Annotated in this window: 51 protein-coding genes, 1 tRNA gene and 1 pseudogene (1 of these 53 running past the window's edge); 16 read left to right on the forward strand and 37 right to left on the reverse strand. The window is 67.6% G+C overall.

Annotation, left to right across the window (positions count from 1 at the left end; translation table 11 throughout):
- Positions 1-264: 264 nt before the first annotated feature.
- The 3 genes from gdhA to BSZ40_RS10110 all read right to left on the reverse strand — a co-directional run bounded on the left by gdhA (position 265) and on the right by BSZ40_RS10110 (position 3,331).
- Complete coding sequence (gdhA, locus tag BSZ40_RS10100) at positions 265-1,605, reverse strand: NADP-specific glutamate dehydrogenase (RefSeq protein ID WP_073826001.1); 1,341 nt, start codon at positions 1,603-1,605, stop codon at positions 265-267.
- Between the two features lie 245 nt (positions 1,606-1,850).
- Positions 1,851-2,585 carry an ABC transporter permease gene (locus BSZ40_RS10105; RefSeq protein WP_073826004.1) on the reverse strand — a complete coding sequence of 245 codons (735 nt, stop codon included), beginning with the start codon at positions 2,583-2,585 and terminating at the stop codon, positions 1,851-1,853.
- Positions 2,582-3,331, reverse strand: a complete 750-nt coding sequence (locus BSZ40_RS10110; RefSeq protein WP_073826005.1) for an ABC transporter ATP-binding protein — start codon at positions 3,329-3,331, stop codon at positions 2,582-2,584. The genes BSZ40_RS10105 and BSZ40_RS10110 overlap by 4 nt, the downstream gene beginning before the upstream one ends.
- A 132-nt stretch (positions 3,332-3,463) precedes the next feature.
- Here BSZ40_RS10110 and BSZ40_RS10115 point away from each other — a divergent pair, with 132 nt between their 5' ends.
- On the forward strand, positions 3,464-4,240 hold the full coding sequence (locus tag BSZ40_RS10115; protein WP_073826008.1) for a TetR/AcrR family transcriptional regulator: 777 nt from the start codon (positions 3,464-3,466) through the stop codon (positions 4,238-4,240).
- 68 nt (positions 4,241-4,308) lie between these two features.
- Here the strand turns inward: BSZ40_RS10115 and purL are convergent, their stop codons facing one another.
- From purL to BSZ40_RS10135, 4 genes are all read right to left on the reverse strand, one after another.
- Positions 4,309-6,606: a phosphoribosylformylglycinamidine synthase subunit PurL gene (gene purL, locus BSZ40_RS10120; protein WP_073826009.1), complete on the reverse strand. Its 2,298-nt coding sequence runs from the start codon at positions 6,604-6,606 to the stop codon at positions 4,309-4,311.
- Between the two features lie 13 nt (positions 6,607-6,619).
- Positions 6,620-7,339 (reverse strand): phosphoribosylformylglycinamidine synthase subunit PurQ, encoded by a 720-nt coding sequence (gene purQ / locus BSZ40_RS10125; protein WP_084542797.1) that lies wholly within the window; start codon positions 7,337-7,339, stop codon positions 6,620-6,622.
- The gene (gene purS, locus BSZ40_RS10130; RefSeq protein WP_073826012.1) at positions 7,336-7,593 is read right to left on the reverse strand and encodes a phosphoribosylformylglycinamidine synthase subunit PurS; all 258 of its coding nucleotides are present in this window, start codon (positions 7,591-7,593) and stop codon (positions 7,336-7,338) included. Before purS ends, purQ begins: the two co-directional genes overlap by 4 nt.
- A 93-nt stretch (positions 7,594-7,686) precedes the next feature.
- Positions 7,687-8,352, reverse strand: a complete 666-nt coding sequence (locus BSZ40_RS10135; protein ID WP_073826014.1) for a DUF6348 family protein — start codon at positions 8,350-8,352, stop codon at positions 7,687-7,689.
- A 172-nt stretch (positions 8,353-8,524) separates the two neighbouring features.
- On the opposite strand from BSZ40_RS10135, the gene BSZ40_RS10140 reads away from it, so the two are divergent.
- Positions 8,525-9,406, forward strand: a complete 882-nt coding sequence (locus BSZ40_RS10140; RefSeq protein ID WP_073826016.1) for a phosphoribosylaminoimidazolesuccinocarboxamide synthase — start codon at positions 8,525-8,527, stop codon at positions 9,404-9,406.
- Positions 9,403-11,589: a WD40 repeat domain-containing protein gene (locus BSZ40_RS10145; RefSeq protein WP_084542798.1), complete on the forward strand. Its 2,187-nt coding sequence runs from the start codon at positions 9,403-9,405 to the stop codon at positions 11,587-11,589. Before BSZ40_RS10140 ends, BSZ40_RS10145 begins: the two co-directional genes overlap by 4 nt.
- Positions 11,590-11,673: 84 nt before the next feature.
- On the opposite strand, the gene BSZ40_RS12415 is transcribed toward BSZ40_RS10145, so the two are convergent.
- The 4 genes from BSZ40_RS12415 to BSZ40_RS11700 all read right to left on the reverse strand — a co-directional run bounded on the left by BSZ40_RS12415 (position 11,674) and on the right by BSZ40_RS11700 (position 13,289).
- Positions 11,674-11,808, reverse strand: a complete 135-nt coding sequence (locus tag BSZ40_RS12415) for a hypothetical protein (protein WP_281246647.1) — start codon at positions 11,806-11,808, stop codon at positions 11,674-11,676.
- Positions 11,809-11,846: 38 nt separating this feature from the next.
- Complete coding sequence (locus BSZ40_RS11695) at positions 11,847-12,332, reverse strand: DUF6301 family protein (RefSeq protein ID WP_143180945.1); 486 nt, start codon at positions 12,330-12,332, stop codon at positions 11,847-11,849.
- A 27-nt stretch (positions 12,333-12,359) separates the two neighbouring features.
- Positions 12,360-12,488, reverse strand: coding sequence for a hypothetical protein (locus tag BSZ40_RS12420; protein WP_281246648.1), 129 nt, complete (start codon positions 12,486-12,488; stop codon positions 12,360-12,362).
- Positions 12,489-12,770: 282 nt separating this feature from the next.
- On the reverse strand, positions 12,771-13,289 hold the full coding sequence (locus BSZ40_RS11700) for a DUF6301 family protein (RefSeq protein ID WP_143180946.1): 519 nt from the start codon (positions 13,287-13,289) through the stop codon (positions 12,771-12,773).
- A gap of 307 nt (positions 13,290-13,596) precedes the next feature.
- Here BSZ40_RS11700 and BSZ40_RS12300 point away from each other — a divergent pair, with 307 nt between their 5' ends.
- Positions 13,597-13,743 (forward strand): hypothetical protein, encoded by a 147-nt coding sequence (locus tag BSZ40_RS12300; protein ID WP_245794016.1) that lies wholly within the window; start codon positions 13,597-13,599, stop codon positions 13,741-13,743.
- Positions 13,744-13,764: 21 nt separating this feature from the next.
- Positions 13,765-14,166 (forward strand): annotated as a pseudogene (locus tag BSZ40_RS12305) (transposase family protein); the annotation flags it as partial.
- A 71-nt stretch (positions 14,167-14,237) separates the two neighbouring features.
- Here BSZ40_RS12305 and BSZ40_RS11705 read toward each other — a convergent pair.
- The 5 genes from BSZ40_RS11705 to BSZ40_RS10160 all read right to left on the reverse strand — a co-directional run bounded on the left by BSZ40_RS11705 (position 14,238) and on the right by BSZ40_RS10160 (position 17,591).
- Positions 14,238-14,744: a DUF6301 family protein gene (locus tag BSZ40_RS11705; RefSeq protein ID WP_143180947.1), complete on the reverse strand. Its 507-nt coding sequence runs from the start codon at positions 14,742-14,744 to the stop codon at positions 14,238-14,240.
- 28 nt (positions 14,745-14,772) lie between these two features.
- A complete protein-coding gene (locus BSZ40_RS12425) occupies positions 14,773-14,901 on the reverse strand; it encodes a hypothetical protein (RefSeq protein WP_281246649.1) in 129 nt (42 codons plus the stop codon).
- 310 nt (positions 14,902-15,211) lie between these two features.
- The gene (locus BSZ40_RS11710; protein ID WP_143180948.1) at positions 15,212-15,718 is read right to left on the reverse strand and encodes a DUF6301 family protein; all 507 of its coding nucleotides are present in this window, start codon (positions 15,716-15,718) and stop codon (positions 15,212-15,214) included.
- Positions 15,719-15,746: 28 nt separating this feature from the next.
- Complete coding sequence (locus BSZ40_RS10155) at positions 15,747-17,075, reverse strand: hypothetical protein (RefSeq protein WP_143180949.1); 1,329 nt, start codon at positions 17,073-17,075, stop codon at positions 15,747-15,749.
- Between the two features lie 18 nt (positions 17,076-17,093).
- Entirely contained in the window at positions 17,094-17,591 is a 498-nt protein-coding gene (locus BSZ40_RS10160; protein WP_143180950.1) for a hypothetical protein, read from the reverse strand.
- A 557-nt stretch (positions 17,592-18,148) separates the two neighbouring features.
- On the opposite strand from BSZ40_RS10160, the gene BSZ40_RS10165 reads away from it, so the two are divergent.
- The 7 genes from BSZ40_RS10165 to BSZ40_RS10195 all read left to right on the forward strand — a co-directional run bounded on the left by BSZ40_RS10165 (position 18,149) and on the right by BSZ40_RS10195 (position 28,052).
- Entirely contained in the window at positions 18,149-20,365 is a 2,217-nt protein-coding gene (locus tag BSZ40_RS10165; protein WP_073826026.1) for a WD40 repeat domain-containing protein, read from the forward strand.
- Positions 20,366-20,433: 68 nt separating this feature from the next.
- Positions 20,434-22,002 carry an asparagine synthase-related protein gene (locus tag BSZ40_RS10170; protein ID WP_073826029.1) on the forward strand — a complete coding sequence of 523 codons (1,569 nt, stop codon included), beginning with the start codon at positions 20,434-20,436 and terminating at the stop codon, positions 22,000-22,002.
- A 33-nt stretch (positions 22,003-22,035) separates the two neighbouring features.
- On the forward strand, positions 22,036-23,316 hold the full coding sequence (locus BSZ40_RS10175) for a glycosyltransferase (protein WP_073826032.1): 1,281 nt from the start codon (positions 22,036-22,038) through the stop codon (positions 23,314-23,316).
- A 54-nt stretch (positions 23,317-23,370) separates the two neighbouring features.
- A complete protein-coding gene (locus BSZ40_RS10180; protein ID WP_073826034.1) occupies positions 23,371-24,771 on the forward strand; it encodes a lipopolysaccharide biosynthesis protein in 1,401 nt (466 codons plus the stop codon).
- A 4-nt stretch (positions 24,772-24,775) separates the two neighbouring features.
- On the forward strand, positions 24,776-25,867 hold the full coding sequence (locus BSZ40_RS10185) for a glycosyltransferase (protein WP_073826036.1): 1,092 nt from the start codon (positions 24,776-24,778) through the stop codon (positions 25,865-25,867).
- A 14-nt stretch (positions 25,868-25,881) separates the two neighbouring features.
- Positions 25,882-26,994, forward strand: a complete 1,113-nt coding sequence (locus tag BSZ40_RS10190; RefSeq protein ID WP_342741925.1) for a glycosyltransferase — start codon at positions 25,882-25,884, stop codon at positions 26,992-26,994.
- Positions 26,991-28,052: a glycosyltransferase family A protein gene (locus BSZ40_RS10195; protein ID WP_073826039.1), complete on the forward strand. Its 1,062-nt coding sequence runs from the start codon at positions 26,991-26,993 to the stop codon at positions 28,050-28,052. Before BSZ40_RS10190 ends, BSZ40_RS10195 begins: the two co-directional genes overlap by 4 nt.
- Before the next feature lie 361 nt (positions 28,053-28,413).
- On the opposite strand, the gene BSZ40_RS10200 is transcribed toward BSZ40_RS10195, so the two are convergent.
- Genes BSZ40_RS10200 through BSZ40_RS10215 form a run of 4 tightly spaced genes read right to left on the reverse strand, consistent with a single transcriptional unit; the run spans position 28,414 to position 33,909 of the window.
- Positions 28,414-29,370, reverse strand: a complete 957-nt coding sequence (locus BSZ40_RS10200) for a glycosyltransferase (RefSeq protein WP_073826041.1) — start codon at positions 29,368-29,370, stop codon at positions 28,414-28,416.
- A 4-nt stretch (positions 29,371-29,374) separates the two neighbouring features.
- On the reverse strand, positions 29,375-30,835 hold the full coding sequence (gene gndA, locus BSZ40_RS10205; RefSeq protein WP_073826043.1) for an NADP-dependent phosphogluconate dehydrogenase: 1,461 nt from the start codon (positions 30,833-30,835) through the stop codon (positions 29,375-29,377).
- 9 nt (positions 30,836-30,844) lie between these two features.
- Positions 30,845-32,125, reverse strand: coding sequence for a phosphoribosylamine--glycine ligase (purD, locus tag BSZ40_RS10210; RefSeq protein ID WP_073826046.1), 1,281 nt, complete (start codon positions 32,123-32,125; stop codon positions 30,845-30,847).
- A gap of 59 nt (positions 32,126-32,184) precedes the next feature.
- Positions 32,185-33,909, reverse strand: coding sequence for a hypothetical protein (locus BSZ40_RS10215; protein ID WP_073826049.1), 1,725 nt, complete (start codon positions 33,907-33,909; stop codon positions 32,185-32,187).
- Positions 33,910-34,255: 346 nt separating this feature from the next.
- Between BSZ40_RS10215 and BSZ40_RS10220 the strand changes: the two genes are divergently transcribed.
- Complete coding sequence (locus tag BSZ40_RS10220) at positions 34,256-35,620, forward strand: hypothetical protein (protein WP_073826051.1); 1,365 nt, start codon at positions 34,256-34,258, stop codon at positions 35,618-35,620.
- Between the two features lie 58 nt (positions 35,621-35,678).
- Here the strand turns inward: BSZ40_RS10220 and BSZ40_RS10225 are convergent, their stop codons facing one another.
- Positions 35,679-37,517: a phosphoenolpyruvate carboxykinase (GTP) gene (locus BSZ40_RS10225; protein ID WP_073826053.1), complete on the reverse strand. Its 1,839-nt coding sequence runs from the start codon at positions 37,515-37,517 to the stop codon at positions 35,679-35,681.
- A gap of 273 nt (positions 37,518-37,790) precedes the next feature.
- Here BSZ40_RS10225 and BSZ40_RS12430 point away from each other — a divergent pair, with 273 nt between their 5' ends.
- From BSZ40_RS12430 to BSZ40_RS12435, 3 genes are all read left to right on the forward strand, one after another.
- On the forward strand, positions 37,791-38,675 hold the full coding sequence (locus BSZ40_RS12430) for a hypothetical protein (RefSeq protein ID WP_073826055.1): 885 nt from the start codon (positions 37,791-37,793) through the stop codon (positions 38,673-38,675).
- Positions 38,676-38,884: 209 nt separating this feature from the next.
- Positions 38,885-39,493 carry a hypothetical protein gene (locus tag BSZ40_RS10235; protein WP_073826057.1) on the forward strand — a complete coding sequence of 203 codons (609 nt, stop codon included), beginning with the start codon at positions 38,885-38,887 and terminating at the stop codon, positions 39,491-39,493.
- 120 nt (positions 39,494-39,613) lie between these two features.
- Positions 39,614-40,465, forward strand: a complete 852-nt coding sequence (locus BSZ40_RS12435) for a hypothetical protein (protein WP_073826059.1) — start codon at positions 39,614-39,616, stop codon at positions 40,463-40,465.
- Positions 40,466-40,513: 48 nt separating this feature from the next.
- On the opposite strand, the gene BSZ40_RS10245 is transcribed toward BSZ40_RS12435, so the two are convergent.
- From BSZ40_RS10245 to topA, 16 genes are all read right to left on the reverse strand, one after another.
- Complete coding sequence (locus BSZ40_RS10245) at positions 40,514-41,797, reverse strand: adenylosuccinate synthase (protein WP_073826061.1); 1,284 nt, start codon at positions 41,795-41,797, stop codon at positions 40,514-40,516.
- A 157-nt stretch (positions 41,798-41,954) separates the two neighbouring features.
- A complete protein-coding gene (locus BSZ40_RS12440) occupies positions 41,955-42,086 on the reverse strand; it encodes a hypothetical protein (protein WP_281246650.1) in 132 nt (43 codons plus the stop codon).
- 552 nt (positions 42,087-42,638) lie between these two features.
- On the reverse strand, positions 42,639-43,628 hold the full coding sequence (gene rlmB / locus BSZ40_RS10250) for a 23S rRNA (guanosine(2251)-2'-O)-methyltransferase RlmB (protein WP_073826064.1): 990 nt from the start codon (positions 43,626-43,628) through the stop codon (positions 42,639-42,641).
- Positions 43,629-43,630: 2 nt separating this feature from the next.
- Positions 43,631-45,055: a cysteine--tRNA ligase gene (gene cysS / locus BSZ40_RS10255; protein ID WP_073826065.1), complete on the reverse strand. Its 1,425-nt coding sequence runs from the start codon at positions 45,053-45,055 to the stop codon at positions 43,631-43,633.
- A gap of 9 nt (positions 45,056-45,064) precedes the next feature.
- Positions 45,065-45,574, reverse strand: coding sequence for a 2-C-methyl-D-erythritol 2,4-cyclodiphosphate synthase (gene ispF, locus BSZ40_RS10260; RefSeq protein ID WP_073826068.1), 510 nt, complete (start codon positions 45,572-45,574; stop codon positions 45,065-45,067).
- A gap of 9 nt (positions 45,575-45,583) precedes the next feature.
- The gene (locus tag BSZ40_RS10265; RefSeq protein WP_084542802.1) at positions 45,584-47,173 is read right to left on the reverse strand and encodes an MFS transporter; all 1,590 of its coding nucleotides are present in this window, start codon (positions 47,171-47,173) and stop codon (positions 45,584-45,586) included.
- A 27-nt stretch (positions 47,174-47,200) separates the two neighbouring features.
- Positions 47,201-47,920: a 2-C-methyl-D-erythritol 4-phosphate cytidylyltransferase gene (ispD, locus tag BSZ40_RS10270; RefSeq protein WP_073826072.1), complete on the reverse strand. Its 720-nt coding sequence runs from the start codon at positions 47,918-47,920 to the stop codon at positions 47,201-47,203.
- A 1-nt stretch (position 47,921) separates the two neighbouring features.
- Entirely contained in the window at positions 47,922-48,416 is a 495-nt protein-coding gene (locus BSZ40_RS10275) for a CarD family transcriptional regulator (protein ID WP_073826075.1), read from the reverse strand.
- A gap of 129 nt (positions 48,417-48,545) precedes the next feature.
- On the reverse strand, positions 48,546-49,286 hold the full coding sequence (locus tag BSZ40_RS10280) for a phosphoglyceromutase (protein ID WP_073826077.1): 741 nt from the start codon (positions 49,284-49,286) through the stop codon (positions 48,546-48,548).
- Positions 49,287-49,397: 111 nt separating this feature from the next.
- Positions 49,398-49,727, reverse strand: a complete 330-nt coding sequence (locus BSZ40_RS10285; RefSeq protein ID WP_073826079.1) for a histone-like nucleoid-structuring protein Lsr2 — start codon at positions 49,725-49,727, stop codon at positions 49,398-49,400.
- Between the two features lie 282 nt (positions 49,728-50,009).
- Positions 50,010-50,082: transfer RNA gene (locus BSZ40_RS10290), tRNA-Thr, on the reverse strand.
- A gap of 113 nt (positions 50,083-50,195) precedes the next feature.
- Entirely contained in the window at positions 50,196-51,734 is a 1,539-nt protein-coding gene (locus BSZ40_RS10295) for an alpha/beta hydrolase (protein WP_158020900.1), read from the reverse strand.
- Between the two features lie 163 nt (positions 51,735-51,897).
- On the reverse strand, positions 51,898-53,037 hold the full coding sequence (locus tag BSZ40_RS10300) for a DNA polymerase III subunit delta' (RefSeq protein ID WP_073826081.1): 1,140 nt from the start codon (positions 53,035-53,037) through the stop codon (positions 51,898-51,900).
- Positions 53,034-53,723 (reverse strand): dTMP kinase, encoded by a 690-nt coding sequence (gene tmk, locus BSZ40_RS10305; RefSeq protein WP_073826083.1) that lies wholly within the window; start codon positions 53,721-53,723, stop codon positions 53,034-53,036. Before tmk ends, BSZ40_RS10300 begins: the two co-directional genes overlap by 4 nt.
- Before the next feature lie 40 nt (positions 53,724-53,763).
- The gene (locus tag BSZ40_RS10310) at positions 53,764-54,807 is read right to left on the reverse strand and encodes a Gfo/Idh/MocA family protein (RefSeq protein WP_073826086.1); all 1,044 of its coding nucleotides are present in this window, start codon (positions 54,805-54,807) and stop codon (positions 53,764-53,766) included.
- A 41-nt stretch (positions 54,808-54,848) separates the two neighbouring features.
- A protein-coding gene (gene topA / locus BSZ40_RS10315) for a type I DNA topoisomerase (RefSeq protein ID WP_073826088.1) crosses the window boundary here: on the reverse strand, positions 54,849-57,443 show its 3' portion. The gene runs 99 nt beyond the window's last position; the window shows 2,595 of its 2,694 coding nt (coding positions 100-2,694); its start codon lies beyond the right edge, outside the window; it ends in the stop codon at positions 54,849-54,851.

The following is a 57,443-nucleotide window of genomic DNA, read 5'->3' on the forward strand; positions in this document are numbered from 1 at the left end:
CGCCCAGCAAACCCCATCTCCAACTCATCCAAAACCACATCCCGATCCCAACCCACAACAACCTCCAACCCAACACAACAAACCGTTGCACTGAGCATCTGACACCACCTATATGGCGCCTGTGCCGCCCCCGTAGCAATCTAGGGCGGCCTGCCGCCGCACACCCCACCCCACCCAACAAATCCGAGGGCGCCCCCGCCGCACGCCTCAGCCAGCAGGCACAGGGGGCGGGCCGCCTCCGCGACCCGCCCCCAAGATCTAGCTTCAGATGACGCCGTGGATGAGCATCACGTCAGCCACGCGCTTGAAACCGGCGATGTTGGCACCGAAAACATAGTCGCCGGGGCGGCCGTATTCCTCCGCGGTGGCGGCACACGAGTTGTGGATGTCCTCCATGATGGCGTCCAGGGCGGCCTCGGCCGTCTCGAAGCTCCAGCGGTCGCGGGAGGCGTTCTGCTGCATCTCCAGCGCCGAGGTCGCCACCCCGCCCGCGTTCGCCGCCTTGCCGGGGCCGAAGAGCACGCCCGCCGCCTGGAAGGCCTCGACTGCCTCTGGCGTGGAGGGCATGTTGGCCCCCTCGGACACCGCCCGCACCCCGTTCTTAATCAGGGTGGCGGCCGCCGCGCCGTCTAGTTCGTTCTGGGTGGCCGAGGGGATGGCCACGTCGCATGGCACGTCCCAGATGGACCCGCCTTCGACGTAGCGCACGGCCCCGCCCTTGCGGTCGGCGTAGTCGCGGATGCGGCCGCGCTCCACCTCCTTGATCTGCTTGACCAGGGCCAGATCGATGCCTGCCTCGTCGACGATGTAGCCGTTGGAGTCGGACAGCGCCACGACGGTGGCCCCCAGCGCCTGCGCCTTCTGGGTGGCGTAGATGGCGACGTTCCCGGAGCCCGAGACGACAACCCGGCGCCCGTCAAAACTCTCGCCCTTGGTGCCGAGCATGGACTGGGCGAAGTGCACGGCCCCGTAGCCGGTGGCTTCGGTGCGTACGAGCGAGCCGCCGTAGGCCAGGCCCTTGCCGGTGAGCACTCCAGCGTCGTAGCGATTGACTAGGCGTTTGTATTGCCCGAAGAGGTAGCCGATTTCGCGGGCGCCGACGCCGATGTCCCCGGCTGGCACGTCGGTGTCGGGGCCGATGTGGCGGGCCAGCTCGGTCATGAAGGATTGACAAAAGCGCATGACCTCGGCATCGGATTTGCCGTGCGGATCGAAGTCGGAGCCACCCTTGCCGCCGCCGATGCCCTGGTTGGTCAGGGCGTTCTTGAAGATCTGCTCAAAGCCGAGGAACTTGATGATGCCGCCGTTGACGGACGGGTGGAACCGCAAGCCCCCCTTGTAGGGGCCGAGGGCGGAGTTGAACTCGACGCGGAAGCCGCGGTTGACACGCACCCGCCCGGCGTCATCGACCCACGGCACCCGGAAGATGATCTGCCGTTCCGGCTCGACGATGCGGTCCAGCAAGCCGAAGTCGGCGTAGTGGGGGTCCTTTTCCAGAAGGGGACCGAGGGAGTCGAGCACCTCGTGCACTGCCTGGTGGAATTCGGTTTCGCCGCGGTTGCGCGCAACGACGGTGTCATAAACGTCCTGCAAAAGCTCATGCATGGGACGGTTCCCTTCTCGCGGGGCCCCGGGTGGGGCGCTAGTTCGCTTAAACGATTACCGCTGCGGGCGCCGCTGCTGCCCCGGTTAGCGTTCGCAAACAGCATCACCCGTAGCAGTAAAAGCCTGGCACAGACTAACCCAAACCTCGCCCGTGATCTTACATTCTGGGCAATGTGAGGTGGGACAATCTCACGGCCTGGCGGCCGGTGGGGACCATAGCCCCACCGCCCGCCTGCGCACATCACTCAGCGGCGCCGCCGCAACATGGTTAGGGACGCCAAGAACCCCACCACCGCCCAGCAGGCCACCACGATCCACGGCCGCGCATCGAGCGGAAAGTCGCCCGGTGCCATGGTGCCGCGCACCAGGCGCCCCATCGAGTCGAAGGGCAGCCACTCGTGCAGGGTGCGCCCCCAGGCGGGCAGTCGCTCCGCTGGGTAGGCGATGGGCGTGAACAGCATGGTGCCCATGATGAAGACCTGGGTGCACATGAGGGTGCCGATCTTGCCGAAGGTGACGGCGGGGACGTAGCCGATGGCGGTGGCGCCGAACGCCACCAGCAGCACAGCGGGGGCCACGGCCCAGCTGGGGGAGAAGTCCAGGCCGTAACGCCAGCTGCCCACCACGATGCAGGAGATTAGTCCCGGCAGGGCCAGGGCCATCCACACCAGCATGTCCGCTAACACGAAGACGGCCCGGGGCACGGGCAGGGTGAGCATCCATTCGTATCCGCCCTCGGCCCGGGTGTCGGCCACGGTTTGTGGGGCCACCACCAGCCCCAGCATGAGCAGACAAATGGTGATGGCGGCGGTGGTCAGGAACAGGCTGGTGCGCTGATCCACCTCCCCGACAATCAGGCCGTAGCCGAGGGTAATGGCGGCGGCAATGATGACTTGCAGGGCGAAGTAGACGGGCAGGGCCAGGGCCTGACGGCGCAGTTGCCACTGCAGAAACAGGCCGAACTGTTTGAAGGTTTTCATTGGGTCACCTCGGCTTGCTGGGTGAGTTGGATGTAGAGGTCTTCGAGGCTGCGCGGCGCGTCAGGTCCGCTGAGCAGTTCGGCGGGGCTGCCTCCGGCGATGACGCGCCCGTGGTCGAGGATGGTCAGGCGGTCAACGGCGGTTTCGGCTTCACGCACGTTGTGGGTCACCAGCAGCACGGCAGCTCCGGCGTCCGCCACCTCCCTGACCTGGCGCCACAGCAGTTGGCGGCGCACCGGGTCGACGTCGTTGGTGGGTTCGTCGAGGGCCACGAGGTGGCCGGGGGCCACCACGGCCATGGCGAAGGCAGTCAGGCGCGCCACACCCCCGGAGAGGGTCTGGCTAACCCGGTCGGCCCATTCCCCGATGTCGAGAGCGTCAACGAGGGCCGCGGCGCGCCGTTTGCTCTCGGCGCGGGGTAGGCCGCGCAGGCGGCCGACGAGTTCGATCGCCTTGCGGGGAGGCAGGCCCGAGATGGGGACGGTTCCCTGGGCTTGGACGCTGATGAGGCGCCGGGCGAGGGCGGGGCGGGCGACGAGGTCGTGCCCGTCGAGGTGGATCTCGCCGGCCGTGGGCTGCAGGAGGCCGACGAGTTGGCGAATGAGGGTAGTTTTGCCGGCGCCGTTGTGGCCGAGCAGGCCGTGGACGTGCCCGGCGGGCACCTCAAGCGTGAGGTCGACGTTGGCATGCACGGGGCCGTGCCGGGTGGGAAAGGTGCGCTGCAGGTGCGACACGCTGAGAGTCATGATTCTCCTCCGTCAAATTCCATACCGTCTGGAATATTCCGAAAGGTATCATCGGCGTCGTGGCCCTGCAAGCGCTTTTTGCCCCCAAAATCCCTTCCCTCCACTACTCATACCGAGCGGTATCATGGGGGCATGAGTGAGTCGGAAAAGTCCCCCGGAGTAGCCAACGCCCTGCGCAACCTGACGCAAGCCGTCGGCGGCCTAGCGCGCGCCCTCAACCGCGACCTGCTCGACACCAGCAGCGCTGCCCAAGCCCGTGCCTTCAACCAGGTCTCCCAGCAGCTGCAGGACGCCGCCGACACCCTGACGAAAAAAGCCGAGGCGGTTGAGCGACGCAAACACAACCGCACCGCCACGCAGGAAGAGATCCTTGCCGCCACGAAGCGGGTGGTGGCCGCCAAAGGCTTCGCCGGGGCCTCGATGGCCGACATCGCGGCCGAGGCCAACTTCACCAAGGGGGCGATCTACGGCTCCTTCGCCTCCAAGGAGGAGCTCCTCCTCGCTGCCGCCGACCGGCACTACGAGCTACAGCACGAGGTGATGGCCGAGCACTACGCCAACGGCACCGCGCCACAGACGTGGGAGGAGATGTGCACCGACGAGGACACCACCGACGTCACCTTCGCCCTGGAGACCCTCCTGTTCGCCATCCGCAACCCGGCCGGGCGCGCCCGAGCGGCCACCCACATCAACGCACTGCTGCAGGCCGCCGCCCGCCTCTGCGTAGAGGAGGAAGGCCAGGAGCCCGGGCCGCAGCACGAGGCCCTGGCCTTCATCATCAGCTCGGTCTTCTCCATGGCCGGGCTCTACTCGGCGATCCTGGGACCCGAGAACGTCAAAGACATGTTCACCCACGCCGCCCGTCTCCTCGAAAGCCTGGGCGCCGCCCCCTTGAGCAAGACCGAATAGCGCCGGGCGGGGCACCCGCCGTCTCGGCCAGTGCCCCGCCCATGCCCCCGCCCGCAAGCGGGAAGCGGCTAATCGAAGTGGCGCCGCAGCGGCGCGTCCACCACTGCCCGCAACTCGGCCACGTCCAGGCCCGCCACCCCGGCGATCACCAACTCGGCCCCGCCGGTTACCCCGATGCGCGCCACCGGCACGCCCGCGGCCTGCGCCCGAGCCTGCACCTTAGCGGCGTGCCCCGCGGGGGTGGCCACCAAGGCCCGCGCCCCCGACTCGCTGAACAGCAACTCGAACAGGTCGATCCCGTCGCGCTCGGCCACGGCCGACAAGTCGAGCTGCGCCCCGACGCCGAAACGCACCGTGGCATCCACCAGCGCCTGGGCCAGGCCCCCGGCCGAAAGGTCGTGGCTGGCACACACCTCGCCCGCCCGCACGGCCCCCACCAACACTTCGGCTAGGGCCTGCTCGGCGGCCAGGTCCACGCGCGGCGGCAGACCCCCCAGGTGGTCGTGCACGGCTCGCGCCCACGCCGACCCATCCAGTTCGGCCGCGCTGGCCCCCAGTAGCAGCACCTCGCAGTCAGCCTGCGCCCAGCCCGACGGCACCACGACCGACACGTCGTCGAGCACCCCGAGCACACCGACGACCGGGGTCGGGTTGATGGACGAGGTCGGCAACCCCTTCTCGGTGCCGGAGGAGTTGTACAGCGAGACGTTGCCGCCGGTGACCGGCACCCCCAGGGCCTGGCAGGCCGCCGCCAAGCCCTCGATGGCCTCCACTAGCTGCCACATGGCATCCGGGTCTTCGGGCGAACCGAAGTTCAGGCAGTCGGTGACCGCCAGCGGGCGCGCCCCCACGGTGGCCACGTTGCGGTAGGCCTCAGCCAGCGCCAGGGCGGCCCCGGCACGCGGATCAAGCTTGGCGAAGCGCCCATTGGCGTCGGTGGCGATGGCCACCCCCCGGCCGGTGGCCTCGTCCACGCGCACCACCCCGGCGTCGTCGGGCTGAGCCAGGGCCGTGGCGCCCTGCACGTAGCGGTCGTACTGGTCGGTGACCCAGGCGGCGCTGGCCTGGTTCGGGTCGGTGGCCACCGCCAGGATGGCCTGCCGCAACTCCTGCGGGCCGACCGGCCGGGCCAGGCGGGCCGCCGAGTCGGCGTTCAGGGCGTCCTGCCAGGCCGGCCGCGCGTAGGGACGGTCGTATTCGGGGCCCTCGTGGGCCACCGTCTTGGGGTCGACGTCGACGATGCGGTGACCGTGGTGGTCGATCGTCAAGCGCCCGGTGCCGGTGACCTCGCCGATGACGGCGCTCTCCACATCCCACTTGGCGGTCACGGCGAGGAACTCCGCCAGCTTGTCCGGCCGCACGACCGCCATCATGCGTTCCTGCGACTCGCTCATGAGGATCTCACCCGCGGTGAGTGTCGGGTCGCGCAGCAGCACGTCGTCGAGCCACACGTGCATGCCGCCGTCGCCGTTGCTGGCCAGCTCGGAGGTGGCGCACGAGATGCCGGCCGCCCCGAGGTCCTGGATACCCTCCACCAGCCCGGCCGCGAACAGCTCCAGGCAGCACTCGATGAGAAGCTTTTCCATGAACGGGTCGCCCACCTGGACGCTGGGGCGTTTGGCGGGCATGCCGTCCTCGAAGGTTTCCGAGGCGAGGATGGAGGCCCCACCGATGCCGTCGCCGCCGGTGCGAGCCCCGAACAGCACCACCTTGTTGCCCGCGCCCGAGGCGTTGGCCAGGTGGATGTCCTCGTGTCGCAGCACCCCGACGCACAGGGCGTTGACCAGCGGGTTGCCCTGGTAGGAGGAGTCGAACTCGATCTCGCCGCCGATGTTGGGCAGGCCCAGACAGTTGCCGTAGCCGCCCACCCCGGCCACCACGCCGTGCACGACGCGGGCCGTGTCCGGGTGGTCGACCGCCCCAAACCGCAGCTGGTCCATGACGGCCACGGGGCGAGCCCCCATGGAGATGATGTCGCGCACGATGCCACCGACACCGGTCGCCGCCCCCTGGTAGGGCTCGACGAAGCTCGGGTGGTTGTGGGATTCGACCTTGAAGGTCACGGCCCAGCCGTCGCCGATGTCGACCACCCCGGCGTTCTGACCCATGCCCACCAGCAAGTGGGTGCGCATCGCGTCGGTGGTGTGCCGCCCGAAGGTACGCAGGTGCTTCTTGGACGACTTGTAGGAGCAGTGCTCGGACCACATCACCGAGTACATGGCCAATTCGGCCGCGGTGGGACGCCGCCCCAGCAGTTCCTTGATGCGCGCGTACTCGTCGCTCTTCAGCCCCAGCTCGGCGTACGGCATCTCCTGATCGGGCGTGGCGGCGGCGTTTTCTACCGTGTCGGGCAGGTGTTCAGTCATGGTTTTCCCCTCCTCAGGCGGCCAACAGACCGTTGAGCACGGACGTGAAGATGGCCAGGCCGTCGGTGCCGGTGCGTGGACCAGCCGGAGAGTCCGGGCCGAAGCCCACCTCGACCGCGTGTTCGGGGTGTGGCATGAGGCCGACGACGTTCCCGGCCTCGTTGCAGATCCCGGCAATGTCGTGCAGGGAACCGTTGGGGTTGACCTCCAGGTACCGGAACACCACCTGGCCCTCACCTTCCAGGCGCGCCAGGGTGACCTCGTCGGCCACGAAACCGCCCTCCCCGTTCTTCAGCGGCACGGTGATTTCGCGGCCCGGCGCTAGATCGCGGGTCCAGGGGGTGGCGGTGTTTTCGACGCGCAGCTTCTGGTCACGGCAGATGAAACGCTGGTGGTCGTTGCGGATCAGGGCACCCGGCAGCAGGTGCGACTCGCACAGGATCTGGAACCCGTTGCAGATGCCCAGCACGGGCATTCCCGCCCCCGCGCGCGCAATGACCTCGTCCATGATAGGAGCGAAGCGCGCGATGGCGCCGCACCGCAAGTAGTCGCCGTGGGAGAAACCACCCGGGATGATGACGGCGTCGACGTCTCGCAGGGATGTGTCCTTGTGCCACAGGGACACGGGCGTGCCCCCGGCCAGGCGGACCGCGCGCGCGGCGTCGCGGTCATCGAGCGTGCCGGGGAAGGTGATGACCCCGACCCGGGCGGCCGCCAGGTTGCCCGAGCTCACCGCTCCTCCTCCACGGCGTGCACCGAGACGACGTCCTCGATAATCGGGTTGGACAGCAGCTTTTCGGCCGCTTGGCGGGCCTGGGCGAGGTGGTCTTCCGTGACGGGGCCCGCGACGGTGAGTTCGAACCGGCGGCCCTGGCGCACATCGGTGAACACGTCGATGCCGAGGCGCGGCAGGGCGCCGCGCACGGCCTTTCCTTGCGGGTCGAGAATTTCGGGCTTGGGCATTACTTCGACGACGATGCGTCCCATCGGTCCTCCAAGGTGGTGGCAGGCAGCACCTCCCATGGTAGTCGGGCAAGGGGACGCCCTCCGTTTGCGATCCGCCACAGCCCTGCCGGACGCTTAGCCGCCCACGTGCAGGATGGCGAAGTGGCGCGCGGAGTAGAAGAAGTCGTGGGCCTGCCAGTCCATGGCCCGCAGGGCCTCCTGGGGGCCGGGCAGGTCCTCGTTGTCAAGCTGGAACTCGGCGGCGAAGACGTCGTCGCCGTTGCGGGCGTAGTAGATGCGCAGGAAGTGGAAGCCGGGTGCCAGCTGCTTGTCGGCCACCACCTGGCCACCCAGGTCCCAAAAACCGGCGGGCACGTCTAGGTGACCGCAGTCCGCGGCGTTGCTCTTCCACACGGCGGGGCCGACGTAAACGCGGGCCGGGCCGCTGGCGGTGGGCCACTCCTCCACGTCGACCTCGCCCGGCTCGCCCGAGAAAGCAGCGATCATGACGTGCAGGGACGAGGTGGTGAAGCTGTGCAGGTTGCTGTTCAGGGCGCCCTCAACGTCGTTGCTGCTGTCCCCGAACGCCTCGCACACCTCACGCCCGTCCGGCAGGGTCGCCACCACGTCGAAGCGGGAGATGACGCTGCCGTCCCCCTCGCTGACGAAGGCGGTGCCCTCAAAGCTGATGGGCTGCGGCCAGTTCGTGACCCGGATCTTGTCGCCGTCTTCCTCGATTTGCGCGTCGTGCGCTTCGAGAAGTTGGCCCACGTAGCTGGTGAGGTTGTACTGGTTGGACATGTCTGCTCCCTTAGCGAGTATGGCTTTCGACGGCAATTTAGTGACCGCAGCGGGGTGGATGGGAGCTTTTGCGGGTCGCAACTTGGCGACACGGTGCCGAGGCGACGGGCGCGGGCGCGAACACCGAGCAGCGGGCGCGGGCCGGGCCGGGCGCGAGTGGGAAAATGGGGGCATGGCTATTTCTGCTCCCGCGCTGCCGGGCTGGCGGCACATTTATTCCGGCAAGGTGCGTGACCTGTATGCCCCCGCTGACGGGGCGGGCGACCGGGTGCTGGTGGTGGCGTCGGACCGCATTAGCGCCTACGACTTTGTGCTGCCCACCCCGATCCCCGATAAGGGCAAGATTCTGACGGCGATGTCGCTGTGGTGGTTCGCGCAGTTGGCGGACGTGGTGGGCAATCACGTGCTGTCCACTAACGTGCCGACGGCGGTGGCGGGCCGGGCGATGGTGTGCCGCCGCCTGGAGATGGTGCCGGTGGAGTGCGTGGTGCGCGGCTACCTGACGGGCTCGGGCCTGGCGGAGTATCACGCGGGCGGGCAAGTGTGCGGGGTGGAGCTGCCGGGCGGGCTGACGGAGGCCAGCGCGCTGCCGGAGCCGATCTTCACCCCCGCGACGAAGGCCGCGGTCGGGGAGCACGACGAGAACGTGTCCTTCGCCCAGGTGACGGCCCGGGTGGGGGCAAAGGTGGCGCACGCGCTGCGGGAGACGTCGCTGGCGGTCTACCGGCAGGCGGCGACGCTGGCGGCAGCGCGCGGCATCATCCTGGCGGACACGAAGTTCGAGTTCGGGCACTTTAACGGGCAGCTGCTGCTGGGTGACGAGGTGCTGACCCCGGATTCGTCCCGGTTCTGGCCCGCCGACGCCTGGCGGCCCGGGCAGGTCACGCCGAGTTTCGACAAGCAGTACGTGCGCGACTGGTTGACGTCGGCGGCCGCCGGGTGGGACCGGGCGGCGGGCGCGGCGCCCCCGCCGCTGCCCGCCGCGGTCGTGGAGCGAACGCGGCAGCGCTACCTTGAGGCCTATCAAACGCTGACGGGCCAGCCCTGGCAGTGACAACGCGGGTGGGCGGCGTCGCGCCGGTGACCCTGAGCGGGCACAGCGGCGCACTGGCGGGCGGGGCCGTGAGCCCGGACGGCGCCTGGCTGGTCACCTGGGGCGAGGACGCCACGCTCCGCCTCTGGGACGCGACCACGGGGGCCTGCCTGCGGGTGCTGGCAGGACCTGCCGCGCCCGTGGAGTCGGCGAGTCTCCGCGCCGACGGAGCCCGCCTGCTCACCTGTCACGCCGACGGGCGGGCGCGGTTGTGGCGGCTCGCCTCCGGGCGGCAGCTGCCGGGACCGGTGGGGTGCGGGCCGCTGGCGGGCGGCGGTTACGTGCCCGGCTGGCAACTGGCGGTGCTGACGGGGCGGGACGGGACGCTGTGGTGGTGGCCCGAGGTCGGGGCGCCGACGCCCACCCCCGGCCACACCCGGGCGGTGACCGGGTGGGCGGCCAGTGCCGACGGCACCACGGTAGCCACCGCCAGCTACGACGGCACGGTCCGTCTCTGGGACACCGCGACGCGGGCGTGCCTGCGGATGCTGGCGCCCGGGCGCGGGCCGTTGCGGCGCGTCGCCCTCAGCGGCGACGGACGGCAGGTGGCGGCCAGCGACCAGGCGGGCCGGGTGTGGCTGTGGCGGGGCGCGGGCGAGGCGGAAGCCCGGCAGCTGGCCGGGCACCGCGACGGCGCGCTGTCGCTGGAGTTTTCCGCGGACGGCGCGCTGCTGCTGAGCGTCAGCTGCGACGGGACCGCCCGCGTGTGGCAGACCGCCACGGGCGCCTGCTTGCGGATTATCGAGCGGGACCACGACGTCGTCGTCCGCGCCGCTTTCTGCCCCACCGGGCGGCACCTGGTGGTGGGATGGGATGACACCACCGTCGAACTGCTGCCTGCCCGAAAGGGGCCGGGGCTGGGCCAGTGGGCGGGGCCGCGGCCCGCGCTGCTATCGGTGGGCTTTGCCGACGCGGCGCGGGTCTTTCTGGTCGGCGAACGGGAGGCGTGCCTGCGGGAGGTTGACGGGGCGGGTTGCCTCCCGCTGGCGGCCTGCGCCCACCCCGAGCTGGCGGCGACCGCCTGCACCCCCACCGCGGTACTTACCGCGTTCACGGACGGGGCGGCGTGGGTGTGGCGGGTGGACGGGCGACCGGTGGCCCTGACCGGGCACGCCGACCATGTCTCCGCCGCCTGCCTGAGCGAGGACGGGCGGCGGGCACTGACCACCAGCTTCGACGGCACCACCCGCCTGTGGGACGTGCAGAGCGGGGTCTGCCTGTGCGCGTGGGACGGCTGGGGGGCGGCCGTCGCCCTGTGCCCGGACGGCGCGACGGCCGCGACCGGGGGCGTCGACGGTCTGGTTTGGCTGCGCCACGCGGCGGGGCGCGCGTCTCGCGTCCTGGCCGGGCACGGCCGGGAGGTGGCGGTGTGCGCGTTCGACGCGTCCGGCCAGCGGCTGCTGACCGGCAGCGACGACGCCACCGCGCGCCTGTGGGACGCACAGAGTGGTGACTGCCTGCGGGTGTTGCCCGGAACCGCGGCCGTCACGGCGGGGGTCTGGGCGCCGGGCGGCGCCGTGGTGGCGCTCGGGGACGCCGACGGCACGGTGCACCTGTGGGACGCGGAGAGCGGGGAACGGCGGGCCGAATTACCCGGGCACAGCACCTACACGCAGGTGCGGCTCTCTTTCAGCCCGGACGGGCGCTGGCTGCTGGTAACCGACGGCACGTCGGTGGCCCGCTTGTGGGACGCGCACACCGGGCGACTCGCAGCCGAGCTGGCGGCGCCACCGGGGGCCGAATGTTACGGCGGGGTGTTTGTCGGCGACAGCGCAGCGGTGGCGACCGGGCACGCCGACGGCACTGTGCGCAGCTGGCGGGTGCCGGACGGGCGGGTGACCGGGGTTATCGCGGGCCCGCCCGGCGGGGCGGTCGCGGTGGGGCGCGGGCCAGGCGCCACGGTATGGACGGTGGGCCGGGATGGCGCGGTGCGGCAGTGGGATCTACAGGCTGGGCAGCAAGTTGGCTTCCAGGGCGAACCCCTGCCCGGCGGGGAGATATTGGTGCGGGCCGGGGCCAGCCAGGAGGTGATCGGTGCCTCGCCCGGGGCCGGGCAGTGGCTGGGGCACGTGGCCGTGCGCAGCGGGCGGCCGGTGCGGGAGCCGGTGGGGCCGCTGCCCGGCCTGCCGGACGGGTGGGGGTGAGCGGAGCAGACGGCAGGCAGGCTCCAGACGCGGCACTTGTGACGCTGTCAAGTTTTTGGACGGGTGGCGTGGGTTTGTTGTGGGTTAGGCGGCTTGGGTTTTGTGTTCCTGCTCGCGCACGAGCCGCCCGACCAGCTTCACGCTGCAGGCCAACCCGGCCAGGGCTGGCAGGCCACGGATCTGGCGGACCCCAGCAAACCCGCGGTGAGCGTCAAACACTTCCCGCACCCGGCCACAAGCCAGTATGCACCTTCAAGCTACTCGCCTGAACCGGACTCCTTCATCAGGGCGGTAAGTTCCGGCGACCACACTGAGGCATCTGCAGTTGTGCGATCCCAGCTTATTCTAACTGTGACACCTGAACACAACTCCCATTGACTTGATCTTATGCCGGAACGGTCCGCATCCCTATAGGGTTCGCCCCATTCTTTCACCAATAGTTCCTCGACTTGCTCTACAAGCTCGCAAATCATTAGCGTGAACGCTTTTTCCTCGTCGGCAATTGAACTCAACGGGAACGACACCCTAAGAACCATTCCATCCACAACGGTCATTCTACTGTCAGCCTCGTCGGCTTCAGCAAGATCGCTACAGAACAGATTAGTTCGGACATTAGAAGGTTTCCATTCTAACTGCTTCGCTATAACTACGCCCTGTTCCAAAGTCAACGGCCACCGTGCGTGCACCCATGCGCGAATCAACGCCAAGCAGCGCTCAGAGCTAAGGATGCGGAAATCGTTCATAGCTCCCCCTTTCCAATAAGTAGATTTTCATCCTAGCAGTTTGTTGACGCGTTTGGTGAGCTCTTGGAATACTTCGGGCGTGAGACCGAAGTCCAGCACGGTGCTTTTGGTGATTTCGGGTGATCTGGTGTAGATGACTCGGAGTTGGTTTTGCATCTGTTCACAAGGCAGCATTCGGCGGCGAACAAACAGCAGCCACGGGTCGAGCCGTGCGACAGCCTTTGATAGCTACCCCGGCCATACCAGTCAGCAGCTTCAACAGCCAGACATGCCAAGACGCCAACTAGACCCACGTCCGGGATTTCGATGAGTCAGTCGTTCTTATTGTCTTCTCGCATGCATAAATCTAATAAATAAGGGGAATTATGCACCCATCGGACATGCAGAGCAATTGCTGGCAAAAATTATCTCACCTCAAGCCGCTACCCCACTGAACTGTCACAGCTCTTCACTTTCTCGATTCTCTTCGAGGTAAGCTCGCGCAGTAGTCAGGAGTTTATTTCGTGCGGGAGAAGTGATCGTGACATGGATCATCTTGTGGGTATAAAACACGTCAAAAGACAGCCCGGAACAGAGTGTCCACTTATAGGAACGTATTCCGTCTTCTTCCAATTCAGACCTCTGCGGCTCGCCGTAACGCTCTGTCACACGGCGTTCAAGCTCAGTCGCGAGTGACAAAATTGCCGCCTCTGCTTTGGCAATTTCTTCACCAGAGGCTCGCTTCGATAGAGGGAAGTCAATACCACTTATATTCCACCTGAGCTCACCAAGATTGCAATCTGGCTCCCCTGAAGAGAGCTCACTACAAAAATGCCTCGACATTCCTGCAATAGTGAGCCACCCCAGCCCCAGTGCGATAAATTGAGCCTGCTCTCGGCTCATGGGCCAGTCAGCCTCTGCCCAAGCAAGGATCAATTCTAGACAGCGATCAGGACCAAGGATGCGGAAATCACTCACAACACACCTCTTTCCAACAGGTAGAAGGTTATTCAGGGGTTTTGGTGTGTCGTGGATGGGGTGACAGCTCGTTTTTTGGGAGGATTTGGTTAGGAATAAGCAAAACTCTCAAAGAAACGAGCTGTCAGGGTGGAGTGTAGCACGGGGTTGACTGTTAAGCAGTTTGCTGACTTGGTGGTTTGGGTTGGAGAGGAACTCGCTGATCACCGTATCCCGCCCTGTCTGGGGCTGGGGCGAGGGGTGCGGGCGTGTTTACTCTACTTGCGTCACAATCTGTCCCAGGCCTGTATCGGCCAGCTGATGGGGGGTGTCACAGTCGACGATCAGTCGGGCGGTGTGTGCGCTTACGGGCCTGATCGGCCAGGCCTTGGAGGGCTGGCTGGCCACGGTAGAAGAGATAGACCCGCGTCAGTCCTACGTGCTAGATGGCACGCTCCTGCCGTATTGGGCCTGACGTGACCAGGTCGGCCTCTACAGTGGTAAACACCGCCGCCCCGGGGTCAACTTGCAGGTCTTAGCCACCCTGAGCGGACGCCTGGCGTGGGCGGGTGACCCGCTACCTGGCAGCGTGCACGACGTGCGCGCCCTAGACATCTCGGGCCTGTTAGACGTGCTAGACCCAACCAGCATCATCGCCGATAAAGACTATATTGGGCGCGGCCTGACAACCCCACCCAAACAAACTCCCGGCACGCCACTAACCGAGCTGGACAAAGACCACGCCCGGGACATCAACAAAATCAGATACGTGGCCGAACAACTTATCACACACCTGAAAAACTGGCGCATCCTAGCCACCAACTACCGCCGCCCCCACCACACCCACAAACAAACCATCACAACCGTCCTATCCCTACTCGCCTACACCACCCACTAAACAACCTTCGCTGTAACTTGTTTTTAAGCTTATGTGAGGAAGATCCAAACCTTGACTGCCGCAGGCTTACCCTACAGCCGCTCATAATCAGGATCAGAACGCGGATCGTTCAGTATTTGCACAACCTCAGGAGACGAAATTGTGGCCATGAGCACCTTGTCGCTATAATGGATTTCAATCACCGCACCTGAAGCCAGCTCCCACTCGGCAGATTTAACACCTCCTTCAAATTCAACACATGCTGACTTTCCGTACATTTCGGCTAGCAATTCCAGAATTTGCTGCGCCCTTTTGGTGATAGCAGGGGCGGTCACTTCCTCTTTTTCATCGCTTGCCCATGTTGCCAAGGGAAAAGACACCCAAGAGGTGAGCCCGTCCATGGAGTTACATATACAGTCCCCTTCGTCGCCTCTTAGAAGCTCGCTATAGAACAGAGAAGTATTATTCGGGTCCTGTTCCCAGCCCAAGGTTCTGGCGATTTCCCACCCCTGTTCTGTTGTGATGGGCCATGGAGCTTCTGTCCAGGCGGTGATGAGTTCTAGGCAGCGCTCGATCGGCAGTACGCGAAAAATCGCCATGGCTTGTTCCTTCCGATGTCAACTGGGTTTAGGATAGCAGTTTGTTGACGCGTTTGGTGAGTTTTTCGAGTGCTTTGGGCGTGAGGTCGAAGTCCAGCACGGTGCTTTTGGTGATTTCGGGTGATCTGGTGTAGATGACTTGGAGTTGGTTTTGCATCTGTTCACAAGGCAGTATTCGGCGGCGAACAAACAGCAGCCACGGGTCGAGCCGTGCGACAGCCTTTGATAGCTACCCCGGCCATACCAGTCAGCAGCTTCAACAGCCAGACATGCCAAGACGCCAACTAGACCCACGTCCGGGATTTCGATGAGTCAGTCGTTCTTGTTGTCTTCTCGCATGCATAAATCTCAAAATAAGGGGAATTATGCACCCACCGGACATGCAGAGCAATTGCTGGCAAAAATTATCTCACCTCAAGCCGCTACCCCACTGAACCGTCACAGCTCTTCGCTAACACCACCCACGTCTACAGGCGTTCATAATCAGGATCAGAACGCGGATCGTTAAGCACCCTCACAACCTCAGGAGACGAAATGGCAACCCGGAACATTGTACCGCTATGACTAATTCGCACTGATATCCCTGAAGGCAGCTCCCACTTGTTAACATTAATGCCGTTGTGGGATTTTGATAGTGTTGGTCCGCCATAGTTTTCTGTCAACAGCAACAGAAGGTGCTGGGCACTTTTGGCGATAGCAGGCGTGACCACATCTTCTTTCTCTCCGCTATTCCGCGTGGCTAATGGGAATGCTACCCAAGAGGTAAGTCCGTCCATGGAGTTACATATACAGTCCCCTTCGTCGCCTCTTGGAAGCTCGCTATAGAACAGAAAAGTATTATTCGGGTCCTGTTCCCAGCCCAAAGCTCTGGCGATTTCCCACCCCTGCTCTGTTGTGATGGGCCATGGAGCTTCTGTCCAGGCGGTGATGAGTTCTAGGCAGCGCTCGATCGGCAGTACGCGAAAAACAGCCATGGGTTACTCCTTTCACTATCGACTTAGCCTAGGATAGCAGTTTGTTGACGCGTTTGGTGAGCTCTTCGAGCACTTCGGGTGTGAGGTCGAAATCCAGCACGGTGCTTTTGATTATTTCGGGTGATCTAGTGTAGATGACTTGGAGTTGGTATTGCATCTGCCCGCTGGTTACTGTGCCCCAAACCCGTGGCGTGTCTGCTAGGTATTGCGCGACTCTGGAGTCGGTTAACATACGATCGCGCGTATAGGGGGCGGTGCCCTGCTTAGCGAGTCCTTCAAGCATTGTTGCTCGCGGAGTGCCTGACAGCTCGGCTTTTAACCCCTTAAACTCAGCGACGATCAACGTCTTACCATCTGCCGACAACCCCATGGCATCCAGACGCATCTTCCCCGGACCAGGAGCCAAGAACGAATCAACCACCCGCACACCCTGCCCCTCCAGATGCGCCAGCCCACCAACCTCACCAATCTCCTCACCAATACGGGAAATCCTTCCATGCAACTTACTCAGTTTAATAGCATCAATTTGCAGACGACCAGTGACTGTACCACTAACCCCTTCAAGCTCCATCTTTTCCAAAGTGTCTTCTATACGCTTTGATGAAAGATGTTTAACCGCATAGCCCTCTGGGAGCAAGTCTTCTATTTGAGCAATCAATTCATCGCGCTCTGCTTTCAACTGGTCACTTTTTGCGACGAGTTCTTTCAGACGGTCTTTTGCTCCCCGGCCGGGTGTGGTCCAGCGGTTGGCTCGTAAGGCTTTGGCGGCGTTTTTTAGTTTGGTTGCTGGGTGACGTAGGGTCTGGATGGTGGCTTGGCGTAGTTCTAAGGCCGCGGTTTTGGCGTTGGCGCCATAAGCCCGGGCCAGTCCTCTAGCGCCGCCGACCTGGCGCAGGCCCCCGGCGTTGGCCCACATCTTGGGCGCACTGGCCAGGCCCTTGGCGCTGCCGGCCATGGTGCGTAGGCTGCCCAGGCCGATACATGACAGGCCGGCAAACACGATCGACAGGGCTGCTTGTCCCCACGTCCCGTCTCCCGAGATCGCTAGTGTCACATCGGCCAGGGCTGCCAGTAGAGAGGCCAGTCCCGAGATCGCCAACAGTCCCGCGGCCAGTATGGGCCCGACAAACGGGACGAAAGCCAACACGATCGCCAACATGCCCGCCAAGGTCGCCACCAGCCCCGCCAGCTTGGAGACCAGTTTGACTAAAGGCGCCCCCCAGTCATCCCACCACTTATCAGCCAACCCATCAGCCGCCCCGGCCTGCTCAATACGCTCAATGGCCCGCCTTGCTGCGCTATCCCTATCAGCCACCGCCCGGGCAATGACCTCCCGCTGAGCCGCAATCACCCCCAACGCCGCCCGCCGCTCCTCCTACGCCCGCTCTACCAACCGCTGACACCGCCCCAACTCCTCCATCCCCGGGTCGCTAACCCCACCAGCTCCCGCAGGCACCTCCACCCCCGCCCCCATACTCCCGGCTACTTCAGTAGCCCGCTGCTGCCAATACGCACCCTCCCGCTCAGCGGCCTCCACCTCAAGACCCGCCCCCACCGCCACCTGCAACGCCCCCAGACTCTCCACCTGCACCCGATCCAACACCACCGCATAAGCCTCCAACGCCGCCCCCGCCGCCCGATACCGCCCCTCAGCCCTCATCGCTTCATCAACCAGCCCATCCTTGACCTCCACTAACCCAGCCACCGACTCCGACTGGCTAGCCCCCGCCTCCAGCCCCCGCAACACCTGCGCACACCGCCCCAAACGCTCAGCCACCCCCACATACCGCCGCCCCCCATCACGCACCACCACAGGATCACCCGCCACCGGATCCCCCGAAAACCCCACCACAGACCAATCCACCGGACGCACTCTGTCCTCCTCACCCACATCATGCTGGCGCCAACAACACACTACCTGCGTCTTCCATTTCCCATTCTGTAATCACCAAACCGGTTCATTAACTTCAGGTCACACATCTATCCCCCTATCCACCACGGACACCTGCACCGCGCACCGACCTCAAGAGGTAGTCACAAGGCTGGGGCGAGACTGTCCCCAGTTTTCCCAGCAAGCGGCCCGGGCATTCAAGAACCTGCCACGCCGCTGACCGCCCTAACTGGCCACCCACGCGCCTCATCCGGTGTATATGGCGCCTGTCCCTCCCTGGCAGACATCTAGGGCGGGGCCCGGTCGCTGCCCCTCCCCCACAAACACAGGGAGCGGGCTGCCCACTCCCTGACGCACCCCCGGCTCCCCGCCTAGGATCGCTGCTGTCGCCGCACCGGAATCCGCAGGGAGTTTGGCTTGCCCAGCACTGTCTTTCAGCCCCATCACCGCCCGCCGTCCCCGCCGCCGGGAGGCCGGGGCGCCAGACACCGTTTCCCGCATGTTGACAATCCGCTGTCCCCACCGCCGGGAGGCCGAGCGTGAACGGCCACATTCCTGCCACGCTGGTGGGCCACGGCGGCGTCGTGACTCACGCGTCTTTCAGCCCCGACGGGGCCCTGGTGCTCACCACCAGCGCCGACTCCACGGCCCGCCTGTGGGATGCCACCACCGGCCAGTGCCTCCGCATTCTGGCCGGGCACGCCGACTGGGTCGACGGTGGTTGCTTCCACCCGGACGGCGACCGTCTGGCCACTTGGGACGACGGGGGAACGCTGCGCCTGTGGGATACCGCGAGCGGGGACTGCCTGCACCAGCTGCCCCGCGCGGCCCGGTGGGTCACCGACGCGCCCTTCAGTCCCGACGGGCGGCTCCTGCTCACCGCCAGCGACGACGCGACGGTGCGCCTGTGGCAGGCCGACGGCGCCCGCCCGCTGGCCGCCCTGCCTCACCCGGATGACCTGAGCGGTTGGGCCTGCACCGCCGACAGCGCCCACCTGGTCACCACCTGCATGGACGGCGGAGTGCGGGTGTGGCGCCTGGCGACGGGCGAGCTGGCGCACACGCTGCGGGAGGACACGGACTCTTTCACGCTCTGCCTGGCCCTGCCCGGCGGCAGCCGCCTGTTGGCGAGCGCGTGGGAGGGGCTGACCCGCCTGTGGGACTTCCACACCGGGGAGAGTCGGGTGCTGTTGCCGAGCAGCGGCCTGCGGGTGCACACCGCGCACTGCAGCCCCGACGGTAGGCGCCTGGTCACCGGTGGGGAGGACGGCGTCGTCCGTCTGTGGGACGCCACCACCGGGGCGTGCATACGCGAGCTGCCCGGGCACGTCGGCGAGGTGACGGCGGCCCGGTTCGCGCCGGACGGCCGCACGGTGGCGACGGGCAGCATTGATGCCACCGTCCGCGTGTGGGACGCAGAGACCGGGGCCTGCCTGCACACCCTGGCCGCACACACCGCAGACATTGAGAGCGTGGAGTATTCATCCACCTGCGACCGCCTGGTCACGGCCAGCCGGGACGGCAGCGCCCGCATCTGGGACCCCACGCACGGGACGTGCCTGCACGAGCTGACCCGCAACACGGGCACCCTGCACGCCGCGGCACTGTCGCCGCGCGGCGACCAGCTGGTGACGGGCGACCTCGCGGGGCGGGCGGTGCTGTGGTCGCTGCGCAACGGTCAGCCGACGGCGCGGCTGGCGGGGCACACCGACGTCGTCTGCCTCGCCCAGTTCCATCCCGACGGCCGCACGCTGGCCACGGCCAGCAGTGACGATTCCGTGCGCCTGTGGGATGTGGCGACCGGGCGGTGCCGCCAGGTGTTGACCGGCCACCCGTGGCCCGCGACCTGCCTGGCCCTGCCCGCCGACCGCCCGTGGCTGCTGACCGGCGGCCCGGACTCCCCCGCTCGCCTGTGGGACACCAACACCGGGGCCTGCCTGCGCTCCCTGGCCGCCCCCGGTGGCGTCGAGGCCATCGCCTACCTGCCGGGTGCCGCCCGGGTCGTCACGCTCTGCGACTCGTCCGAGGTGTGGCTGTGGGAGGCCTCCACCGGTACTCGCCTGCGGCAGCTGGCCGACGACTACCGCTCCAGCTGCCAGCTCGCCGTCAACCCCGACGGCACCGTGCTGGCCGTCACCGGCGGCATCGGAGAGGTGCGGCTGTGGTCACTGCCCGACGGCAGCGGTCCAGTGTTCCTGCCGGGGCACGCCGCGGACACCGACCTGTGTCTCTTCCACCCCCACGCCCCACTGCTCTACTGCTCCGACGACGCCGGAGTCGGCTACCTGTGGGACACCTCCACCCGCACGCTACGCCACCGCCTGGTCGGTCACCGCCGCCCGCAGCTGGCCGTCGCCTTCCACCCCGCCGGGCACCTGCTGGCCACCGGCGACCAGGGCGGCCAGGTGCGGCTCTGGGACGTGGCGAGCGGGTGGGCGATGGCGGCGCTGGCCGCCCACCCCGCCGAGATCGTTCACCTCGGGTTCGCTGACTCCGGGCAGCTGGTCACGGTCGGGAGCGAGGGCGGCGTGCGCATGTGGGATCCGCAAACGGGTCAGCAGGTCGGCTACCAATTCGAGCACCTGCCGGAGGGGGAACTGGTTGTCCGCGACTCCGCCACCCAGGAGATCCTGGGTGCCTCGCCCGGGGCCTGGCGGTGGCTGGGGATCGTGGTCGTACGCGACGGGCGGCCCGTGCGGTTGCCCGCCGAGATGGGTGGGCTCCTGCCGCCCCTGGCCCCCCGCACCGACGGCTAGGCCCATCGACGGGCCGCAGCGCCTAGAATCACGGGGATTGCCTGTTGGTCTGCCGTGGGGAGTTTGGCTTGCGTAGCGTCGATTTTCGGCCCGGGAGCGGGGCGTGGTCTGCCTCGGGTTCGCTGCACGTCCGCTCGGGCCTGCCGGGCCCGGGCCCGGTGACGAGCCTGGCGGGGGTGGCCGACTGGTTGGGGCACTTCGCGGCCGTCGAGATCGGCGCGCGGCAGGTGCGCCTGACCACCGACCGCACCCGCTCCTTCCCGCTGTTCTACGCCCTTACCCCCACCGCCGTGCGCATCACCGACGACCCTGACGAGGCCACGGCCTGGGCTGCCGCCATCGACCCGGCCGCCCGCGTCGAGCTGCTGTCCGCCGGTTTCGTCACGGGCCCGCGCACCCTGTTCACTAACGTCGGCCAGGTGGAGGCGGGCTCGACCCTCACCATCGACCTGGCCACCGGCCAGACCACCACCGACGCCTGGGGCTTGGCCCGCCACGAGCCGCCCGCCACCGAGATTGCCAACGAGGCGGCCTTCGACGCCGCCCTGGAGTCCACGATCCGCGCCGCCCTGGAGCGCCTGCTGGCCGCCGCGGCGGGCCGCCACCTGGTGCTGCCGCTGTCGGGTGGTCTGGACTCGCGGCTGTTAGTGGCGCACCTGAAGATGCTGGGCGCGCGCGACGTCACCTGCTTCACCTACGGGCGGCCCGGCGCCGCCGAGCAGGGCCTATCGCGGGCCGTGGCCGAGGCCGCGGGCTACGACTGGCAGCTGGTGCCCTACACGCCCGCCGTCGTGCGCCGCGTCTGGGACCGGCCCGCCACGGGCCAGTGGATGCGCGCGGCCTGGTCCTGCTCGGCCCTGCCGCACGCCCAGGACTACATCGCCCTCGTCGAGTTGCTGCGCGAGGCCCGCATCCCGGCCAACGCCGTCGTGCTGCCCGGCCACACCGTCGTTGGCAACATGCACGACGAGGCCCTCCTGGCGGCCGCGCCCGTGCCCGCCGAGGTGGTCACGCAACGCATCCTCGCCCACCACTTCAACCTGGCCCCAGACGTGCCCACCGCGCCGCCGACCGCGAGCGCGGCCGTCGCCGCCCTGCTGCAGCTGCTGGACTACGACGGTTCGCCTCGCGCGGTGCGCGACGCTATCGAGAGTTTCAACTCGCGTGAGCGGCAGGGTAAGTACATCAACAACTCGGCCCGCACCTACGAGTTCTTGGGCTTGGATTGGGCCTACCCGATGCTGGAGGCGGACGTGTACCGGCTGTGGACGGCTGGGGCGGCTGAGCTGACGGCGACGCGGGCGTTCTATGCGCGGCACGTGGAGCGGCTCTACGCCACAGTCACGGGGCAGGCCCCGCGCCTGCACGAGGAGCGCACGGTGGCCGTCTCGGGTGGGGTGCGGGCGCGGGCCGAGCGGGCCCTGCGCGCCACGGGGCTGCTGCCGGCCGCCTCCCACCTGGTGCGACTGTGGGGGCACACGCATCACCCGCTCGGTTTCAACCTGCTGCTGCGCGAGCCGCGCTGGGAGCAGGCGCGGCGCACCCTGCGCCTGGATCCCGTTCTCGGGCGGTGGGCCCGCGCGTTCCTGAAGGACGCGTGGGGCCCGCGCCACCATCTGTTCGATTCGCTGTCCTAGCTGCCGCCGCCCGCTATCCGGAAAGGAGCACGCATGGCCCGCCACGCACTGATCGTTTTCACCGACCACTACCCGTACGAGGTTGGTGACGAGTTCTTCGAGCAGGAGATCGCGGCGCTGGCCGCGAACTTTGACAAGGTGCTGGTGGTGCCGGTGCTGCAGCGGCAGGGGGCGCGCTTGACGCGGGCGCTGCCGGTTAACGTGTCGTCTCGCTTGGCGCCGCGCTCCCGCTCGGCCGATTGGCGGCGCCACGCGCTGAAGTGGACCCTGCCGGTGCTGTGGCGGCACCGCGACATGGTGGAGAGCTGGCCGTGGCGGGGCCTGTGGCGGTGGATCATTGACATGCGGTTTGCTACCACGGCCCTGGAGTTGGAGCGGCGACTGCGGCGCGTCATCTCCCCGGCCGAGTTCGCCAAGTTCGATACGGTGACGTTCTATTCGTACTGGTTCTACACGGGTGCCGCCATCGGGGCGTTGTGGAAGAAGGGACGGTTTGCGCACCTGCGCCCGGCCCTGTATGCGCGGGCCCACGCCTACGACGTTGACGAGGCCGACACCCAGCACGGCTACCTCCCGGCCCGCCCCTTCCTGCTGGAAAACTGCGACGAGGTCTGGCCGATCTCGCAATATGCCGCCGCGCAGTTGGAGCGGCACTGCCCCGCCCAGGCGGACAAGCTGCGCATCCGCCGCCTGGGGGTGCCGTTCCTGAAGACGCGGCCGCGGCGTTTGACCGCCCCGTTACAGATCGTCTCGTGTTCCCACATGGCGGCGTACAAGCGCGTGGATCTGTTGGTCGATGCCGTGGCGGAGTTGGGGGCACGCGGGCGGGCGGCGGCCTGGACGCACGTCGGCGAGTTCGTGCCCGAGCGGTTGGCAAAGATGCGCGCCTACGCCGAGCGCACGATTCGCGGCGTGAAGTGGCAGATGCTGGGCCGCCTGGATAACGCCCAGGTCCACGACCTGTACGCCAACACCGACTTCGCGGTGTTCGTGAACACCTCCTCCTCGGAGGGGGTGCCGGTGTCGATCATGGAGGCCTTCGCGGCGGGCCTGCCGGTGGTGGCCACCGACGCGGGCGGCACGCGGGAGATCGTGCACGACGGCGTCAACGGCTTCCTCGTGCCGGTGGCGGCCACGCCGGGCCAGATCGCCGACGCCCTGGAGCGGGTGGCGGGCCTGACCCAGGAGGAGTACGCCGCCATGTCGGCCGCGGCCCGCGAGACGTGGCGCACCCTGGCCAACGCCGAAGCGCAGTACCAGGATGTGGCCGATTCGCTGTTGGCGGCCGCGCAGGCGCGCGCCGAGCGCGGGTAGGATGACCGGGTTTTTGGCCAGCCGGGTCGGCACCGACAGATAAAAAGGGGGAAGATGCGTTCCCGTATTGCGCGCCTCCGGGGCGAGATCGCCAAGCACAAGCTGTTGTCGCAGGTGCTGGTGCTGTTCTCCGGTTCAGCGCTGTCGCAGCTGGTGATGATGGTGCTCACCGTCTACCTGCTCAAACGCTACTCCCCGGCCGACGTCGGCCTGCTCGGCCTGTACACCGCCGTCGTCGGCCTGGCCCTGTCGGTGGCGGCGTGGCGCTACGACATGGCGGTGATGCTGCCGAAGACCGACGCGCAGGCCAAGCAAGTCTTCCGCCTGGCGGCCCGCATCTTGCTGCTGATGTCGGTGCTCACTTCGGTGGTGTGCACGCTCGGGGCCGACGCCATCGCCCGGCATTACAACGAGCCGCGCCTGAAGTTCTGGATGCCGTTTACGGGTCTGTCGGTGTTGTCCCTGGGGGGCATCACGCTGGTGGTGTTCTGGTTTAACCGCCGCCAGGAATACAAGCCGATCGCCCTGAACCGGATCGTGCAGTCCACGTCGGTGTCGGTGACGCAGATCGGGTTGTCGTTCACGTCGCTGCGGGGCGCGGCGGGGCTCATCGTCGGCACCCTGCTCGGCCAGTTCCTGGCGCTTGGCACGCTGCTGCGCCGCGCCCGCACCCTCTTCACCCTGTCAACCAAGGACGAGCCGAGCCTGCGCGACATGATGCGCCGCTACAAGCGCATGCCGCTGGTAAACGGCCCCAACGCCATCGTCGACGCGATCCGCGACAACGGCATCACGCTGCTGATCGGGACGGTAGCTCTCGGCGAGGTCGGCTATTACACCACCACCCAACGCTTCCTTGGCATCCCCCTGGCCCTCATCAACGGGGCCGTGTCGCAGGTGTTCTTCCAGCGTTTCACCGAGCTGCGCCCCGGGGAGATGTCCCGGTTCGTCAAGCAGTCGGTGGTGCGCTCGGTGGCGGTGGGCATCGTCCCGTTCGCGTTGCTGTGGCTGGCCGGGCCGTGGCTGTTCGTCACGTTCATCGGCCCGCAGTGGCAGCCCGCCGGGATGATGGTGCGGGCCCTCATCCCGTGGCTCTTCATGACCCTCATCACCTCCCCCATCTCCACCCTGTTCATCGTGGCCGAGCGCCAGGGCCTGCTGTTGGCGTTCTCGGTGCTCTACACCGTGGTGCCGCTCGGCATCCTGTGGGCCAATCCGTGGCCGTTCACCACGACGCTGGCCGTCATGTCCGGGGCGATGGCGGTGTTGCTGATCGGGATGACGCTCATGGCGCTGCACGTGGCCCGCACCGTGGATGCGTCGGCCGCTGACGCGGAGCGGGGGGATGCGGACGCTGATGAGGGGGCCACGCCCACCGACACCGCCGACACCGCCGAAGTGGCCAAGCCGTCGGCCGCCCCGCCGCCGGGTGAGGGAACGGGCCCGGTAGGTTAGAGCCATGCGGATCATTTGCGTCACCACGTGGTTCCCCACCGAAACTAAGCCCGGCCTGGGAGCGTTCACGGTCCGGGATTTGCAGGCGATTGCGGCCCAGGGGCACGAGGTGCGGGTGGTGCACCTGGTCTCCCCCGGCGTCGACGACGGCTCCCGCGAGCTGCACCACGCGGGCTTCCCCGTGCGGCGCATCCCCATGCAGCCGACCAACCCGCTGTCCATCCTGCGGGCCGGGCGGCAGCTGCGGCGTTACCTGCGCGGGGCAGACGTCGTGCACACAATGGCGATCTCGTCGCTGCTGCCGTTCGTTTTCACCCGCCCGCGCCTGCCGTGGGTGCATACCGAGCACTGGTCGGGGCTGACCACGCCCGGCACCCTGCCCAAATGGTGGCAGGCGCTGCTGCCGGCGGTGCGGCAGGTGCTGCGCCTGCCGCAGGTGGTGACGGCGGTGTGCGAGTTCCTGGCCGCGCCGATTCGGGAGATCCGGGGCGCGCGCTCCACGGCGGTGGTGCCGTGCATCGTCGAGCCGCTGGCCCAGGTGGCCCCCACCCCACCGCCGGACGGGGTGCTGGACCTGGTATCCGTCGGCGGCCTGATCGAGCGGAAGGACCCGCTGCTGGCGGTGGCCACGTGCGCGGAGCTGAACCGACGCGGCCTGCCCACCCGCCTGACGTGGGTGGGGGATGGGCCGCTGCGGCAGGCCACGGCGGAGCTGGCGGCCGCGCTCGGCGTGGAGGTGCGCCTGCTCGGGTCGGTGGACCTGGCCGGGGTGCACGCGGCCCTCGCGCAAGCCGACCTATTCTTCGGTCCCACGCGCGCCGACAACTTCTTCGTCTCCGCCGCCGAGGCCCTCGTGGCGGGGCGCATGGTGGTGGTGGGCGCCACCGGCGGGCAGGGCGAATACATCGATCCCGACTTCGGCATCCTGGTGGCCGAGCAGGACGCCGCCGCCTACGCCGACGCCCTGCAAACCATGGCGGCCCGCCTGGAGCACACGGATGCCGCCGCCGTCGCCGCCTCGATCGGGCAGCGTTTCTCCGCGGCCACAGTCGGGGCCGCCTACAGCCGCCTGTATTCGGACCTGACCGGCAACTGACAGAAAGATCGTCGATGAAGCTGCTTATCGTGTCGTTTTCGCGCCTGGTTGCTGACGCGCGGGTACTGAAACAGATCGAGCTGTTTGCCGCCGACTACGAGGTGGTCACCTGCGGTTACGGCCCCGCCCCGCAGGGGGTGGCCCGGCACCTGTCCATCCCGGACGAGCACATCTACTGGCAGCGCAGCCGCGCCTGGACGCTGCTGCGCCAGTACCGGCGGGCCTACTGGTCGTCACCTGCCGTGCGGTGGGCGCGCGCCGCCCTGGCGGGGCAGGACTTCGACTGCGTGTTGGCGGACGACATCGACACCGTCGGCCTGGCCCTGTCCCTGCGGCCCCGCTACGGGGTACACGCCGACCTGCACGAATACTCGCCCCGGGAGAAGGAGGACGTGCCGCGGTGGCGCTGGTTCGTCGCCCCGTACATGCGCTGGCAGGTGCGCCACTTCGTCACGCAGGCGCGCTCAACGACGACGGTCGGGCAGCACATCGCTGACGAGTACCGCCGCAACTTCGGCATCGACCCGGCGGTGGTCACTAACGCCACCCCGTACGCGGACCTCGCCCCGACCCCGGTGTCCGCGCCCTTGGCGCTGGTCCATTCGGGGGCCGCACGCGACGACCGTTTCTTAGAGCTAATGATTGCGGCGGTGCGGCGCCTGGAGCGCGAGGTCACTTTCGACCTGTACCTGACGCCGAACGACCCGGCCTACCTGGAGCGCCTGCGCGCCGAGGTGGCGGGCGACGCGCGCATCACCATCCACGACGCGGTGCCGTACCACCAGCTGGTGGCCACCCTCAACAAGTACGACGTCGGGGTGCACCTGCTGCCGCCCGTCAATTTCAATAATCGGTGGGCGCTGCCCAACAAGTTCTTCGACTTCGTGCAGGCCCGCCTGGCGCTGGCCATCGGCCCGTCCCCGGAGATGGCGCGCCTGGTGCACGAGCACGGGCTGGGGGTGGTGGCCGCCGAGTTCACGGTGGAGGCGCTGACCGCGGCCCTGGAGTCGCTAACGCCCGCGCGTGTGGAGGCCGCGAAGGCGGCGTCGCATGCGGCCGCCCACGCGCTCAGCGCACAAGCCACGGTGCAGGGTTGGCGGCGGGCGATTGAGGCGTTGCATTCGTGAGCTGGGACGTCGACGTCATCATTCCGGTGCACCGCGCCGACCGGGCGGTGGGCCGGGCGGTGGCCTCCGTGCTGGACCACACGCAGCTGCGGGTGCGGGCCACGGTCATCACGCACCGCTTGGCCCCGTCCCAGCTGGCCGATTACTCGGCGCTGGCAGGCCGGGAGGCGGTGCGGTTCTTGCAGTGCGACGACGCTTTCCCGTCGGCGGCCGCCCCCCGCAACCTGGGGTTGGCGGCGGTGGAGGCTAAATGGGTGGCCAGCGTCGACTCCGACGATTGGCTGGCCCCGGGGGCCTTGGACCACTGGGTGGCCACCGGGTCCCGGCTGGACGCGGCGGCCGTCGTGCCGCGGCACCGGCGGCAGGGGGGCGGCGTCGTGCGCACTCCCCCGACCCGCCCGGGCGCCCGCGTGCTCGACCCGGTGAAGGACCGGTTGGTCTACCGGGTGGGGCATCTGGGCCTGACGCGCCGGACGGCGATCACGGAGTTGGGTTTGCGTTACGCCGAGGGCCTGCCGGTAGGCGAGGACTTGTTCTTCTCGTACCCGCTGTGGTTTAGCGGACGACGCATCGTGGCCGACCGGGGACCGGCCTACATTGTGGGGGACCTGGGGGATCACACGTCGACGGGGCGAGCCGCCGACGTCGAGCTGGCGTCGCTGGACCGGTACCTGACCTCGCCGCAGTGGCAGGCACTGCCCGACCCCGCACGCCTGGCCGTGGCGGTGAAGTTCCTGCGCGGACAGATCATGTCCGCGATCACGGCCCGCGCGGTGGGGCAGCTGGCGGATTCCGCCACCCGCGCCCACCTGCAGGCGGCGATCAGGCAGGTGGAGGCGGCGGTCCCGGCGGCGCGCGCCCACCTGTCGGTGGCGGACAACGCGGTACTGACCGCCGTGCTCGACCCCGCCGCGACGGGCGAGCAGATCGCCGCACTGGCGGCGCGTCGGCGCGCCACCTTCATGCGGCCCGCCGGGCTGCGCACCCCGCGCCTGCGCCACCTGTGGCATCGCGACAGCCCGCTGCGCTTCGCCGGGGCCTCGGCGCTGGTGCGCTAGGGGGCGCGGGGCGGGGCGGTCGGCGCCCACGCCCTGAGCCGCTGCACGCTGCGGGTCCGCCCCGCCCGCGCCGCACCGTCATGGCCTTAGCGCACCACCATGCTCTTTTGTCCACGAGTGCCATGCGCTAAACGCACCACCATGCCCCTTTGCCTACAACCATCATGTTCTAAACGCACCACCATGCTCTTAACGCACCGCCATGCCCTTAATTCAGTGTTTTAAGGGCATGGTGGTGCAACAAAGACATGATGGTGCCCCAAGGACATGACGGTCACGCGCCCCCACGCCCCGCGAGGGGCGGGCCGCTCCGGATCGCAGGTCATCCGCCCCTGCGCCCCATCCGCCCCCACCCGCCCCCTCACGCCCCGAGCGCGCGGTACAGCTCCTGCAGGCGTTCCAGGCACACGGCTTCCCCGTGCCGCGCCCGCACCCACGCCCGCCGGGCCGAGGCGTCGGCCTCCCGCTGCGCTGGCCCCTTGGCGTCCTCCTCGGCGAGCACCCGCAGCACGGTGGCGGCCAGGTCGCCACCCGGGTCGCGCAGCGGCGCACCCTCATAAGCGTCCCGCCCAACGACGGGCTTGCCCTGCGCCAGGGCCTGCAGGTCGCTGAGGGTCAGTATCGGTTCCCCCAGCTGCCCGATCACCACCGCAGCGCTGGCCAGCAGCTCCCGGAACTCCGCGGGCGGCGTCTTGGGCACCAGGTGCACCCCGGCGGCGGCCGCCTGCGGGGCGGCGGGCCCCCAATCCAGGCCGACCACCTCCACGCCCGCGGCGCACAGCTCCCGCACCCCGGCCAGCAGTTCGGCCGCGCCCTTGGCCTCCTCCCAGCGCATGTTGCACACCACGCGCCCGGGCACGGTCTCCGCGCCGAGCCGCACGAAGAACAGCTCCGCGACCGGGTTGGGCAGCCACAGCGCGTCGGGCCGCAGCTCTTGGGCGAGCGGCAGCAGGTCCGGGGTGGCGACGACGACGGCGTCGGCGGCCCGCAGCGACCGGCGGGCCAGCGGCCCCAGGGTCCGCGACTGCAGGTCCCGCCGCAGGTCGCTGCCGTGGCAGTGCAGCACGAAGCGCTTGGCGCCCCACCCGAGGTAGCCGTTGGGGGCGTAGTGCACGTGCGTGACGTCGGCGCGGGCGCGGGCCGCCAGGAAGCCGGGCAGGGCGGCGGCCCGGCGCGCCACGAAGCGCCCGGGCCGCCCGGCGCCGCCAACCGGCAAGGCCGCCAAGCGCCACGGGTGCCCCATGGCGAAGGCGTAGTTCACCAGCGTCGAGCCCACGTAGGCCACGTCGTTGACGTGGAGCACCCGCGGCTGACTCACCGCCTCACCACTGTTCTTCCGGGCGGCCTTCCTGCGCCCACTGCGTGTGGAACTTGCCGTCCTTGTCGATGCGCGCGTAGGTGTGCGAGCCGAAGTAGTCGCGCTGCCCCTGGATGAGCGCGGCGGGCAGGCGCGGGGCCCGGACCGCGTCGTAGTAGGCCAGGCTGGAGGCGAACGCCGGGGTCGGCACCCCACCGAGGGCAGCGGCCGCCACGATGCGCCGCCACGCAGGCAGGGCCCGGCCCATGATCTCGGCGAAATAGTCGTCGGCGAGCAGCAGGTTCAGTCCCGGGTTGCGACTGTAGGCCTCGGTGATGCGCCCCAGGAAGCGCGCCCGAATGATGCAGCCGTCACGCCAGATGCGGGCCATGGCCCCCAGGTCGATGTCCCATCCGTACTCAGCGGAGGCGGCTGCGATCTGGTCGAAGCCCTGCGAGTAGGCCACGAGCTTGGAGGCGTAGAGCGCCAACCGCACGTCCTCGATGAACGCGGCCCGGTCGGTGACCTCAATGTGCTGGTCCTGCCCCGGCAGGGCGGCGCGGGCGGTGGCCCGCTGAGCGCTCGCCCCGGACAGGGAACGGGCGAAGGTGGCTTCCGCGATGCCGGTAATCGGCACCCCCAGGTCGAGGGCGTTTTGCACGGTCCACCGGCCGGTGCCCTTCTGGGAGGCCGCGTCAGCCACGATGTCAACAAAGGCCTGCCCGGTGGCGGCGTCCGTGTGCCCCAGCACCTCGGCGGTGACCTCAATCAGGTAGGACTCCAGGTCCCCGGAGTTCCATTCGGCGAAGATCTTGGCCAGTTCCTGGGCGGGCTCGCCCAACCCAACCCGCAGCAGATCGTAGGCTTCGGCGATCAGCTGCATGTCGGCGTACTCGATGCCGTTGTGCACCATCTTCACGAAGTGCCCGGCACCGTCCGGCCCGACGTAGGTGCAGCACGGTTCACCGTCCACGTGCGCCGAGATCGACTCCAGCATCGGGCCGAGCCGGTCGTAGGACTGCCGGGTGCCGCCCGGCATGATCGACGGGCCCTCCAGGGCCCCTTGTTCCCCGCCAGAGACGCCGGTGCCGACGAAGTGCAGGCCGCGCGCCTGGAGCGCGGCCTCCCGACGGCGTGTGTCGGTGAACAGCGAGTTGCCGGCGTCAACGATGATGTCGCCCTCTTCCATGCGCTCGGCCAGCTGCTCGATCACCGCGTCGGTGGCGGCCCCGGCCTGCACCATGATGATGGCCACCCGCGGCCGGGCCAGGCTGGCCACGAAGTCGTCCATGCCGTGGGTCCGCACGAAGTTGCCTTCCGCGCCGTGGCGGGCCAGCACGTCGTCAGTTTTAGCGTCGGTGCGGTTGTGCAGGGCGACGGTGTGCCCGTGGCGGGCCAGGTTGCGGGCCAGGTTAGAGCCCATGACGCCCATGCCGGTCACACCAATGTCGGCAATGCCGGGGGTCGGCGAAGTGTACTCAGTCATGACAGCCTTTCAGATTCGGGCAGCAATATCTTTGCGGTGGTGGGAGTCGGGCAGGTTGATGGCGTCCACAGCCGCGTAGGCCGCGGCGCGGGCGGCAGGCACGTCGGCCCCCTGGCCGACGACGCACAGCACCCGCCCGCCGACGGCCACCAGTTGGTCAGCAACTAGGCGGGTACCGGCGTGGATGACGTGGGTGGCAGGCAGCGCCCCGGCGGCCGCCACCCCGGTGATCGTCCCGCCGGTGGTGACCTCTCCCGGGTAGCCGGGGGCGGCGATGACGACGGTGACGGCGGCGCCGTCGTCCCAGACAGGGGCGGGCAGGTCCGCCAAGGCCCCGGTAGCGGCCGCGTACAGCAGCTCCGGCAGCGACGACCGCAGGCGAGCCAAAACCACCTGGGTCTCCGGGTCACCGAAACGGACGTTGAACTCGACGACCCGCAGACCGCGCGCGGTCAAGGCCAGCCCGCAGTAGAGCAGGCCGACAAACGGGGTGCCCCGGCGGGCCATCTCGGCCAGCACCGGCTGGGCGACAGTGTCTACCACCTCCTGCGCCAGGCCGGGCGGGGCCCAGGGCAGCGGCGAGTAGGCCCCCATACCGCCCGTGTTGGGCCCGGCGTCGCCGTCGAAGGCGCGTTTGAAGTCCTGGGCGGCGGCCAGTGGCACGGCCCGCTCCCCGTCGCAGACACAGAACAGGGAGACTTCCGGCCCGTCGAGGAAATCTTCGATGACGACGCGGCGGCCCGGGGCGGCGGGCGCATCCGGTGCCGCGTCGGTAGGCAGCCCCAGGCAGGCGGCGGCGTGGGCGCGGGCCTGCTCCCAATCGTCCGTGACCACGACGCCCTTACCGGCGGCCAGGCCGTCGTCCTTCACGACGTGCGGCGGCCCGAAGGTCCGCAACGCCGCCTCGACCTCGGCCAGGGTGGAGCAGACGCGGGCCTGCGCGGTGGGCACCCCGGCAGCGTCCATCACTTCCTTGGCGAAGGCTTTGGAGCCTTCGAGCTGGGCGGCGGCCCGCGACGGCCCAAAGACGGGGATGCCGACGGCGCGCACCGCGTCAGCCACTCCCGCCACCAGGGGCGCTTCTGGGCCGACGACCACCAGGTCCACCTGGTGTGCCTGCGCGGCGGCCGCCACGGCCTGGCCAGCTAGGGGGTCGAGGTCCAGTAGTTCGGCATGGGCGGCGATGCCCGGGTTTCCGGGCGCTGCTAACAGGGTGGTGGCAGGGTCCGCGCTCAATGCACGGGCCAGGGCGTGTTCACGCCCGCCAGAACCAAGCAGGAGGATCTTCACCCTCCCCAGCCTACCGGGGCCGAGTCGGCAGGCAGGCAGTCGGCCCCGGTGCGGGCTCGCTACCCGGTGGCCGGGCCGCCCGGCAATTCCCACCCGAGCAGGGATTCCGCCAGGTGGGTGGCCGCCTCGGACTGTCCAGTTAGTGACAGGGCCCACCACATGCCGATAGCGAGCACGAGCAGCGCCACCAGCACCAACCAGCGGCGCCGCCGGGCGCGGCGGATCCGCTCCTGCTCGGCTTGGGCCAGTGGCCACGGGTCGATTTCCCAGGTGATGGGCGGGCTACCCGTCCACCTGGGGACGCCCGCGGTGGCGGCCGCTAGCAGCTGGCGCAGCTCGTCGCCCTGCCGATAGAGCCGCGGTTCGAGCACCACGAACCGCGCGTCCTTGTCGACCAGCATGATCTGGTGGTCCCGGAGGGGCAGTGCCGCGTGCAACCGTTGCAAGTCGACGCTGCGGGTCTCCAGCAGCCCCGTGCGCCTCACGCGGTAGCGCACCAGCAGCGCCTGGTCGTTGACGACGACTTCGGAGGCGGCGCTGTAGTAGCCCGGGTCCTGTTCCGCGGGGATCCACGACGTAAAGACTCGCCCCTGCTCGACCTGCGGCTCGGCGTTGACCAGGGGGTAGCCCTCCAGCGGGCCGTGCTCCTGCAGGTAGGCAGACGATTCGGCCAAGTGCACGGTTCCCAGCAGTTCGTAGAAGGCGCTGCGCACCTGCTGTTCGCTGACGCTTTCTTCGTCGGGCAGATCGAACAGCAGGCGGTTGATCGTCCGGTTGGCAGTCAGCACGGCCTGGCCCTGCTGGGCGGCCGCCGCAAACAACTCTGCTGGCACCTGCTCGGTGTGGCGCAGGAAGGTGCGCAACAGCCGCCGCTGCACAGCGGGTTCGAGGCTGTCACGCTTGAGCTCGAAGGTGACCAACAGTGCCTTGCCCAGCAGGATGGTGGTCAGCTCGAAGTCGAACTTCGGCGCGATGGCCTTCGCTAGGACCTTTATCTGGTCCAGCATGATCTGTGCGGCGCAGTAGGTGGCCAGCGTCGCCGGTCCCACCACGGAAAACAGCACGTACCGCATCGGGGTGGCGACGGTGGCCGGGCCACTGGCCCCCGGCAGCAGCGGCGCGACCTGCCACTCAACAGCAACGGGGCTGGTCACCGACTGGGTCGCCACCGTGCTGGTCGTCTCCGCGCTATCAACGTGCAGAGAGCCCACGGCGGCCGCGAAGTCGTCGAACGTCAACTCCGCGTCTAGTTCCCCGTCGACTAGGGCACGATCCGAGGCGTAGAAGACGGCGCGCCGATTGCCCGCGTGCGGGTCGAGGTAGCGCAGCAGCTCCGCAGCGCGCGCGGGGGCGTCCGCCACCCAGCCCGCCAGCCCGGCGGATGCCAGCGTCGACTGTCCCATCCGCACGGCGATGTCGTCACGCCACGGGTGGGATAAGCGCAGGTAGTCGACGCCGGTGGGCAGTCCCACCGGATCGGCAAACAGTTCCTTTAGGCGCCGCCACGAGGTTTCCACACTCTCGGGGAACCCGGCGATGCGGATGTCGAAACGCGCGGCGAACGCCCCCACGTTCACCGTCGGGGCCAGGCCGCCGGCGGGCCGCAGCTTCGGGTCCCGCAGGGCGATCTTCAACTGTTCGGCCAAGAAGCGCAGCGTGTTGTGCGATTCGACTGATTCATCGAGCAGTCCGTAGGCGATGGACACGCCCATGACCACTTCGCCTTCCTGCGCGCTGGGCACAATCACCCAGTCGAATCCGTCAGCCCGCACTACGTCAGCCATACCCTGCCTCCTTCTCCACACACTTCAGGCGCCCCTGTTGCCTGCCACCGGCCTGGGTACAACGCTACTTCACGCTACCCACAGAGAGAATCTACGTGGGATGGGCCCGAAACGCGACCGGTCCTAGGTCGCGAAACTGCGACGATTTCTGCTCCCCGTCGATGGACAACTCCGGCTGCCCCCACCCGGTGCCTATTCCCGTCGCCCACGGGCCACTTGCGCAACCTCGCCAACCTCCAGGCCGCCCACCGGACGATTCCCGTCGCCCACGGGCCCCTCGCGGCCCACCGGTGTCCTACGGTGGGATACAAGTTTGCATTGGGACCTGGACCCCGGGAGGACTGCCATGGAGGTAGAACTGGAATTGGCCCGTCGCGTGGCGGGGCTGCAGGAGGCAGAGCTGACGGAGAGCGACGTACACGCGTTCCTGTTGGCGGCCGCCGAGCTGCTGGGCGGGCCACCGCAGCAACTAAACGGGCCAGGCGCAACGTTCCGTTGGTATCGGGGCGCCCGGATCGTCGAGATAGCTGCGCAGGCGCGCTACCGCAGTCCCTTCTTTTCTCTCACCGTCCGGGGTTGTGGGACCGAGGTAGTGGACAACTATGAATACCGCGCCTTCAAGAATTGTTCGCCGTTCCTCCTCCCGCCCTACCTGTGGGCCGCGGCTCTCGGTCGCCTGCCGGACTCCACCTGGCTAGGGGGTGACGTACTGGTCGGCACGTGGGAGCAGTTCGCTGACACGGTCGGCAGGGTTCTGGACTGTCTGCCGCGCGACCTGGCACTCACTCCACCAGCTTGGCGGCAATTGATCCGTCCCTTAGCCCCATCAGGAGAAGCGCGCTTGGCCTACTTGTTCAATATGGGGTCAGACTCGCCGTGGGGCGGCGTCTCCTTCACTGGCACCCCAGCAGGCGTTGACGTGTACGGCTTTGGCGCGCAGGGGGACGAGGTGCAACTGCTGGTGCCGCGCGCCTTGCTGGATAGTGGTTCCGTCAAGATGACCGACGTCGTGGCGGGGCTGGCGGGCGGCAGCAACCTGGCAGGGGTCGAGTTCTTCGACGTCGAGGGTTTCAGCATGTGCCCCCATCCCCCGAAGCCAAGCGAGCCGGTGGATGATCTCCTCGTAGACGAGTTCGGCGAGCCGCTTGCGGACACCCCGCGCGCGGGCATCAGCCTAGACGAGTTGCGCGCCCTCATCGCCGCGTCTCCCGCTTCGCCGTCGTTGCCGCCGCGCCGCCCGCGTCCCGCGCCCGTGCCCCTACAACTGGGTCTGAGCTTCCCGCAGGCGTCAGCCCTGGTCGACCAACTGCTCCAGGGCGTGGCCGCCACGACCGCCCTCACGGCCGCGGGAGCCCAGCCGGGCGAGATTTGGGGGCGGCCCGCGCTGGTCGGCGACGGCTGGCACGCCACAGTGCGGAAAACTAGCTCGCGCACCCTGGGGGCCGACATCGACGACACCCGGATTGAGCTGTGCCCGTCACTGGAGGACGGGCTCTACGACGGCCACGACAGCCTGCGCTACGCCTGGCAGTTGGCGGACTTGCTCACCGAGCGGTACGGCTCCCCGCTGCTGCAGGAAACCGGCAGCTCCGGTCACCTCTCGCGCCTGTACCAGGTCGGACAGCGGGCCGTACAGGTCTCTACCTCACTGGGTGGCATCGAGCTGGAGGTCGCTGACGCCGAGGGGACGCTGATGCTCCGCTACTGCTGAGCGGCAAATATAGCTAGGGGGCGGCCAATTGGCCGCCCCCTGCTGCGCGGGTTACCTATCAGGCCCCAGCGCGCTCACGCAGCTTGGCCAGCTGCTCGCGCAGCTCGGCGGGAACCTTGTCCCCGAACTGCTCGAAGTACTCTTCGGTCATGTCGGCTTCGGCCAGCCACCGCTCCGGCTCGATCTTGAACAGCTCGTCCCACTGCGCCTCGGAGACCTCGATGCCGTCCAGGTTGAACTCTTCCTTCAGCGGGTAGCGCCCGGTCACCCCGTCAGTGGCCTGGGCCTCGCCGGCCGCACGCCGCACGATCCAGTCGAGAACGCGCGAGTTCTCGCCGTAGCCCGGCCACAGCCAGTTGCCGTCCTCGTCCTTGCGGAACCAGTTGACCTGGTAGATGCGCGGGGCCTTGTCGCCCAGGGTCTTGCCCATCTCCAGCCAGTGGCCCCAGTAGTCGGCCATGTTGTAGCCGCAGAACGGCAGCATGGCGAACGGGTCGCGACGCAGCGCGCCCACCGACAGGTCCAGGGCGGCGGCGGTGATCTCCGAGGAGACCGTGGCGCCGATGAACACGCCGTGCTCCCAGTCGTAGGCCTCGGCCACCAGCGGCACGTTGGTGGCGCGCCGACCACCGAACAGGATGGCGTCGACCGGCACGCCCTGCGGGGCCTCCCAGTCTTCGCAGATGATCGGGCACTGCGCGGCGGGCACGGTGAAGCGCGAGTTCGGGTGCGCGGCCTTCTCGCCGGACTCCGGGGTCCAGTCGTTGCCGTGCCAGTCGATGGCGTGGGCCGGCGGCTCACCGTCCATGCCCTCCCACCACACATCGCCGTCGTCGGTCAGCGCGACGTTGGTGAAGATGGTGTTCTCCTTCATGGAGTCCATGGCCATCGGGTTGGTCTGGTAGGAGGTGCCGGGGGCCACCCCAAAGAAGCCGGCTTCCGGGTTGATGGCGTACAGGCGCCCGTCCGGGCCCGGACGCATCCAGGCGATGTCGTCACCAATGGTCTCGACCTTGTAGCCGGGAATGGTGGGCTGGAGCATGGCCAGGTTGGTCTTGCCGCAGGCGCTCGGGAAGGCCGCGGTGACGTGGTACTGCTTGCCGGACTTCTCGTCGGTCAGGCGCAGGATGAGCATGTGCTCAGCCATCCAGCCCTGGCGGCGGGCCATGGTCGAGGCGATACGCAGGGCGTAGCACTTCTTCCCGAGCAGCGCGTTACCGCCGTAACCCGAGCCGTAAGACCAGATCTCGTTGGTCTCGGGGAAGTGGGTGATGTACTTCTCCTCGTTGCACGGCCACGGCACGTCGTCGCGCTTGTTGCCTTCGGCGTCGATCAGCGGGTAGCCGACGGTGTGGACGGCCGGCACCCATTCGCCACCTTCGGCGATCAGGTCCATGGCGGCCTTACCCATGCGGGTCATGATGCGCATGTTGAGCACCACGTAGGGGGAGTCAGAGATCTCGATACCCAGCTTGGAGATGGGGCCACCCAGCGGGCCCATCGAGAAGGGGATGACGTACATGGTGCGCCCACGCATGGCCCCGTCGAAGACCTTGGCCAGGGTCTCCTTCATTTCCTTCGGGTCCGCCCAGTTGTTGGTCGGGCCGGCGTCCTCTTCCTTCTCCGAGCAGATGAAGGTGCGGGACTCGACGCGCGCCACGTCGCTCGGCAGCGAGCGAGCCAGGTAGCTGTTGGGACGCTTTTCCTCGTTGAGCTTGGTGAAGGTGCCGGCGGCGACCATCTCGGCGGCGAGGCGGTCCCACTCCTCCTGCGACCCGTCCGCGAAGTAAACGGCACTCGGCTTGGCGAGCTCGGCGGTGCGCAAAACGAACTCGAAGACGTCTTCGGGCAGGTTGGCCGGCGCAGCCGCGCGGATGTCCTGTTCGGTCACAGTCATGAAACTTGCCTCCTGAGGCGTATCTCTCCGGCGCTTGGTGGGCCGGTGATTGGTTTGGGCGTTCAGACCTCTCTATCCAACCGCAAAAAATCGGCCACTGCACCCGCATTAGGTCCCGGGCGAAATGTGAGACGCTGCACTTTGTGCTGTCAGCGGAACGACCGGCTGCGCCTCGGTCAGATCCGGGTACAGCCGCCCCGACTCTGCCCCGTCTTTGGCCCGGACCGCCACCGGCACCTCCCGCACCCCGGATCGGTTCACTACCCTGGCGCCGTGACGGAAATCCTCGGCTCTCACCCTCCACGCTGGCGGCGCTTCACCGCCTGGTGCCTGCTGCCGCTGGCGCTGGTCTTGACCGCCTGCAAGGTGCAGTACACCACCACCTTCTACGAGGACGACACTTACTCTTTGCTGATGGTGGTGGACATGGGTGCGCTCGGCTCCCTCGCCTCCGGTGACACTGATCCGTGCTTGGCCGACTCCACCAGCAACGGCTTGCCGGAAGGCTTCACCTCTTATCGCAACATCGGCACCGCGTCGTCCCCCGTCTGCGAGTTCCGCTCCGATAGGGCACCGCTGACAGCTGGCTCCCTCCAGGCGGAGAAGAAGGGCGACGAGCTGCACTTCACGGTCCCGCCCACCGATGTTGACAACAACCCCGACGTACAGCTCCTGCGGTCGGCGGGGATGGAATTGTCGTTCGCGATCGTCTTCCCCGGCCCGGTGGTCAGCTCCTCCATTGGGAGCATCAGCGACAATAAGGTCATCATCGATTCCTTGGAGGACCTCAAACAGGGCGGGACCATCGTGGCCTCCGCCAAGGGCCCGAGCAACGGTGCCGACCAACCCTACAGCGCGAAAGAGCTCGCCCCCTCCCCGTCTCCCACCACCCCCAGTCATACGCCCTCGCCGACCCCGACCGCCACGCGGCCTGCCCCGTCCCCTACGGACACACCCACCGCTGTTGCTACCCCAGCCCCGGAGATCTCGCCGAGTGCACAGGCTGCCCCGACGCAACCTGCGGGCAAGAAAGACAACACGACCCTGTACGCGGTTTTGGGGGCGATCGCCGCCGCGGCCGTGCTGGGCATCATTCTGGTGCTGTTGCTGCAACAGCAAAGGCCCGGCGACTACCCCACCTACGCCCGGCGAGGCTAGGCGCCCCCAGTTTGCCCCTGGTATGGCGGTCCGGGCCTGCCTCCCACCACGGTGAGCGCTTTCGGGTGTTTAACTGGCCAGGTAACTTGGCAAGGACGTGGGGTTGGCGCACTGTCAGCGCGCAGCCAGCCGGATCGACGAGAGTTAGTGGGTGAAAGTACGCCAACTGCTCCCTCTGCTTCCATTACAACCACGGGAAAGGGAATGACATGTCGTTAGCCACCGGAGTTTTCGCGGCAGCTGCCCATTTTGCGCATGCGGCGGCGCGCGGCCCACAGCCGACGAAGGGTTTCAGTTTCGGAGACATGCCGTGGTGGGGCCTGGTGGCGGCGGGCATCTCGGTGGCCGCCCTCGTGGCCGCGCTGCTATTGCTGGTGCTAGGGAAGAAGACCCCGCCTGCAGGGCCGCAGCCCTACCACCAGGGCCCGGGCGCACAGCCGAATGTGCCGTTTGAGTACTTACACACCCCCGGCGAGACCACCCTGGATCTTCCCGACGAGGCCCGCACGACGATTCCCCAACCGGGCACGTTTGCCCCGCCGACGGCCTACACCCCACCGCCCACCGGCCAACCGCAGGTCTACACCATGCCTGCCGCCCCCGTTCCGGGGCAGCCGAGTTCCCCGGGGCAACCGGTGCCCCCGACTGCCGCCCAGCCACCCCAGCCGGGGGCGGGCTACCCTTCGGCCACCCCGCCGAGCCAGCCCGGTCCCGCGCAGCCTGCCCAGCCCGCCCAGCCGTCAGCGGCCCCGCCGCGGCAGGCGGCCGAAGGGAGCGGTGACGCCCCCACCGGTCAAGGAGACCCGAGCCAGCAATGAGAGACTTTTTCTAGGCAATACCGCGCCTTAACGGTCGCGCTGCCTGCCGCTACCTCGTTTTGCCGTAAATGCGGTAACGGGGCGGCAGACAGCGCGAAACTTTTATGCTTGACTGGCCAAATGAAACTAAATCACATCGGGCGCCTGACTTGCGCCTTGGTGGGGGCCACCACCATGCTGGCAGCCTGCCAAGCAACTATGCGTGTTGAGTTCTCTCCGGACGCCCAATTCGTGGCAAAGTTCCGCGTCGACCCGGGGGAAGAGACCCAAGCACTGCTGCAGGCCGAGGGCGGGGATCCCTGTGAGTTGGTCTTCCGGGACTCGGTGGACCCAGCCTTGGTTGACAAAATCGAAAACGTCGGGAGCGCAGAGAAACCGGTCTGCGAAGTAACCGCGAAACCACGGCCCTTGTCTGAGGTATCAGAACCGGGATCAACCCCCGGTTTCAAAGCCAGTCTGGCCGATGACATTTATACCGTCACCTGGGAAGGGGGCGGAATCGGGATACTGGAGCAGATGGGTCCAGAGGGTGAGGCGAACCCGACACTGGGCACGTTGACCATGGAATATGTGTTCCCCGGCCCGGTGCAAGAGGCCTCCGGCGGCCAGATCGACGGGAACATGGTGCGCTACCCGGATCTAGCGCCGTTTGCCCAGCCCGGCAAGATCGTGGCCAGCGCCAAGGAGTCCGGGCTGTTGGGCGGCAAGGTGCCGTGGTGGTTGTTGGTGTTGGGGGGCCTCGCCGTGGTGGCGGTGATTGCGGCCCTGGCGCTGCGTCGGCGCCCGTACGGTCAGCAGCCGCCGACGGCACCGGGCGGCTATCCCCCGGCGACGGGACCAACCGGGCAGCCACCGCAGGGCTACGGACCGGGCACCCCACCCCCGGCGGGTTCACCCCCCGGCTACGGGCAGCCTCCGGCCGGGCCGTACGGCCCCGACCAGCCGCCGACTGCGCCACCGAGCCAGCCCTAGATGCGTGTTGGGGGCCGCCAGTGGCGGCCCCCACGCTTGTGTGCGCCCCTACAGCAGCGGGTGCCGCTCGATCGCAGCCTCCCGCCCCGGACCAACCCCGATGGCAGAGATGCGGCACCGCCCGAGCTCTTCCAGGCGCTCGACGTAGCGCTGCGCGTTGCCCGGCAGGTCGGTGAACTCCCGCGCGCCGGTGATGTCTTCGTCCCATCCGGGCAGCAGCTCGTAGATGGGACGGGCGTGGTGGAAGGACGATTCGTCCATCGGCATTTCGTCGTGCCGCTCCCCATCCACGTCGTAGGCGACACACACGGGGATCTCCTGGTACCCGGTCAACACGTCGAGCTTGGTGAGCACTAGATCGGTCAGTCCGTTGACACGACTGGCGTACCGGGTGACGACGGCGTCGTACCAGCCGCAGCGCCGCGGCCGCCCCGTCGTCGTCCCAAATTCACCGCCACGGGCCCGCAGGTCAGCCCCCACCTCGTCAGTGAGCTCGGTGGGGAACGGCCCCTCACCCACACGGGTGACGTAGGCCTTGGCAACGCCAACGACACGGTCGATGCGAGTGGGACCGACCCCCGAGCCGGTGCAGGCACCGCCCGCTGTAGCCGACGAGGAGGTGACGAAGGGATAGGTGCCGTGATCGACGTCGAGCATGGTGGCCTGTCCGGCCTCGAAGAGCACAGTCTTACCTTGGTCGAGAGCGTCGTTAAGCACGGCGGAGCAGTCCACCACTAGCGGGCGCAACCGTTCGGCGTAACTGAGCAGCTCGTCCGTCACGTGGTGGGGATCGACGGCCCGCCGGTTGAAGATTTTCACCAGCAGGTGGTTCTTTTGTTCCAGCGCTCCTTCGACTTTTTGCCGCAGGATGGAGGCGTCGAAGAGGTCTTGGATGCGCAGACCGACCCGGTTCATCTTGTCGGCGTAGGTCGGTCCGATGCCGCGCCCGGTGGTGCCAAGCTGCCGAGCACCGAGGAATCGTTCGGTGACCCGATCCAGGGTGCGGTTGTAGGACGGAATGATGTGGGCGTCGGCGGAGATCAAGAGCCGCGAGGTGTCGACGCCACGGGCGGTCAAAGCCTCCAATTCGTGGAACAACACCTCTAGGTCCACCACCACCCCGTTGCCGATCACTGGCGTCACCCCGGGGGTGAGAATGCCCGAGGGCAGCAGGTGCAGCGCGTACTTCTCCCCATCAATGATGACGGTGTGCCCGGCATTGTTTCCGCCGTTGAATTTCACCACGTAGTCGACGTTGGCGCCGAGTTGGTCCGTGGCTTTGCCTTTGCCTTCGTCGCCCCACTGGGCGCCGAGGACGACTACTGCGGGCATGAAAGCTCCTCAAGTTGTCCGGTGCGACAGGCCAAGGCTACCTGTTTGCCCCCGGGGCCGGGCTCACGGCGGCGGATTGCCCGGGCACGCGATGACTAGCTGCTCGGGTGCGTGGCAGGGGCGCGGGCGACTCCGTCCCCCGCCCCTGTCACAGGCATTAGGAGCGCGGGCGGTACTTCCCGACAAACTTCAGGGCCGCAACGCCAGCCAACAGTGCGCCGACGCCCACTCCGACCTCCGAGACCAAGGACGCGAGCCAGGAAATAAAGTCAGTGACCACGTTGTGCATCTTGCCGCCTTTCTTTGTGCGCCTATCACCCGTTGATTAGGCGTCACCTAAAACGATATTGCACCCCCAAACAGAGCGCAAGAAAATTCCAGGCAAAAACTAATCCGCGGTGCACCACGGGCTGCCCGGAGACAGTCGCAAGCCGGGGCTGGTGGCTAGACATTCACGCCCCTCGGAGAATTACTGCCCGGTGGCCGACCACCGCCATGCCCTTGTGCCACCGCCATGCCCTTGTGCCACCGCCATGCCCTTGTGCCACCACCATGCCCTTGTGCCACCACCATGCCCTTGTGCCACCATCATGCGCTTAAAACACCGAAATAAGGACATGATGGTGAGCTAAGGACATGATGGTGGGCTAAAGGCAAGATGGTGAACCAAGGTCGTGGTGCCGCGCCAAAGGCGAGATGGGCAGACGCCAAACACCAACCACGACATGCCCAGTCGGTACACACATCCCTGCCGCTAACTCCCAAGCCACCGTCTCGCGCCTCAATGCAGTAAACCCCCAGCAAGGGTCTCCGCCGCTCGGTTATCTAGCAACTGTAGACGTCAGCTTTCGTTCTGCGCCCGCAGTTGCGATATCTCGTACAGGGCAATACCGGTTGCCACCGCCGCGTTCAACGATTCGACGCGCCCAGAAATGGGAATTGAGGCGATAACATCACATGCTTCGCGCACGAGGCGGCTCAGCCCCTTGCCTTCCGAACCGGTCACGAGCACCAGCGGCCCCGTGGCCAGGTCGAGGTTGCGCACCGTGGTAGCGCCGCCGCCATCCAGGCCGACGACGAAGCACCCCGATTGCTTCAGATATTCCAGTTCCCGCGTCAGGTTGGTGGCGCGGGCCACGGGCACGCGTGCGGCAGCTCCGGCCGAGACCTTCCAGGCGGTGGCGTTCATGCCGACACTGCGCCGCTCGGGCAGCAGCACCCCATCGGCCCCGAACGCGCCTGCCGAGCGCAGTACCGCTCCCAGGTTGTGGGGGTCGGTCACCCCGTCTAGGGCGATGATGAGGGGCGGATGGGCGTCACGCTCGGCCCGCGCCAGCAGGTCGGCAACATCCTTATATTCGTACTCGGGCACCTCAATGGCGACGCCCTGGTGCACGGCCCCGTCGGACAACTTGTCCAACTCCCCGCGCGTGACCTCCAGCAGCGGTGCCCCGAGCGCAGTGGCGGTGCGCACCACCTCGCTGACCCGCTCGTCCTGCAGCAACCCGGGCGCCATCAACACTCGGGCGATCGGGATGCCGGCCCGCACCGCCTCGGTGACGGGATTGCGCCCAAAGATCAGTTCGTTGCCCGCGGCGGGCTGGAGGCCAGGTCGCAGACGCGGGCCGTGCTGCTGAGCCCGCAGTCCCGCCGCCCGCCGTTCGGCAGCCGCTTTCCGTTTCGCGGCCGGGTGGTAGACCCGATCCTCCGCTTTCGGGGTCGGGCCGCGCCCCTGCAGGCCCTTCCGTGTCTGCCCGCCGGTACCCTTTGTAGCGCCCTTCTTCGAGCCGGTCTTCCGCACGGCACCGCGCCGCTGGGAGTTTCCTGCCATCGTTACTGTCCTTCCACGCGCCAGCGGGCACCCTCGGGCCCGTCTTCCACTACGATCCCCGCGGCCGCCAGGGCGTCCCGCACCGCGTCAGCACTCGCCCAATCCTTGGCCGCCCGCGCGGCCTGCCGCCGGGTCAACGCCTCCTCCACCAGCACCCCCAGGGCATGGCTGGTGGCCGCCTCCTGACCGCTCTCCGCGCCCGCACCCCGCCAGTGCGGGGACAGCGGGTCCAAACCAAGAACGTCGAGCATGGCCCGCACGGCTCGCCCCGCGGCCGCGGCGGCATCCACCTGCCCGGCGGCCAGCGCGGCGTTCCCGAGCCGCACCTGCTCGTGCACCACCGCCAGCCCCGCCGAAACGTTCAGGTCATCGTCCAGGGCCGCCACGAAGTCGGTGGGCAGCTCCACGTCCACGATATCGCCCCCCACCGCCGGGGTGACCTCGGCAGTCCGGGTCACGAACCCGCGCAGACGCTCCCAGACGGTGGCGGCCGTGGTCAGAGTCTGCTCGGAGTATTCGACGGTCGAGCGGTAGTGCACCCCGACCAGCGCCAGCCGCACGGCCGCCGCCGGGTGGGTGGCCAAAACGTTGCTGACCACGAGGGAGTTGCCAAGTGACTTGCTCATCTTCTCCCCCGCAACAGTCACCCAGGCGTTGTGCAGCCAGTACGCCGCCGACTCGTCGCCCGCCGCCCGCGACTGGGCCAGCTCGTTCTCGTGGTGCGGGAAGCGCAGATCGATGCCGCCGCCGTGAATATCGAAGCCGCGTCCGAGGAACCGCCGAGACATCGCCGAGCACTCCAGGTGCCAGCCGGGCCGTCCCCGGCCGAAAGGGGCCGGCCAGGCGGCATCGGCCGGTTCGGTGGGGCGCGGGGCCTTCCACAGGGCGAAGTCGCGCGGGTCGCGCTTGTCGTTGGCCGTCGGCTCTGCGTCGGCATTGTCCTCGCCGCCCTGGCGCGTCAGGGCGCCGTAGCCCGGGAAGGAAGCCACCGAGAAATAGACGTTGCCGGGCTCACCGACGTAAGCGTGCCCCGCCGCAATCAACTCTTCGATCAGGGCGATCATCTCGCCGATGTGGCCAGTGGCGCGGGGCTCGTAGGTGGGCGGTAGCACGCCCAACGCGTCGTAGGCCGCCGTGAACTCGCGCTCGAAACGGTAGGCCCACGCCCACCAGTCCACGCCCGCCTGCGCCGACTTGCTCAAGATCTTGTCGTCAATATCGGTGACGTTGCGGATGAATGTCACCTGGTAGCCGCTGCGGGCCAGCCACCGGCGCAACACGTCGAAAGCGAGCGCGGAACGCACATGCCCGATGTGGGGACTGCCCTGCACCGTGGCACCGCACAGATAGATACTGGCGTGCCCCGGCACGCGCGGCACGAAGGGACGCAGGGAGCGGGTGGCGGAATCGTATAGCTGCAGGCTCACGCCCCCAGCCTACTGGGCACCGCCCGCACCCGGGCGCTGCTCCGGCACCACCAGGGCTGTGGCGACCGCCGCCGCCCCCTGCCCGCGCCCCGTAAAGCCTAGGCCGTCGGTGGTGGTGGCGCTGAACGCCACCGGCGCCCCCACGCACGCAGTCAGGGCCGCTTCCGCTTCGCTGCGGCGGGCCCCGATGCGGGGGCGCGGCGCGATCAGTTGCACTGCGGCGTTACCGATCACGAACCCGGCTGCCCGCACCCGGCGGCAGGTCTCGTCCAGCAGCGCCCGCCCGGAGGCGCCCGCCCACTGCGGTTCGGAGGTGCCGAAGTTACTCCCCAGGTCCCCCAGACCCGCCGCGCTCAGCAGGGCATCGCACAGGGCGTGAGCGACGACGTCGGCGTCGGAATGCCCGACCAGCCCCGGCCCGTCGGGCCAGGCCAACAGCGCCACCATGAGGGGCCGGTCGCTGCCCGCCGGGGCGAAAGCGTGGACGTCGGTGCCGATACCGGTGCGGGGAAGCATCATGGCGTCAGCCTACGCGTCCACCGGGACTTCCTCGCGAATTTCTTCCACGCCCCACAGCTCCCGCGATTTCTTTTCGTCCCGCCGGGCCTTACCCGCCAGCAGCTTGGCGGCACTCTTGCCCCAGGTGGTGCGGGCGGCCTCGCGCAGCGCCTTGTAGCGGCGCACCGGCATAAGCAAGCCCAGGCCGAGCGCCAGGACGATGACGATGCCGAGGATGCCCCAATACTGCACGTTGGCGTCCGGGCCGAGGATGCTGCGCCCGAGCTTGATGCAGCCGTAGAACATGGCGGGCGTCAGGAACGACACGGCCCGCCCCGTGGTGGCGTACAGGCCGAAGATCTCGCCCTCACGCCCGGGCGGAATCAGCCGCCCCAGGTAGGTACGGGAGGCGCTTTGGGCCGGACCGACGAAGATGCACAGCACCAGCCCCAGCAGCCAGAAAACGATCTTGCCGTAAGAGTGGAAGAGGAAGATGCCCAGGCCGGCGGCGATCATCGACCACAGGGAGATAAGGATGACCCGCTTGGCACCCAAGCGGTCGTCCAGGTAGCCGAAACTGACGGTGGCGATGCCGGCCACGACGTTGGCGGCGACCCCGAAGTAGATCACCTCGCTGTCGGTGAAGGCGAACGTCCCGGCCGCAATTACTCCCCCGAAGGCGAAGACCCCGGCCAGGCCGTCCCGGAAGACGGCCGAAGCACACAGGAACAGCAAGGCCGAGGGGCTGTTGCGGTACAGCGCCGCGATGGTGCGGCCCAGGTGCCGGTAGGTCTGGAGGATCGACTCGCCCTTGCCGCCGGCGTCGGCGATACGCACCATGCCAGCCACTGTCTCCGCGTCGGCCTCCCCGTCGGCCCGCTCCAGCAGCCGGGCGGCCGCCCGGGCCTTGTTGAGGCGGTATTGCGAGATCAGCACGGGGATGCCGAAGAGCGCGAACCAACCGGCCGTGAACAGCATGGATACCCGCACGGCCTGTCCGTTTTCGGCCGTCACCCCGAACCACCCCACCTCGGGGGCGATGAAGCCAACGTAGACCAGGAGCATCACCACGATGCCGCCGAGGTAGCCCAGTCCCCACCCGAGTCCCGAGATGCGGCCGATGGTCTTTTCGGTCGAGATCGAGGCGAGCATCGCGTTGTAGTTGACGTAGGCGAACTCCATGAAGACGCTGCCCGCCCCGAGCAGGAAGATGCCAATAATCAGCATCGATTCCTGCGGGGTTTGCCCGAACTGCAGGAACGACGGCAGGAAGTCTCCCCGCGGGTTAATGAAGTACAGGGCGACCGTGGAAGCCACCACCAGCCCGGAGTTAATCGCTAACCAGCGCACTCCCTTGCCTGCGCGGTCGGCCCGCTGGCCGGTAATCGGAGCCAACAGGGCAATGCAGATACCGGCGATCATCAGCCCAAAGCTCAGCGTCGCCGAGTTGTCGTCTGGGTCACCAAACTGGGAGGAGGTGATGTACACCGCGAAGACGAACGTCACCACTACGGTGCTGATGGCCGACGAGCCCCAGTCCCACAAGGCCCAGGACAACACGTGCTTATTCTTGACCGGGTCGTTTTGCGAGACAGCCGAGGCAGACGAGGTGCGATTCACGGGCACCAGGCTAGCGGCTTTCCCACGTCAGGCCTCTTGTCGCGTTCCTCCAAAATACGCGAAGAGAGTCAGATCTGGGGGCGTGGTGAGCTTCAGGGCCCGCGCATCCCCTTCCACGACAACGACCGTGCCGCCGTTGGCCTCCACCAGGCCGGCGTCGTCGCTGGCCGCCAGGGCCTCCCGCCCGGCTCGAGCCGCGCCCGCGGCGTGGGCCGCCAACAAAGTGCGGGCCCGAAAACCTTGCGGCGTTTGCACGGCCCGCAGCGCAGCGCGGGCCGGGGTGGCCACCACGACTTCGCCGCCACTCGGACCGGGCGCCACTTCTTTGATGGTGTCAGACACTGCCAGGCCGGGCACCACGGCGTCGTGCCCGGCCTCCACGGCCGCCAGGACCCGGGCGATAAGGCTGGCGGGGGCGAGGGCCCGAGCGGCGTCGTGCACAAGCACGACGTCCTCCGCCTGCGGCGCTAGGGCCGCCAAGCCCGCAGCCACAGACGCTTGCCGGGTGTGCCCGCCCGCCACCACGGCGACCCGATCGGCCCAGCCGCCGCGTGCCACCTCGGCCCGGAAAGTTGGGAGAAACTCCGCGGGGGCGGTCACCACCGCCCGGTCGACGGAGGTGGCAAAAAGGTTGGTCAGAGCGTGCGACAGCAGAGTCGCGCCAGCCACCCGCACGAGCGCTTTGGGGCCCTGCGCGCCGAGCCGGGTTCCCAGCCCGGCCGCCGTCAGCACCACCAACCGGGCCAATTTAGTCCTCGGCAGGCAGTTCGAGCACTTCGTCGAGCCGCGCTTCGGCGACGGCTTCGTCTACCCCTTCGGCCAGCGCCAGCTCGGAGACCAAAATCTGCCGCGCGCGGGCCAGCATGCGCTTTTCGCCGGTAGAGGGACCGCGGCCGACTTTGCGGCGCGAGAGATCACGGACCACCTCGGCGACCTTGACAACGTCGCCAGAAGCGATCTTTTCCGTGTTTGCCTTGAAACGCCGGGACCAGTTGGTTGGTTCCTCGGCGTAGTCTGCCCGCAGCACGCTAAAAACGGTCTCCAGGCCCTTGGAGTCGACGACGTCACGGACGCCCACTAGGTCCACGGCGTCTGCCGGCACCTGAATGGTGAGGTCTCCCTGGTTGACGCGCAGCGTCAGGTAGGTGCGCTTTTCCCCGCGAATCGTACGCTCGGTGATCGCTTCCACCAGGGCAGCCCCGTGGTGGGGATAAACGACGGTTTCACCGACTTTGAAAGACATAAGTTGTTTGCCTCCTTGGAATGCGCCACCCGATTTTAGCATGGATTTCACGCGATTTTCAGCGGATTTCGCCAGCAGAGAGGCTTGGGGGGCGAGGCCGACGACCCCGCCCCCCAACTGCGGTTTGGCTCAGGCTTTACCCTGGTTGGCCACGGCCTGAATGGCGGCAGCAGCGGCCTCCGGGTCAAGGTAGGTGCCCCCGGCCTTGACGGGCCGCAGCTCGTCATCCAGTTCGTAGACCAACGGGATACCCGTCGGGATGTTCAGGCCGGCAATCTCGTCGTCAGAGATGCCGTCTAAGTGCTTGACAATGGCGCGCAGCGAGTTGCCATGCGCGGCCACCAGCACCACCTTTCCGGCCTTGAGGTCAGGCACGATGGCCTCATCCCAGTAGGGCAGCATGCGCTCAAGCACATCCTTCAGGCACTCGGTGGCCGGGATCGGCTCCCCGGCATAGCGCGGGTCAGCGTCCTGCGAGAACTCCGAGCCCAGCTCAATCGGCGGCGGCGGCACGTCGTAGGAGCGGCGCCACTCCATAAACTTTTCTTCCCCGTATTCGTCGCGGATCTGCGTCTTGTTCTTCCCCTGCAGGGCGCCATAGTGCCGCTCGTTGAGGCGCCAGTTGCGTTTGACCGGGATCCAGTGGCGGTCAGCAGCGTCCAGCGCCAGGTTCGCGGTCATAATGGCGCGGCGCAGCAGCGAGGTGTGCACGACATCCGGAGCGATGCCCGCCTCCCGCAGCAGCTCTCCGCCCCTGGTCGCCTCTTCGCGGCCCAGATCAGAAAGCGCAACGTCTACCCAGCCGGTAAACAGGTTCTTGGCGTTCCAGTCGCTCTGGCCGTGACGGAGTAAAACAAGTGTGTAAGTCATGGGGGTAATGCTCCCCTATCGTCGCGGCCAAAAGAAGTGACTTCCGGCCCCCCACCGCCTTTGTTCGCGCACAGCGGGACACAGGCGGGTGGGGGGCCGGAGGTTGTTGGTTCAGTGCGAGGCGTAGTACTGCGCGCGCACGTCCTGCGGAATGCGACCCCGGTCCGGGACGGTCAGTCCCTGCTCGCGCGCCCATTCGCGAATCTTGGCGGCATCCGAGCTGCCGGTGGCCGCCGGGCCGGTGCCGCGCCGACGACGACCACCGGAACGGCGGGCAGCGGCAACGAACGGGGCAATGGCGGCGCGGAACTCTTCAGCACGCTCATCGTTCAGGTGAATCTCGTAAGTAACACCTTCGAAAGCGAACGCGATCTCCTGCGTGGCAATGGACCCATCGAAGTCATCGAGCATGTAACGCTCGGTCTTGGTCTTCCAAGCCATGAAAATACTCCTTGTCATAGACGCCGCCGTAAAACAATGCCTGGGGTGAAGGCGGCTCAGCTGACCACTACAGCTGCCCTATTTATAACACTATTTGTCGGGGCATTGCATCAGACGTCGCCCCTATTTCGCCCCAAAGCGCAACCGATCTGACTTTAAAGCGCCCTAGAGTTTTCGTCCAGCATTTGCTCAGCTTGCGGCAACCTTGCCGGGCCGACTTTGCCCCTGTTCCAGTTTCACCAACAAAGCAATTGGCCCGATCCGTTTCGGATCGGGCCTGCGAGCCGCCTAAGGGAATCGAACCCTTGACCTATTCATTACGAGTGAATCGCTCTGCCGACTGAGCTAAGGCGGCGCACTGCCTAGGCAGCACGGAACATCGTAGCGCACCGGCAGCGAGGTGACAAACGTGACCGCTGTGAAAGAGGGCACAAGCGGGGGTGGGGCTTGCCCCACCCCCGCTAGCCACTAGTTGCAGACCAGGTTGGCTGTCGGCATTTCGCCCCGCAGGAAGTAGTTCTCCACGGCCTCGTCAATGCAGGCAGACTTACCGCCGAAGATCCCGTGCCCCCACCCGTCGTAGGTGATGAGGTGCCCGCTTTCCAGCTGCTCGACCAAAGCCTCGGACCACTCATAGATGGTGGCGGGATCACCCTTAGAACCGACCACCAGGATCGGGCCCGCCCCCGCAGCTTTCACCGGCCCCGTCACGCCGGTGGGCTTGATGTCGAAGGCCGACCGCGAGGCGTCGTTGTAGAGGAAGAAACGGCCCATGATGGGGGCTTCCTTCAGGATCTGATCGTTGACCTTCTCCCACTCGGCCGGGTCAGTGGAATCCGGCCCGCCATCCACCGCCCTAATCAGGACGAGCGCATCATCCTGATTGGTTTTGTAGACCCCCGATGCATCCCGATCATTGACGAAGTCCATGACCTGCAACGCCAGCGAACCGTCGTTCTTCTGCATGGCGTTGGCAAGGGCCTCGATCGCCACGTCGTTAAAGTTCATCGGGTTGTACTGGGTGATAATGACCAGGCCCAACACGTGCCCGCCGGTCAGCGGCCGGTTCTTGTCCGCGGTGGGAAGCGGATTCTTGTTGGCTTTATCCATGAAATCCAGTAGCTGCTGCAGTCCGTCGTCCACCGACCCCGTAAACGGGCACCCACTCCCCTTATCTAGGCAGGTCTGCATGAAGTTACGCACCGAGGCCTCGAAGCCCCGCGCCTGCCCGGCGGACAACTGCGAGTCGCTCAGCGCTGGATCCACCGCGGAATCCAGGAGGAACGGCCCCACGTTCTGCGGGAAGGTGTCCGCGTAGCGGGCCCCGAGCAAGGTGCCGTAGGAGTAGCCAATGTAGGTCAACTTCGGGTCTCCCACTGCGTCACGCAAGACGTCCAGGTCCCGCACCGCCGAGATCGTGTTGATGTTGTTCAGCAACTCGATGTCGTTCTTCGCGAGGCATTTCTCCGCCAGTTCCTTGGCCTCGGCCTGAATCTTCTTAATCATCTCCTCGCCACGCCCGAACTCGTACTTGGCGTTGTCCTCGTCCAGCTCCGCATCCGTGCGGCACCTAACGCCACTGGACTTGTGCACGCCCCGCGGGTCAAAGCCGATGATGTCGAAGTTGGCACGCATCTCCGGCGACAGAGCGTTCGGCGCCCAGTCAGTGACCGTCTCGGTCCCGGAGCCGCCCGGCCCGCCGAAGTTGACGAAGAGGCTGGCCTTAGCGTTCGCCCCCTTTAGCCGTTTCAAGGCGATGTCGATGGTCTTGCCGTCGGGCTTTTCGTAGTTCAACGGCACCTGCACCGTGGCGCAGTCCCACTCCGGGCCCCCCTCCTCGCACGGGCCCCACTGCGGGGTCTGGCCATAGAAATTCTCCAACCCCGCGGGGGCGGCGGGCAGGTTCTCCCGGCTGCGTTCGCTGTCGCGGGGGGCGTCTTGCGCCGGGGTGGAGGTATGCGGCGTCGGGGCGGCACTCGGGGATGAGGTGGCGGAGTAGACAGCCACACCAGCTGCTACCACCGCAATTACAAGCAGAACGATTATCAGCGCAGGTTTTGATTTCACCTCGCAACCATACGCAGTAATCGTGACGTGCCGCATCAATCTGCAGCACGAAATCTCGGGGCACATTAAGGGCGGTCGCCCCTGCTACTTAGGGCTGAGTTTGCTAATCCCAGGGGCGGAGCGCCACCATCATCGCTTCCAGGGCCAACAAGGGGGAAACATTGGCCGCCAAGCGTTCACGCGCCTCGGCTACCGCATCAATACGTGCCATTGTCCGCGCGGGCTCCGACTCGCGCGCCAGCACCGCAATTTCCTCCGCTAGGTCGACGTTAATGGGGTCCACCGTGCTGTCCACCTGCTGCAGGTATACGTCGCGATACAGAGACAGTAGGTCCACCAAAACCCGGTCCAGCGTATCCCGCAGCGCGCGGGTGGAGCGCCGCTTGTGCTCGTCCTCCAGAGCCCGCACCTGGGCCCGCAGCGCGGGGGCCAGGCGGCCGGAATCCTGCGCCCCCAGGGTGCGGAGCAACTCGGCTTTTTCCTGTTGGTGCCGTTCCTCGGTCTGCGCCTTGGCTTGCTCGCCCGCTACCTCCATGAGCTCGGCGGCGGCGAATACACAGTCGCCCACGTTGCGCACCATGGCTGGCAACGTCACCAAACGCCGCCGCCGCTGGCGCGCCTGCGGATCGCGCGCGAGGCGGCGCGCCATCCCCACGTGACACTGGGCCGCGCGGGCGGCCTCGCCCGCCACCTGCGGGTCTATGCCGTCCCGCACCAACAGGTCGACGACGTCCTGCACGGGCGGAATCCGTAAAGTCAGCGAACGACACCGCGACCGGATGGTGGTAATCACGTCTAGGGGGCTCGGCGCACACAGCATCCACACCGTCCGCGCGGGCGGCTCCTCGATGGCCTTCAGCAGCACATTCGAGGTGCGTTCCAGCATGCGGTCGGCATCCTCCAAAATGAGGACGCGCCAGCGGCCACTATGCGGCGCCCGCTGCGCCAGCGACACCAGCGAGCGCACCTCATCGATCGACATCGTCACCTTGTCGGTGGCGATCACGGTGACGTCGGGGTGTTTCCCCGCGAGCGCGGTCTGGCAGGCGTGGCACTGCCCGCAGCCGGCGGGGGTCCGCTCGCACTGGAGCGCCGCCGCGAAAGCCCGGGCCGCCACCGAGCGCCCCGAACCGGGCGGCCCGGTCACTAACCAGGCGTGGGTCATAGAGCGTTGCTCGGCCACGGCCCGCTGCAGCGTCGCAATTGCCGGGCCTTGACCGATCAATTGGTCCCACACGCTCACGCCCGTGCCCCCTTGCCCGGGACGATGCCGTGCGCGGCGAGGAAGGCGTCGGCGGCGGCGGCCACCTGGGCCCCGAGTTCCTCCACACTCACGGTGCCGTCCAGCACCACGTACCGCTCCCCGGCGTCACCCGCCAGATCCAGGTAGACGGCCCGCACCCGCTCATGGAAGTCCAACGCCTCTCTTTCCAGGCGATCTTCGTCGGCCCGATCGGCATTCTGGCGCCGTTTGGCTCCCACGCTCGCGGGCACGTCCAACAAAAATGTCAGGTGCGGCACGAGACCTTCGGTTGCCCACAGCGACAGATCCCGCACCTCGTGGCGCCCGAGTTTGCGGGCCCCACCCTGGTAGGCCACCGAGGAGTCCAAGAAGCGGTCCGTAATGACCGCCCCGCCGGCCGCCAATGCCGGCAGCACGACCTCGGCCACGTGGTGGGCCCGGTCGGCGGCGTACAGCAGCGCCTCAGCGCGCGCGGACACGTGCTCACCGTGCAGGAGCAGCTGGCGAATCTCTCGCCCCAACGGGGTCCCGCCCGGCTCGCGGGCGAGGGTCACCTGCCAGCCGACGCGCTCCAAGTGTGCCGCCAGCAAATCCCGTTGCGTGGTTTTGCCCGCCCCATCCCCGCCCTCGAAGGCGACGAAAAAACCGGCCGGAGCGAAACGATGATCGGGCGCGAATGACTGCATGGGCGCATGCTAACGTGCCCACCGACCCTCCGGTGTCCCATCAAGCTGGGTATTCGACGCCGAGCTGCCGCCGTACTTCGTCCATGATTTCCATGATTTCCAGCGTGGCCCGCCACGGCATTACTGCCGACTCGGTGCGCCCCGCGGCCAGGCAACGCGCCACCTCGGCGGCCTGATATTCGAATCCACCCTCCACACCCGCCGCTTGGGCACGGCCCGCCGGGGTATCTGGCCCGGCGGCCTCCTGCCACTGGTGCGTCTGCCCCGCACCGGTGACGGTGAAGCTGGTGCGGCGGTAGAACGGCCCAGCGATGTCGAGGCGCGCAGCCGTACCCAGGAGGCTCGCGCCTTGCGCCCCGGCCGCCCGCAGGGAAGTGGTGAGGGCCGCCACCGCGTCGGAGAATTGCAGCACGATCCCGCTGGTGGCATCGACGCCCGTTGCCAGACTCTGCCCGAGGGCGGCCACCGCCTGGGGGCGGCCCAGCAGGTCGTGGGCGAAGGCGATCGGATAGACGCCCAGATCCAACAGGGCTCCGCCAGCCAATTCGGGGCGTACTAAGCGTTCAACGTGCTCCAGGCTTTGGCTGTGATCGGCGCTAAAGGCCACGAGTTGTCCGAGGGCGCCTTCCGCCAGCAGGGCCCGCACTGCCACCGCCACCGGCAAGAAGCGGGTCCACATTGCCTCCATGACGAACAGGTTGGCAGCGGCCGCCGCCGTGAAGACCTCTTCGGCCTGCTGGCGGCACCGGGTGAAGGCCTTCTCCACCAGCACCGGTTTGCCGGCCTGCAGGGCCAGCAGGGCGTGGTCGCGATGCTCCGAGTGGGGGGTGGCAACATAGACGGCCTCCACCTCCGGCAGGGCCACCACCTCGGCATAGGTGCCGTATTTGGCTACGCCGTGCTGGGCGGCAAACTGCGCGGCCCGTGCCGGGGTGCGTGACCCCACGGCAAGGATGCGCGAGCGGGTCAAGGCTGGGATCTCGGTGGCAAAGCGGGTGGCAATGCCGCCGGTACCAATAATGGCCCAGTTCAACGGTGGGGCGGCCAGTGGGTCCGGCGGGGCAGGCAACGGTTGTACGTCCATTGCCCCACGTTACCCAGGTGACCGCCCCCGCGGGGGCCGCGCTACTCCGCTTTTTTTGCCGCCGTTTTCTTGGCGGTGGTTTTCTTGGCGCTCGTGGTCTTGGCGGTGCTCTTCTTGGCAGTGGTCTTCCGCGCCGCGGGCTTCTTGGCAGGGCCCTTAGCGCGCTTGTCAGCCAGCAACGCGAAGGCTTGCTCGGCGTCCAGGCTCTCCAAATCCACCCCGCGGGGCACCGTCACATTCGTCTTGCCGTCCGTGATGTAAGGGCCAAACCGCCCGTCCTTGACCACGACGGTCCCACCCGTTACTGGGTCGGCCCCGAACTCAGCTAGCGGAGGCTTGGCGGCAGCGCGCCCGCGCGTCTTCGGCTGGGCAAAGATGGCTTCGGCCTGCTCCAGGCTCACGGTGAACAGCTCCTCCTCGCTGCCCAACGAACGGGAATCGGTCCCCTTCTTCAGGTACGGCCCGTAGCGGCCGTTTTGCGCCGTAATCTCCACCCCGGCCGCGTCCACCCCGACCACCCGCGGTAGCGACAGCAGTGCCAGGGCCTGCTCCAGGTTCACGGTGGCCAGGTCCATCGACTTAAACAGGGAAGCCGTGCGCGGCTTGGGGGCCTTCTTGCCCTCCGGGGCCTGCGGCAATACCTCCGTCACGTACGGGCCGAAACGTCCGTCCTTGGCAATGATGGGGTGCCCGCTGGCTGGGTCTATTCCCAACTCGCGGCCGTCGTCGGCCGCCCGGGCATACAGTTCAGCCACCTTGGCGGCCGTCAGCTCGTCGGGGGCGACGTCGTCGGGCAGGTTGGCCCGCTGCCCCTCGGCATTTTCCAGATAGGGGCCATACCGCCCCACCCGCACCTGCACCCCGTCGGCGACCTCGATGGAGTTCACCGCCCGGGCGTCGATCTCCCCCAACGCTTCCACCGTGGCCTGCAGGCCCACCCCGCGCAGTCCCTGCTCCTGCCCGGACCCGAAGAAGAAGCGCCGCAACCAAGCCACTCGCTCGGCTTGGCCGGCCGCGATCCGGTCCAGGTCGCTTTCCATCGCGGCGGTGAAGTCGTAGTCCACCAGTTCGGCCAGATTGTCTTCCAGGAGCCGCACGACGCTGAAAGCCAACCAGGTCGGCACGAGTGCCTGGCCGCGCCGGGAGACGTAGCCGCGGTCGATGATCACCGAAATGGTGGCCGCGTAGGTAGAGGGACGCCCGATGCCGCGTTCCTCCATCGCCTTTACCAGGCTGGCTTCGGTATACCGCGGCGGGGCGGTCGTCTCGTGCCCCTTCGCCGTGGCCTGCGCCGCCACGACCTCCTGGCCCTCCCGCAAGGCGGGCAGCCGGGCCTCGGCGGCACTCGCGTCGTACCGCTCGGCGTCCTTGCCTTCTTCGTAGGCCGCCAGGAAGCCGCGCGTGGTGATAACGGTTCCGCTGGCCGTCAACTGGCCGGTAACGGGGCCGCTCCCGTCGTTAGCTGCGGCAGTCAACCGCACCGTGGAGGTCTGCCCCTTCGCGTCCACCATCTGGGAGGCCAGGGTACGCTTCCAGATCAGTTCGTAGAGCGCGAACTCGGAAGCGTTCAGTTCACTACGCACCTGGGCCGGAGTGCGGAAGTGGTCCCCCGCAGGCCGGATGGCCTCGTGGGCCTCCTGCGCCCCCTTGGCCTGTTTGGCGTAGAGACGCGGGGCGGGCGGCACGACGTCGGCACCGTACAGTTCGACCGCCTGGCTGCGGGCCGCAGAGATCGCTTGGCTGGACAGGGCCGTGGAGTCGGTCCGCATGTACGTGATGTACCCGTTCTCGTACAGCGACTGGGCGGTGCGCATCGTGTCGCGCGAGTTCATGCGCAGCTTGCGGCCCGCTTCCTGTTGCAGGGTGGAGGTGGTAAACGGGGCCGCCGGGCGCCGCGTGTAGGGCTTGGACTCCACCGCGGTCACCTGCGCGGTGGCTCCCTGGAGCGAGGCAGCCAGTGCCTCGGCTTGCGCTGGGGACAACACCTGCACCCCTGCCTTGCGGGCCGCGGCGGTGAGCTGACCGTCGTCCCCGAAGTCACGGCCGGTCGCGAGGCTCACCCCGTCCACTTGGGTTAGGCGCGCGGTGAACTCCTCCGCGGCTGCCTGCAACTGGGCGGTCACCGAGTGGAAGCCTGCGGGCACAAACGCCATGCGCTCGCGTTCGCGATCCACCACCAGGCGGGTGGCCACCGACTGCACCCGCCCGGCGGACAGCCCGGTGCGGACCTTGCGCCACAGCAGCGGCGAGACCTCGAACCCCACCAGGCGATCCAGGATGCGGCGGGTCTCCTGCGCGTCAACCAGGTTGGTGTCCACCTGCCGGGTGGCGGCCAAGGCGCGGGTGATGGCCTCCTTGGTGATTTCGTGGAAAACCATGCGCTTAACCGGCACCTTGGGCTTGAGCACCTGCAGCAGGTGCCAAGCGATGGCTTCGCCTTCGCGGTCCTCATCAGTGGCCAGGTAGAGCTCGTCGGCCTCCTTCAGCAGCCGCTTGAGCTCGGCCACCTTCTTCTTTTTCTCGCTGTCGACGACGTAGTAGGGCTCGAAGTCGTTTTCGACATCGACCGCAAACTTGCCGTAACCGGACTTCTTCAGCGTCTCCGGCAGGTCGCGTGGCTGCGGCAGGTCCCGGAT

This window comes from Buchananella hordeovulneris (genome assembly GCF_001907235.1).
GTDB lineage: Bacteria > Actinomycetota > Actinomycetes > Actinomycetales > Actinomycetaceae > Buchananella > Buchananella hordeovulneris.

Excerpts from the sequence above, each read along its gene's own strand:
- BSZ40_RS12440 (WP_281246650.1), bottom strand. The coding sequence starts at position 42,086 with ATGCACAACGTGGTCACTGACTTTATTTCCTGGCTCGCGTCCTTGGTC.
- BSZ40_RS10235 (WP_073826057.1), top strand. The coding sequence starts at position 38,885 with ATGTCGTTAGCCACCGGAGTTTTCGCGGCAGCTGCCCATTTTGCGCAT.
- purL (WP_073826009.1), bottom strand. The coding sequence starts at position 6,606 with ATGACTGAACACCTGCCCGACACGGTAGAAAACGCCGCCGCCACGCCC.
- BSZ40_RS10220 (WP_073826051.1), top strand. The coding sequence starts at position 34,256 with ATGGAGGTAGAACTGGAATTGGCCCGTCGCGTGGCGGGGCTGCAGGAG.
- BSZ40_RS12435 (WP_073826059.1), top strand. The coding sequence starts at position 39,614 with ATGAAACTAAATCACATCGGGCGCCTGACTTGCGCCTTGGTGGGGGCC.
- BSZ40_RS10140 (WP_073826016.1), top strand. The coding sequence starts at position 8,525 with ATGGCTATTTCTGCTCCCGCGCTGCCGGGCTGGCGGCACATTTATTCC.
- BSZ40_RS10190 (WP_342741925.1), top strand. The coding sequence starts at position 25,882 with ATGAAGCTGCTTATCGTGTCGTTTTCGCGCCTGGTTGCTGACGCGCGG.
- BSZ40_RS10105 (WP_073826004.1), bottom strand. The coding sequence starts at position 2,585 with ATGAAAACCTTCAAACAGTTCGGCCTGTTTCTGCAGTGGCAACTGCGC.
- BSZ40_RS10175 (WP_073826032.1), top strand. The coding sequence starts at position 22,036 with ATGGCCCGCCACGCACTGATCGTTTTCACCGACCACTACCCGTACGAG.
- gdhA (WP_073826001.1), bottom strand. The coding sequence starts at position 1,605 with ATGCATGAGCTTTTGCAGGACGTTTATGACACCGTCGTTGCGCGCAAC.
- BSZ40_RS11705 (WP_143180947.1), bottom strand. The coding sequence starts at position 14,744 with ATGGCGATTTTTCGCGTACTGCCGATCGAGCGCTGCCTAGAACTCATC.
- BSZ40_RS10110 (WP_073826005.1), bottom strand. The coding sequence starts at position 3,331 with ATGACTCTCAGCGTGTCGCACCTGCAGCGCACCTTTCCCACCCGGCAC.
- purS (WP_073826012.1), bottom strand. The coding sequence starts at position 7,593 with ATGGGACGCATCGTCGTCGAAGTAATGCCCAAGCCCGAAATTCTCGAC.
- BSZ40_RS10285 (WP_073826079.1), bottom strand. The coding sequence starts at position 49,727 with ATGGCTTGGAAGACCAAGACCGAGCGTTACATGCTCGATGACTTCGAT.
- BSZ40_RS11695 (WP_143180945.1), bottom strand. The coding sequence starts at position 12,332 with ATGAACGATTTCCGCATCCTTAGCTCTGAGCGCTGCTTGGCGTTGATT.
- BSZ40_RS10135 (WP_073826014.1), bottom strand. The coding sequence starts at position 8,352 with ATGTCCAACCAGTACAACCTCACCAGCTACGTGGGCCAACTTCTCGAA.
- ispF (WP_073826068.1), bottom strand. The coding sequence starts at position 45,574 with ATGATGCTTCCCCGCACCGGTATCGGCACCGACGTCCACGCTTTCGCC.
- BSZ40_RS10310 (WP_073826086.1), bottom strand. The coding sequence starts at position 54,807 with ATGGACGTACAACCGTTGCCTGCCCCGCCGGACCCACTGGCCGCCCCA.
- BSZ40_RS10245 (WP_073826061.1), bottom strand. The coding sequence starts at position 41,797 with ATGCCCGCAGTAGTCGTCCTCGGCGCCCAGTGGGGCGACGAAGGCAAA.
- BSZ40_RS11710 (WP_143180948.1), bottom strand. The coding sequence starts at position 15,718 with ATGGCTGTTTTTCGCGTACTGCCGATCGAGCGCTGCCTAGAACTCATC.
- gndA (WP_073826043.1), bottom strand. The coding sequence starts at position 30,835 with ATGACTGAGTACACTTCGCCGACCCCCGGCATTGCCGACATTGGTGTG.
- BSZ40_RS10180 (WP_073826034.1), top strand. The coding sequence starts at position 23,371 with ATGCGTTCCCGTATTGCGCGCCTCCGGGGCGAGATCGCCAAGCACAAG.
- BSZ40_RS10115 (WP_073826008.1), top strand. The coding sequence starts at position 3,464 with ATGAGTGAGTCGGAAAAGTCCCCCGGAGTAGCCAACGCCCTGCGCAAC.
- BSZ40_RS10215 (WP_073826049.1), bottom strand. The coding sequence starts at position 33,909 with ATGGCTGACGTAGTGCGGGCTGACGGATTCGACTGGGTGATTGTGCCC.
- BSZ40_RS12425 (WP_281246649.1), bottom strand. The coding sequence starts at position 14,901 with ATGCAAAACCAACTCCAAGTCATCTACACCAGATCACCCGAAATCACC.
- tmk (WP_073826083.1), bottom strand. The coding sequence starts at position 53,723 with ATGCAGTCATTCGCGCCCGATCATCGTTTCGCTCCGGCCGGTTTTTTC.
- rlmB (WP_073826064.1), bottom strand. The coding sequence starts at position 43,628 with ATGGCAGGAAACTCCCAGCGGCGCGGTGCCGTGCGGAAGACCGGCTCG.
- BSZ40_RS12420 (WP_281246648.1), bottom strand. The coding sequence starts at position 12,488 with ATGCAAAACCAACTCCGAGTCATCTACACCAGATCACCCGAAATCACC.
- BSZ40_RS10185 (WP_073826036.1), top strand. The coding sequence starts at position 24,776 with ATGCGGATCATTTGCGTCACCACGTGGTTCCCCACCGAAACTAAGCCC.
- BSZ40_RS10275 (WP_073826075.1), bottom strand. The coding sequence starts at position 48,416 with ATGTCTTTCAAAGTCGGTGAAACCGTCGTTTATCCCCACCACGGGGCT.
- BSZ40_RS10225 (WP_073826053.1), bottom strand. The coding sequence starts at position 37,517 with ATGACTGTGACCGAACAGGACATCCGCGCGGCTGCGCCGGCCAACCTG.
- BSZ40_RS10280 (WP_073826077.1), bottom strand. The coding sequence starts at position 49,286 with ATGACTTACACACTTGTTTTACTCCGTCACGGCCAGAGCGACTGGAAC.